The following is a 44,479-nucleotide window of genomic DNA, read 5'->3' as shown; positions in this document are numbered from 1 at the left end:
GTGCCGCGCGTCCCGAGCGCGCGGCACCGCACCGCCTTTCGACTCCGGCGCTCCCGCCCGACTCCCCCCGGCCATGAGAGGAGCGGCGCCGGAATCACGACCCACACTCGCCGAGGGCTCCCGTCGTCGAAGTCCTCGCCGTCCCCTCGCGGCGAATCGATGACGACCAGAGTGATCACGCGGTCACGTCGCGTCAACGCCGATTGAGGCAGTTATGGATGAATCCGCGACATATGCCCGGTTATTCGGTGCCGCGCACGGAAGCACACCCGGCGCACCGACTCACACCCCGGCCCGTCCGGCCGTCCGGCCGTGCATCGGTGCACCGGTACGCACGCACAACCGTGCCCGCCGGACCCCCGGGGCCTCGGCTCCCTACACCGCCTCGTACGCGAAGCCCCCCCAGGTGGGGGCCACGGCCTTCCGGGCCGCCGCGCAGCGGTCGAGTTCACACCAGATGCGCTTGCCGGCGCCGTCGGTGCTCCAGCCCCAGCGGTCGGCCAGGCCGTCGACGAGGGCGAGGCCGCGCCCGCCGGTCGCGTCGCCGTCCACACAGCGCGGCACCGGCGCCCTGTCGCTCCGGTCGGCGACCTCGAGCCGGACGGTGGCCTCCCCGGCCACCGCACCCGGCAGGAAGAGTCTCAGTACGGCCGGACAGCCGGTGTGCACCACGGCGTTGGTGACGAGTTCCGAAACGAGCAGGATCAGCGTCTCGGCGAGCGGCTCGTCGGCCGCGATCCCCGAACCGGCCAGACGCGAGCGGGTCCACCGACGGGCCCTCCCCACCTCAGCGGGGTCGGGCCGGATCTCCAGCTGCACTTGAAGCACCTGCACCGCTCACACCATCCGAACCGGCGGACACTTGGACTCGCGCCTCACGAGGGCCACGATCGTAGCCATTCTCTGCATGGCCTGGACAACGGCCGGGACAGGAGTCACGGAACGTGAATCCCTTATGGGACAGCATGGTTGACGTACAGTCACGTCAACAAGCGCTTCGGGCATATTCCAGCGCGAAGGAGTACTCGTGCGGCATACTGTGCGACGCCCGCCCCGGCGAGTCGAACAGGCGGCGGCGGTCGGCCTGGTAGCGCGGCGAACGACGGCAGGCACCGGCCGTTCCGGACTCGCCTCGGGGGCAACTCCGGTGCGGTGCGTGCTCACAACCACTCGCATCCCACACAAGGTACCGGAGCGGACAGTCGACTCCAGGCCGTGACAAGTCACGCGTAGGACACAACCCGGTCTCAACGCTCCGTGACACCTGGTTGCCACGATCCGTGACATCCACCCGGGGTGGTCCACGGCATCGCGGGCCGGGACGGGTCAGGCGGTTCCGGCGCGCGGTTCGGCGGCGCGGGCGGTCTCCGCGCGGGCCGGCAGGCCGGCGCACGGGCGGGCCACCGCCTGGAAGGCCCCGATCGGCCGGCCGAACTGTTCACGGGGCCGGGCGTGTTGCACCGCCGGCTCGCACGCGCGCGGGGCGGTGCCCGGCTGTTCGGCCGCGGCGGCCACCGCGGCGACCGTCCAAGCCGCGGGAGCGTTACTCGGACACGGTGAAGTAGCGGGCGAAGGCGCCCACGATCTCTTCCTCGCCGATCCTGCCGTCGCCGTCCGTGTCCAGCGTGGCGGCGGCGGACCCGGCCCGTTCCCCGGGGACGCCGAGCGCCTTCAGGACGCGGGCGGTCTCCTCGACGCCCACCGTGCCGTCGCCGTCACCACCGCCGGCCACGGCGAGGGCCGCGTGCAGGAAGGGACGGGCGATCTCGGCGAACCGGTCCGGGTTGTCCCGCAGGCGCTTGACCGCGCCGTTCACGAACTCTCCGCGGGTGATGCGCTGGTCGCCGTCGCGGTCGGCGATGCCCGCCATGCCCTGCCAGAAGGCCTCGGCGCCGCCGTACAGCGTCTGGCCCAGCTCCGACCGGGCCCGGGTGCCGAACTCGGCGAGCAGCGCCTTGGCCGCTCCGCTGAAGTCCTCGCGGTCGATGTAGCCGTTGCCGTCCTGGTCGAAGACGGCGAAGCGGGTTGCGATCCTGCGCTCGTACTCGCTGGTGACCATGTCTCTTTCAGGCCGCCTTAGGTCAGTGGGATTCCAGTGGGATCGTCTCGCCCCGGAGCGTACGACGTGCGGTGCCTTCCGTGGGCCCGGAAACGACGCTTGTGCCGGGACCGGGGGAATTCCGGGACCGCCATGTGGCATACGCGGCCGCCGCGGGCGCCCGCGGCGGCCGTCGGCTCCCGGGGCCGGGTCGGGGTTGGGTCGGGGCCGGGGTCAGGCCGACAGCGGGCGCGAGGCCCCGTCCACCGCGGACGGGACGTCCGGGTGGACGTCGAAGAGGCGGCGCACCCCGAGCGCGCCGAGCACCCGGTTGACGTGGCTGCCGTCGGCGGCTCCCTGCGCGGGGAGGATCAGCCGCAGGCTGCCCTGGCAGGAACGGAGCAGCCGACGGGTGGCGATGAGCACTCCCACACCGCTGGAGTCGCAGAACCACACCTCGGAGAGATCGAGGACAAGGCGGTGTCTGCCGTCGGCCACGACGTCGTGCACACGCTGGCGCAGCACCGGCGAGGTCACCAGGTCCAGTTCGCCCGACACCTGGAGCACGGCCCAATCGCCCTGCTCTCCGTCGGTCACGTTGAAGGTCACCACCACGCCCTTCGCTCGCCGAAACGGAAGAAGCACCTACGCTTCCTTGCAGCGCGGCTGCCCACCGGCCGTGCCCTGAAACACGGCCCAAGAAACGGTGACCAAACAGAAAAGGCTTGTTTCAGTCGACTTCGTTCCCATTCGATCGGTTCCGATCGGCGAAGGGCTGGGTAGGCAGGCCGTCGGACGGCATTCGATGCGTGTGCCGGCGACCCCTTACCACCTGGGGCCCGGCGGGGGCGCACATTGCCGCAAAGGGGCGTGCGTGCTCGTACGCGCCGACTACATTCGTGGAGTCGGCGGGCACCCGCCGGGCCGGGCACGGCCGTCCCGGGACGCCGGGGAGGAACAGGGGGTGAAGGGCCGCATGACGCACCAGGAGGTACCGCCCCGCTGGGACCGCACGATGCAGCAGCGCCTCGCCCGCGGAGAGGCCGCCGCGCTCGGCGAGCTCTACGACCGGTTCGCCTCCCTCGTGCACGGCCTCGCCCACCGCGTCCTCGGTGACGAGGACGCCTCGGACACCGTCACGCGCGACGTCTTCGCCCACGTCTGGGAACATCCGGACGCCTACGACCCCCGGCAGGGCCCGCTGCGCGCATGGATCGCCGCGCTGACGCACGAGCTGTCCGTCGAGCGGCTGCGCGCCCGCGGGACCGCCGCGCTCGCCCGGGGCGGCGCCGGCAGCACGGAGGACCTGGAGCGCCAGGTGCGCCACGCGTCGGCGGCCGCCCGCGCGGACTACATCGTGCACGCCATGCCGGTGCCCCTGCGGGACGCGCTGGAGCTGGCGTACGTCCAGCGCCGGGACTGCCGGCAGACCGCCGCCGACCTCGGCGTCACCGAGGACGAGGCCCGCCGCCGCCTCCGGCTGGGCCTCCAGTTGCTGGCCACGGCCCACGACACCGAGGCCCCGGGCACCCCGCCCGGAATCGGGGGTGCGGCGTGAGCGACGACCGTTTCGAGCCGTACGGCGACCATGAACACGAGGGGCACGAGGGAGACGGGGAGCGTCACGACGACACGGACGCGGGCCCACGCGCGGGCTCGGGAAACGGGGCGGGCGGTACGCGCGAGCGGGACGTTCCGGGCAGGCCGGAGAGCGATGCCGGCCCCGGCCGCTCCGCCCGCATACCGCCGCCCCGCATCTCCGTCGAGGACACCGGACAGCCCCTGCCCGCAGTGGCACCGGAGCCGGCGCCGGTGCTGGAGCACCCGGTGCTGAAGTCACTGCTGGGCGCGTGGGCGCTGGCCGCCTGCGCGCCGGAGGAGGCGGCGGCCGTCGAGGAGCACCTCGGCCACTGCGGGGCCTGCGCCGAGGAGGCGCTGCGCCTGCGGGACGCCGTCGGGCTGCTGCGGCGGCCCGAGAGCCTCGACCTGGACCCGGGGCTGCGCACCCGCGTCCTGGAGTCCTGCCTCAAGCGGCGCCCGCCGCGCATTCCCGTGCCGGACTGGGCCGCCGCCTACGACGCCGAGACGGCCCGGCTGGACGCGCTGCTCCAGGACTTCGGCGACACCGAGTGGCACGCACCCGTGCGGCTGCGCTGGTACGAGGCCGACGAGGCGGCCACCCGCCGCACCACCGTCGCCGGGGTCATCGCGCATCTGACGGCGGTCGACGGGCTGGTCGCGGCCGCCCTCGGTCTGGCCGACCCGCTCGGCGACCTCGCGCCCGAGCGGGCCACCCCGTCGGCCCGCACCGAGGCGTTCTGGCGCGGAGCCCACCACCCGCCGACCCGCTCCGTGCGGGCGCCCTGGCGTGCGCAGACCCACGACCTGGTACGGACGGTGTCCTTCACGGGCGGTGCGGGACGGATGCCGGTCTCGTACGGCGGCTACGAGTTGCCGCTGCACGACGCGATGCTGGACCGCGCCTTCGAGTGCTGGGTGCACGGGGAGGACATCGCCGAGGCGGTGGACTATCCGTACGAGCCGCCGACCGGACGGCATCTGCACGGCATGGTCGACCTGGCCGCGCGGATGCTGCCGGCCGTCCTGGAAGCACGCCGGCAGGCCGGGCAGGAGGTCTCCACCGAACGGCGGCTGGTCGCGGCCGGTGCGCCGGGGCGGAGCCTGCGGCTGGAGATCGAGGGGTCCGGCGGCGGGGAGTGGCTGATCCCGCTGGATTCCCCGGCGGCCCAGGGGTCCGCGGAGCACGAGGTGGCCCACATCGCGCTCGACGGCTCGGAGTTCTGCCGCCTGGCCGCGGGCCACGTGTCTCCGCGGGAGGCGGCCGCCGGGCAGGTCGGGGACAAGGCCGCCATCCGGGACGTCCTGCTGGCGGCGGCCTCGATGAGCCGGATCTAGGACCTGTCAGGACCAGGACTCGTCAGGAACCAGGTCCGGTCCGGACAGGCCCTGGGGCCTGTCCGGCGGATCGGGTCGGAGGCGGTCTGCGGTGTCCATCCAGTTGGGGCGAGTGGGGCCCGGTGCGTTCGGCCGCAAGGCGGAGGAGGGCGACGACGCGATGGGGGCCCCTCCCCGCTCGGGCGGAGCCGGGAGCCCGGGGGAGCCGGCAACCGACGACAACGCCGCGGACGAGCGTGCCGGACCCCACGTCCTCGGCCTGATCCGCCGGAGCCCTAGGCGAAGACGACCGTCCGCCGGCCGTTCAGCAGGATGCGGCGCTCCGCGTGCCACTTCACGGCGCGGGCGAGCGCCTGGCACTCGACGTCGCGGCCGACGGCGACGAGCTGGTCGGGGGTGACGTCGTGGCCCACCCGCTCGACCTCCTGCTCGATGATCGGGCCCTCGTCGAGGTCGGCGGTGACGTAGTGCGCGGTGGCACCGATCAGCTTCACGCCCCGGGCGTGCGCCTGGTGGTACGGCTTCGCGCCCTTGAAGCTCGGCAGGAAGGAGTGGTGGATGTTGATGATCTGCCCGGAGAGCTGCTTGCACAGGTCGTCCGAGAGGACCTGCATGTAGCGGGCGAGCACGACGAGTTCGACGCCCTCCTCGCGCACGATCTCCAGCAGCCTCGCCTCGGCCTGGACCTTGGTGTCCTTCGTCACCGGAATGTGATGGAAGGGGACGTTGTACGAAGCCACCAGTTCGGCGAAATCGGTGTGATTGGACACCACTGAGGCGATCTCCACCGGCAGCGCGCCGATCCGGGCGCGGAACAGCAGGTCGTTCAGGCAGTGGCCGAACCTGCTGACCATCAGGACGATGCGCATCTTCTCGTCGGCGCGGTTTATCCGCCAGTCCATCCGGAACGCGTCACCGATCGCCGTGAAGCTCGCCCGCAGCTTCTCCACGGTCACCGGGGCCTCGGCGGAGAAGTGGACCCGCATGAAGAACAGCCCGGTGTCGTGGTCGCCGAACTGCTGACTGTCCTCGATGTTGCAACCGGTCATGAACAGGTAGCTCGACACGGCGTGCACGATGCCCTGCTTGTCGGGGCAGGACAGGGTCAGGACGTACTGGTCGGCCGGGGCTTCTGCTCGGGCGGGCTGCTCACTCATGCGGAAAAGGGTCCCATACGCGGATCCCGGCCGTGCGGCCGTCCCGCTACGCGGACCGGGTCAGGATGCTCAGCACCTCGAGGCTCTGTGGCGGAGTGTCGGGGTCCTCCCCGTCGCTGGTCGCCAGCCGCACATGCGCGTCCCGCGCGGCCCGCACCGCGTCCGGCCACCCCTCGTGCTCGAGGTAGGCGGTGACGGGCGCGTCCGGACCGACCTGGTGCATGATCCGCAGCACGCGCAGCACCGCGGTGTCCACGAGCGCCGCCTCCTGGGAGTCGCGGAAGATCGTGCCCACGTACTTCTCGGCGGACCAGTTGTCCAGCCAGGTGTCCTCGACCAGCCGGTAGACCGCGTCGGTGACGTCGCCGTAGCCGTCCACACCGGCCAGCCAGACGCCGTGCTGGAACCCGGGGTCGGAAAGCATGTGCAGCGCGGAGCGCACATTGCTGCGCCAGCGCCACCATGGCATGTCATTGAGTGGCATGCCGCCCATGGTGAAGGAGCGACGGCCGCGACGGGAAGAGTTCTCCGAACCTTGCACGGTCATCGATCGTACGTTTCCCCTCGCCACCGGTCACACCGGACCCGGTAATTCACCCACCCGTCACCGTCCGTTGACGACCGGTCACCGGCCGGTTGGCGATGTGGGGGAATCGTGCGTGAACATGACCGGCAGTCCGCGCAACCGCAGCCGCATCAACCTCCTCCGCCGCAGCTCCCGGCCGTCCAGAGCCGGCACCCTGACCGCGGGCGCGCTGGCGGCGGCGATGCTGGCCACCGGGTGCGGAGTCGTCCCCGGCCCGGGAGGCGCCGACGACGAACCGATCACCGTCATGACCTGGGCACCGGAGGAGACCAACGCCACCAACAAGCCCGGTATGCCCGCCTTCGCCCAGGCGTACGCGAGCCGGGTGAACGCCGAGGGCGGCATCAACGGCCGCGAGCTCAACGTGATCACCTGCAACGAGCACAACGACAGCGTGTCCGCCTCGCGGTGCGCCCGGACCGCCGTCAAGGAGAACGCCGTCGCGGTGGTCGGCTCGTACAGCCAGCACGCCGACACGTTCCTGCCGACCCTCGAGGGCGCCGGCATCCCGTACATCGGCGGCTACGGCATCACCACCGACGAGTTCACCAGCCCGCTGTCCTATCCCGTCAACGGCGGCCAGCCGGCGCTGCTGGCGGGCCTCGGCCGCGCCCTCGCCGACATCTGCGGGCCGGTCACCCTGATCCGGCCGGACACCATCGCGGGCGACCAGCTGCCCCCGCTGCTCGACTCGGGCCTGTCCGCGGGCGGCCACGAGCCGACCGCGGACCAGCGGGCGGCGGAGGAGGCCACCGAGTACGGCGGGCAGGCGAAGCAGGCCCTGGAGACCAGCACCGCCGACCCGGAGGCCGAGGGCTGCGTGGTGCCCGCGCTCGGGGACCGCACCAGCACCTTCATGGACTCCTTCCGCCGCGCCCGCGCCGACTACCCGGACGTGCGCACCGCGACCGTGCTGGGCAGCGTCGACCAGACGACGATCAACACGACCGGCGGAGCGTCGGGGCCGTACGAGGGGGCGTACGTCACCGGCTGGTACCCGGGGTCGAGCGACAAGCTCTGGGACCCGATGAAGGACGTCATCAAGAAGGAGGCGTTCGGCGACAACCGGATCGACCCCGCCGACACCGGTGTGCAGACCACCTGGATCGCCTACACGGTGTTCAGGCAGGCCGTCGAGTCGCTCGGCGACGGCGAGGTCAGCGCCCACACCGTGGCCCAGACGCTGGACGACGGGCTGAAGGTCGAGACGGGCGGACTCACCCCCACCCTGCGCTGGCAGTTCCAGGACAAGCTGGCCGCCGTCGGCTTCCCCCGGCTGGTCAACGCCAACGTGACCTTCCAGGAGGTCAGGGACGGCCGGCTCGTGTCCGGCCGCGACGGCTTCATCGACGTGACGGACACGCTGCAGAACGCCGATCTGGCCTGACGCGCGGGGCGGGACGTCCGCCCGGCCGGCGCGCGTCACCGTCCGCTGATCACCGGTCGTCGCCCGCCGGCCGGACCCGGGCCGGTCACAGCTGGGTCGGCTGCCGTTCGGTCAGGCCGTGCTGCTTGGCGATCGCGTTCCACAGCTGGGCGGCCCTGGTCTTCTCGGCGGTCGCGACGCCACTGTCCTTGTTGGCGGCCGCCGTCTCGCCGGTCGAACGGGCCTGGCCCTTCTTGCAGCCGTTCTTGCCCGCGGTCTGGTCGGCCCAGGCCGCGTAGTGGTTGTCGGCCGACGCCGACGCCTGCCACGCCTTGGTGAGCGCGGCGGTCAGCGCCGCGTGCTCGGGCAGTTCGTCCACCGAGAGCGCGGCCAGGTCGGTGACCAGCTGGTTGCGCTGCCCGGCCGCGTCCCGCAGGTCCTTGGCCGCCTTCTTGAGGTTCTTGCAGGCCTTCACGTCCTCCACCGCGTTGATCACGGCGGACCGGCTGTCGCCGCTGTGGGCCAGCAGCTTGTCCAGCTCGACGGCCTGCCGGCGGACCGGGTCGGCGGACGGCTCGGCGGACGGCGCCTCGCTCGCGGGCGCGGTGGCGGAGACCGTCTTGTTGGTGTCGCCGTCGTCGCCGTCGCTGCCGAGCAGGGCGCCCGCCCCGACGCCGAGGACGACGAGACCGACACCGACCGCCGCGATCAACGGCACCTTCGAACCCGTACGGCCGCCCCGGCCGCCCCTGCCTCCGCCGTCGTTCTCGCGGGCGGCACGCCGGCCGCCGCCGTGTCCGGCCTGCGGAGGGACGGGGGGCCGCTGGTGCTCGACGCGGGGCATCTGCTGGGTGGAACCGGCCTCTTCCGGGCCTCCGGAGGCGCGGAAGAGGTTGTCGAACTCGGCGGGCGGCTGCCGGTTCCCTTCCTCGGCCGGGACACCGGAGGGGACACCGGGTGCGGCGCCGTACGGCGCGCGCTGGGGCTGGTCGGCCACCGGTGCCATGAACTGGGTGGCCTCGGCGTCGGGGTTGCCCGCGGGCGGTGGCGGTCCGCCGGCCCGGCCCTGGGCGGGCAGGCCCAGGTACCGGGTCGATTCGGAGTCGTGTACGGCGGGCATCTCGGGAGGCAGTGCTCCCGGGCCCACCGGGGGTATGAACTGGGTCGCGCCCTCGTCCACGGGGGCGGCGGGCACCGGCGGCATGAACTGGGTGGCCCCCTCCGACCCGTCGGGCGGCGCGCCCGCGGCGCCGGAGCCGTACGCGCCGTACCCAAAACCCTGCTGCGGCGGCAGCGGAGCGCCTCCGCCCCGCTGCCCGTAGCCGTCCGTCCCCCCGGGGGCGGAGCCGTGGGCGTCACCGCTCCGGTGTCCGCCGTAGCCGGGTTCCCGGCCGGTGGCCTGCGGCGGCATCGACGCGGAGGGGCCGCCGGCGTTCGGGCCGTACGTCGGTTCGTACGAGGAGTGGGCACCGTGGGTCCCGCCGTGGGACGGGGCCTGCGCGCCCTCGGGCGGCAGCGGGCCCGGGCCCTGCCGACCCGCGGGCGGACCCGGTGTGCCCCAGGGGGCCGGTTCCTGCGTGCCCCACTGCTGGGCGGGCGGGGACGACTGCCACTCCTGGTCGGACGGCGGCGGCGACGCGGGCGGCGTCCGCTGCTCGGGCCCCCACGGCGTGCCCCAGGTCTGACCGCCGGGCGGCGCGGAGGCGGGCTCCTGCCCGCCCTGCGCGACCGGACCGGCAGGGGTGCCCGTCATGCCCGGCAGCAAGGGCTCGCCGCCGTCGGAGGGCAGCACGATGCCTTCGCGCGCGGGGCGCGCCGAGGGCTCCTCGCCCTGTCCACTCTGCGTCACCGGGACTCCTACCCATGGGGAACCTTGTGGATCGTCGGCTCACGCTACCGGGTCCCCGGAGCCCGGTGCCACGCAGCACAGGACGTGACCTCATGCCCTGTGAGCGCGGTAACAAAACCGGGTCACCGCACGCTGTTCACGTCACCTCCTCCACTCCACTCCCGCGTCAACTCCGCATTGCCCGCACGTTCATCCGGGATCACCCACGGCGTTCACCCGTCGCCGGCCGCCGGGTTCACCCGACGGCCGGCATCCGATCGCACCCCCGCGGCGCCCCACCGGACCCGCGCAGCATCCCCGCCGTGCTCACGCCGCCGCCGGCAGGGCCACGCGCGCGCCGAACTCCCTTACCACCGGCTCCTCCTGATACGGCTCCAGCCGCTGCTGGAAGTCCTCCAGGTACTCGGCGCCCCGGTCGGACCTGAGCCCGTCGAGCAGTTCCACCGCCTTCAGGCCCGTGCTGCAGGCCTGTTCGACCTCCCGCTGCTGCACCTGCGCCGTGGCGAGCAGCACGTAGCCGATCGCCCGGCGCCGCGCCCGCGACTCGGGATGCCCGTCCAGCGACTCGCGCGCGCACCGCGCGGCGGCCTCGGACTGGCCCAGGTCCCGGTGGCAGTGCGCCAGCTCGTCGGCCAGGTAGGCCGTGTCGAAGTGCGTGATCCACACGGGGTCGTCCCCCGAGGCCGGGTCGGCCGCCTCCATGGCGCCGATCGCGCGCCCGGCCGCTTCCTGCGCGGCCTGCGCATCACCCATCAGCGCGTGTCCGCGTGCCTCCGCGGCTCGGAACATGGCCTCCGCGCGGGGGGTCGCCCGCCCGCGCGCGCCTTCCTGGGCCGCCCGCGCCAACTGCGCGATCTCGCGCGGGTTTCCGAGCTGCGCGGCCAGATGGCTCATGGAGGCGGCGAGCACGTACCCGCCGTACGCCCGGTCGCCGGCCGCCTGGGCCAGCCGCAGCGCCTGGATGTAGTAGCGCTGGGCGAGGCCCGGTTGCCCGGTGTCGACGGCCATGTACCCGGCCAGTTCGGTCAGTCGGGCGACCACCGCGAACAACTCGCGTCCGACGGCCTCCCGGTACGAACCGGTGAGCAGCCCGGAGACGACGCTGTTGAGGTAGTGCACGACGACCGGGCGCACATGCCCGCTGCCGTACTGGTGGTCCAGGTCCACCAGGGACTGCGTCATGGCCCGCACGGCCGCCACGTCGGAGCGCCCGACCCGCGGCCCGGCCGAGCGCGCGACCTGCGGGTCGGGGGCGGAGATCAGCCAGTCCCGGCTCGGCTCCACCAGCGCGGACGCGGCGACGGAGGAGCCCGACAGGAAGTCCCGCCGGCCCACGTCGCTGCGCCACAGCTCGCAGACCTGCTCCATGGCCCCCAGTACCGTCGGCGAGAACTGGAGACCGACGCCCGACGCGAGGTTCTTGCCGTTGGCCATGCCGATCTCGTCGATCGTGACCGTACGGCCCAGCTTGCGTCCGAGCGCCTCCGCGATGATCACCGGTGCCCGGCCCCGCGGCTGCTGTCCGCGCAGCCAGCGGGCCACCGACGTTTTGTCGTACCGCAGGTCGAGGCCGTGCTCGGCACCGCACATGTTGACTCTGCGGGCCAGCCCGGCGTTGGAGCATCCGGCTTCCTGAATGAGCGCCTGCAGTCGTTCGTTCGGCTGCCGCGCGACGAGAGGCCTTGCGGCCATGGCATACCCCCTGAGGCTGCGGTGCCTGCCCGCGCACCGAGTTGACGTGTCTTCGGCGGCCGGGCCCGCCCGCCCCCTGACAACTCCCCTCGTGAAGGGACGAAAGTTCCGGCCGTGAAGATCAATGCCCCGCCGAGGTGCCGAAGATGCGAGGCATGTACGGATTGCCGGGGTAGCGACGGATGTCGTCCCGTCCCGACCACCCTCCCTTGGCTACCCACCCGCGGACACCGATCCCCCTGCGCGCCCCCGCACATGCACCCATGCGCCCCGACCGCGGGGCGAGTGTCCCTCCCCCGCACATGGGCACGGGCGTAACCCCTGGTGGCGGACGTAGTTGTGCTCATCGTGGAAGAGACGGTCCCCGGCACCGATGCCGGACAGATCCCGAAGCAGCGCGGGGAAACCCTGCTGGACACCGCGGTTCGCTATACCGAGGAGCGGCACTGGGACGTGTTTCCGGGCACCTGGCTGGAGGCCGTCGACGGGGTGCACCGCTGCTCGTGCGGTGTCGTCGAGTGCCCGGCACCCGGCGCACACCCGGCGCGCTCCGACTGGGCGGGCCAGGCGACCGGCAGCGCGAGCGCCGTCCGCCGCATGTGGCAGATGCGGCCGACGGCCTCGATCCTGCTGCCCACCGGCCACTCCTTCGACACGATCTCCGTCCCCGAGTCGGCCGGGTTCCTGGCGCTGGCCCGGATGGAGCGGATGGAACTGACGCTCGGCCCGGTGACCCTGACCCCCGCCCGGCGCATGGAATTCTTCGTGCTCCCCGGCGCCGCCGCGAAGGTGCCGGGTCTGATCCGTTCCCTGGGCTGGTCGCTGTCCCCGCTCGATCTGACCGTGCGGGGCGAGGGGACGTACGTGGCGGCACCGCCCACGCGGTTCGGGTCCAAAGGGGCCGTGCAGTGGGCCAGCGGGCCGACACCGGCGAACCGGTGGCTGCCGGACGCCGCGGAGCTGATCTCGCCGCTGGCGTACGCGTGCGGCCGCGACCGGCAGGACCGCAGGGAGCGGCGGGAGCGGCAGGAACGGTAGGAGCGGCAGGAACGGCAGGAACGGTGGAAGCCGACCGTGAGCGAGGGCGGCGGGAAAACGGGGGGACGCGGCCTGGGCGGCTCCGGGCGGCCTGGGCGGCTCCGGGCGGCGAGACGCGAGGCAGGCTTTCCGCGGACGCGTCGGCATCGACGGCCGGATACGGGACGGCACGCACGGCACCCGCGGCCGGCAGGCAGGCGACACGTCACGTCGGGGCGACGTGACACCACGGCTGCGCGGGGGCGCGGGCCCGCGGGGCGAGGGCACGGCAACGCCTGGGCGGCGCCGGGCGCCCGGCGGGCAGGGCGGGCACAGGGGGCGGACCTGCGTGTGCGCGGGGCGGTGTACGCGGCACGGTCGGCGGGCCCGGCGAGGGCCGGGGCGGCTCGGGGCTCAGGTGTCCCGGAGGGTGTCCAGGAACGGTTCGATGGCCGTGCGCCAGGCGTCGGGCTGGTCGTAGTGGACGAGGTGGCCGGCGTCGGCCACCTCCGCGTACTGGCCGCGGGGCAGGACGCGGACCATCTCCTGGGCCTCCGCGCGGCCCAGTTCGCCGTCGAGGCCGCGGACCACCAAGGCCGGGCACCGCACCTGGGCCAACTCCTCCCAGTGCGCGTCGTACACCCAGGTCTCGCGGGAGCGGAGCATCTGGCCGGGGTCGAAGACCGGCCGCCAGCCGTCCGGGGACTCGGCCATCACCTCGGCGTAGAACTCGCCGCGGGCCGGGTTCGGACGCTCCACCCAGGGGTCGTCCTCACCGAACCACTTGCGGACGTCGGCGAGCGTGGCGAACGGGACGGGCCAGGCCTTGAACCACTGCGCCCACTCGCGCTGCGAGGCGGCCCCGAGCGCGGAGGCCCGCATGTCACAGATGATCACCCCGCGCACCAGGTCGGGCCGTTTGGCGGCGAGCTGCCAGGCGGTGAGCGCGCCCATGGCATGGCCGATGAGGACGGCCGGGCCGAGGCCCAGCTGCTCGAGGGCGGCCTCGGTGTCGTCGACGTAGGCGTCCCGGGTGAACGAGGCCTGTGGGGGTTTGTCGCTGCGGCCGTGGCCGCGCTGGTCCAGGGCGACCGCCCGGTACCGCGCGGAGAGCCAGCGGGCGGTGGACGCCCAGTGCGAGGCGCGGCCCATGAGCCCGTGGAGTAACAGCACGCTCGTGTGCTCCGTCGGGTCGCTGCCGGTCTTGGGCGGGTCGCCGAACTCCCAGGCGGCGAGACGTACGCCGTCCGCCCCCGTCACGTCGATGCGTCGCGCCATCGTCTTGGCACCCCCAGCTCGCTGCCTGCCGTGCTGCCTGCCCTGCCTGCTGTTGCCGCCCCACAGATTATCGAATGCGCTTTCGAGAACGCGGTTCCAGTAGCCAATACCCCTCGTTCGAGTGACCCTGTTCGAGGATTGATCGCCGCGGCCGGGGGGAGATTTCCAACGGGAGGCGGACCACTCGGGGAAACCGGTCCGCAGGGAATGACCCTGGGAGCTCGGGGCTCCGGGTCAGCACAGGGGAGGACAGGCCCCGGCGCCGTGCGGCGCCGGGGCTCCTCACGTGGTCACGGCACATCTTCCCGCCCCTCCCCGGCCGGGTGGCAGCGCTGCCGGCCCGGCCAAGAGCCCCTCAGGCCAGATGCCTCACGCGACAGCCTCGCACGCGAACCGGGCGAGCGCTGCGCTTCGGCGCACTCGGTCCCGGATTCGGCGCGATCGCACCGGCGTCGCGGCTCTCCCGCAGCAACTTCCTTGCACATCAGTCGAGTTGACGGGACACGGACACGGCTACGGCTTGGCGACGAACACGTGCGAGGCGACGTCCGTCTCCAGCTCGGCCGCCTCACCGCTGCTGCCCACCAGCACACCGCCCGCCGACTCCGTCACGCTGACCACCGAACCGGGCTGGACGCCCGCCCGGCGCAGCGTGTACATCAGCTGCGCGTCCGTCTGGATCGGCTCGCCGATACGGCGCACCACGACCGTCTTGCCCTCGGAGCCGGGGTCGAGTTCGGCCAGGGACACCATGCCCTCGTCCAGGAACGGGTCGGCGCCGTCCTTCTCGCCCAGCTCCTCCAGGCCCGGGATCGGGTTGCCGTAGGGCGACTCGGTGGGATGCCGCAGCAGCTCCAGGACGCGGCGCTCGACGGCCTCGCTCATCACGTGCTCCCAGCGGCAGGCCTCTGCGTGCACCTGCTCCCACTCCAGGCCGATCACGTCGACGAGCAGGCACTCGGCGAGGCGGTGCTTGCGCATCACGCGGGTGGCGAGCCGGCGGCCCTCGTCGGTGAACTCCAGGTGGCGGTCTGCCGCGACGGACACCAGGCCGTCGCGCTCCATCCGCGCCACCGTCTGGCTGACCGTCGGCCCGCTCTGGTCGAGCCGCTCCGCGATCCGGGCGCGCATGGGGACCACGCCTTCCTCCTCCAGCTCGAGGATGGTGCGGAGATACATCTCCGTGGTGTCGATCAGTCCGGACATACGTGCCCCTCGATGAGATCTGCGATTGGCTCTGCCGGAGGCTGGACGGCTCACCGGCGCATGCGCTGGCCCTGGACTCAATTCTGACGCATGGCACCGGTAACCGAGGCGCACCGTGGAAACGAAGGGTATGCGCGGGGTGGTACAGGGTGGTGCAGGGCTGCCGCGAAGGGCTCCTCAGCCCCTCGGGCCGTCATATTGACATGGCGCTGGTCCGGACCGCACGGTGATCGGCAGCAGTTCACCCCGAAGGGATGCCGCATGAGCGACCGTACGCCGGCCGGCCGGTTCCTCGACGCCGCGATCGACCTGCTGCACCGGGTCCGCGACGAGGAGGCCGACTCCGTCGCGGCCGCGGGCACCCTGCTCGCCGACACGGTCTCGGGCGGCGGGCGCCTCTTCGCCTTCGGCGCCGGTCACTCCTCGCTCGCCGCGCAGGACGTCGTCTACCGCGCGGGCGGACTCGCCCTGATGAACCTGCTCGCCGTCCCGGGCGTCGTCGGCGTCGACGTGATGCCGGCCACCCTCGGCTCGGCCCTCGAACGCGTCGACGGGCTCGCGAGCGCCGTGCTCGACTCGTCCCCGGCCCGCGCGGGCGACGCGCTGGTGATCGTCTCCCTGTCCGGGCGCAACGCGCTGCCCGTGGAGATGGCCATGAACGCCCGCGCCCTGGGCCTGAAGGTCATCGGTGTGACCTCGGTGGCGTACGCGACGGAGACGACGTCCCGGCACGCGTCGGGGACCTACCTCAAGGACCACTGCGATCTCGTCCTGGACTCCAAGATCGCGGTCGGCGACGCGGAGCTGACCCTGGACAACGTCCCCGCCCCCTTCGCCCCCGCCTCCACCGTCGTCACCGCCGCCCTCCTCCAGGCGGTCATGGCCACCGCGGCCGCCACCCTGGCCGACCGCGGCATCGAGCCGCCCCTCCTGCGCTCCGGCAACGTCGACGGCGGCCACGACTGGAACGGCCGCATCCTGGAGCAGTACGCCGACCGGATCTTCTACCGGCGCTGAATCCCGGCACCGGGACTCGGTCCGGGTCCCGGGTCCCGCCGTCACTCCCGCTGCCCGGTCGCTCCCGCCAGGTCCAGGGCCGTGGCGATGCGGAGGGCCACGTCCTCCGCGTACATCGCGTCGGGGCGTTCGAAGGCGTTGCGTCCCGGGCCGCGCAGAAACGTCACAGCACCGAGCGTCCGGCCGCGGCTGCGCAGCACCGTGCACAGGGCGTGCGCCGCGTCCGCCGGCCACTGCCGGGACACCGCCCACGCACGCGCCTCCTGTGCCGTCACCGCCCCCGCGTCGGCCCGTACGGAACCGGCCCGCTCGACACACCGCAGGGCCGGATGGCCCAGGCCGTACCGCACCGGCAGCCCCGCCTGCCCGGCGAGCCGGCTCGGTCCCGGCGCCCCGGACGGAGTGGCCGCGATCCGCACCAGCCGGACCCGGTCCGCGCCCTCCGCCTCACCCGCCGTCCCTGCCGCCGCGTCGGCCGCCCGGTCCGCCACGCGGTCGATCAGCGCGTGGTCGGCGAATCCGGCGAGCGCGAAGTCCAGATGGACGGTGACGGCCTCCGCCGGGTCCTCGCACTCGGCCGCCGCCCGTGCCGCCCGGTGCAGCTGCTGCGCCCGGAACCGCACCAGCGACGCCTCCTGCTCGCTCTGCCGGGCCTCGGTCACGTCCTGGAACAGCCAGCCCACGCCGAGCGGCACCGGCTCCTCCGCCAGCGGCGACGCCAGCCGCACGAAGCCGCACCGCCAGCACCGCCGCCGCTCGCCCTTGGGCTCCCGCACACTCACCCAGATCTCGGCGGGCGCGGGCGGGGCGCCCTCCGCCAGCACATGGGTGAGCGCGCTCTCCAGCTCCTCCACGCCCTGCGACAGCAGCTCCCCGAGCGGCCGCCCGAGCACGGAGGTGCGCCCGGTGCCGAACGCCTTCGCCGCGTGCGCGTTCACCACGGCGGGCCGCAGATCGGCGTCGACGAGGACCACGCCCCAGCTCGCTTCCTCCAGCAGCGCCTCGCTCAGCGCGATCGACCGCTCCAGGTCGATCTGCGTGTGCACCTCGCTGAAGGCGCAGTACACACCCGCCGGCTTCCCGTCGGGCCCGCGTACGGCCGCGGACTGGGTCCGTACCAGCACCCGGCCGCCGTCCTTGGTCAGCAGCGCGAACTCGTGCACCTGCCGGCCCGCGGCCCCCATGGCCGACATCAGCCGGGCCTCGACCTCCGCGGCGTCCGCGCCGCGCACCGCCCATCCGGCGAAGCCCTGCCGGCCCACGGCCTCGGCCGCGGTCCACCCGAGGATGCGCTCGGCCTCACGGTTCCAGTGCGTCACCACCGCGTCCGCGTCGAAGGCGCACAGGGCGGCGTCCATGCCGTCCAGCAACGCGGCCAGCAGATCGGAACCGTCCGAACTCTCCCGCCCGGGCTCGTCGGGCCCCAGTTCGTCGGTGGTCCCACTACGCCGGGAAGCACTCACCTGGACACCCCCTGCAGCTGCGTCCTACGTACGGCACGTCGGTCCGCCCACTTGCCATCATTCAACTTGAACGTGACTCAGCGCACATCGGGTTCCCGCAACCTTGAGGGAATCGTTGTACGCCACCGGCATTCCGCGTCCCGTCGTCGCCCGGCCGGCGCTCAGCCGCCGCTCCCCCGCCGGGCGTCCACCTCGATCCCGGTCCTCATCCTCGGATCGGCGGGCCCGCACACCTGCGGGGTGGCCGCGGGGCGGACCTCGCCGAAGCGGCGCCTCGGCACCGGCCGGCACGGCTCGAAGTCCTCCCCCGCCGGCGCGGGGGCAGGTACCGCACCCGCACCACGTCGGCGAAGGTGCGCCCCGCCTCGTCCAGGGCCGCCGCGACGTTCCGCAGGCACTGCTCGGCCCGCTCGACCACGTCGTCGGAGATCGTCGTCGCCGCGTGGTCGAACCCGGTGGTCCCGGACACGTACACCCGGTCCCCGTCCGCCACGGCCCGCGCGCAGCCGATCCGCTCCTCGAACACCGACCCGCCGACGATCGCCCGCCGCCCCGTGTCTCCCGTCCGCCGCACGGCAGGTGACCAGCGGCGACACATCCAACGGTCAATATCTCGAAAAAGCGGTTGATCGGACGGCGGAACGTTTCCTAGGGTGGTGGCATTCCGGAAAGGAGGTGGTTCGGCAGATGTACGCATACCGGACGGAAGAGGTGGCTGCGGGCCAGTAGCCCGTCGCCGTACTCGGTTCGGCGCCGGACCAGCGTGTGCATGATGCACGCAACCGGCCCAATCCAACGCAGTCGCCCGACCCGCGAGTCGCCGGTACGTCCGGCCGGCCCCTCCTCTGGAGGACCGGGCTCGCGGGTCGTCTGCGTTTCCGTGCCGTTCCGGGAGCCCGGCCTCAGGCCCGGTCGGCCATGTCCGCGTAGCCCTCGATCTCGTGCGGGTCGCGGCTGCCGGGGCCTGTGTAGTGGGCGGAGGGACGGACCAGGCGGCCGGTGCGCTTCTGCTCCAGGATGTGGGCCGACCAGCCCGCGGTACGGGCACAGGTGAACATCGAGGTGAACATGTGGGCCGGCACCTCGGCGAAGTCCAGGACGATGGCGGCCCAGAACTCGACGTTGGTGGCCAGGACGCGGTCGGGACGGCGGGCGTGGAGCTCGGCCAGGGCGGCCTTCTCCAGCGCCTCGGCGACCTCGAAGCGCGGGGCACCGAGCTCGCGGGCGGTGCGGCGCAGCACGCGGGCGCGGGGGTCCTCGGCGCGGTAGACGCGGTGGCCGAAGCCCATGAGGCGTTCGCCCCGGTCGAGCGCCCCCTTCACGTACGCCTCGGCGTCTCCGGTGCGTTCGATCTCCTCGATCATGCCGAGGACGCGCGAGGGTGCGCCGCCGTGCAGGGGACCCGACATGGCACCGACGGCGCCCGAGAGGGCCGCGGCCACGTCCGCGCCGGTGGAGGCGATGACGCGGGCCGTGAAGGTGGAGGCGTTCATGCCGTGCTCGGCGGCGGAGGTCCAGTACGCGTCGACGGCGGCGACGTGCTTGGGGTCGGGTTCGCCGCGCCAGCGGATCATGAAGCGTTCGACGACGGACCGCGCCTTGTCTATCTCGCTCTGCGGGACCATCGGCAGGCCCTGGCCGCGCGCGGACTGGGCGACGTAGGAGAGGGCCATGACGGCGGCGCGCGCGAGGTCGTCGCGGGCCTGCCCGGCATCGATGTCGAGGAGCGGTTTCAGGCCCCAGACCGGCGCCAGCATGGCGAGCGCGGACTGGACGTCGACGCGGACGTCCCCGGAGTGGACGGGGATCGGGAAGGGCTCGGCGGGCGGCAGACCGGGGTTGAAGGCGCCGTCGACGAGAAGGCCCCAGACGTTCCCGAAGGAGACGTGCCCGACCAGGTTCTCGATGTCGACGCCCCGGTACCGGAGTGCGCCGCCCTCCTTGTCCGGTTCGGCGATCTCCGTTTCGAAAGCGACGACTCCCTCGAGCCCGGGTACGAAGTCGGACATCAGGCGGCTCCTCGTGATGGGGGCGGCGGATGGCGGTATGGGTGGGACGGCCACGCGCCGGCCGGTCGGTGGGCCGACCGGTCGGTAACCGGTCGGTCTGTTGAGGTGAGCGCGCGTCCGACGGATCCACGGCCGTCATCGCGAGGACTCGCGGTCCGGGACGTCACCCCTGTGATGCCCGGCCGGCGGCCACCCAACCGGAGCAGTTGCCCAGAACGATATCCCTGAGTGCCAGTTTTGGGGAGTGTTCGCGGCACTCAGTGCCACTGAATTCCGGGCGGTCCTCCGCGCACGCACACTCCCACGGGCCCTGCCGCACGGACCTGCGGACTCCGCGCCCACGGGGTCCGTGCATACGGCAGGATGACGGTGTGACCGTCCGAGACTCCGTTCCCCTCGATCCCGCCTCGATGCGCAAGCAGTACCGGGCCGAAGGGCTTTCCGAGACCGACCTGGCCGCCACCCCCGTCGGGCAGTTCGCGCGCTGGTTCAAGCAGGCGGCGACGGACGGCGGCCTGTTCGAGCCGAACGCGATGGTCGTGTCCACGGCGGACGCGCAGGGCCGGCCCAGCTCCCGCACGGTGCTGCTGAAGCACTTCGACGAGCAGGGGTTCGTGTTCTACACGAACTACGACTCCCGCAAGGGGCGCGAGCTGACCGTCAACCCGTACGTCTCGCTGCTGTTCCCGTGGCATCCGATGGCCCGGCAGGTCATCGTCACCGGCGCCGCGCGGCGCACCGGCCGGGACGAGACGGCCGCCTACTTCCGCACCCGCCCGCACGGCTCCCAGCTGGGCGCGTGGGCGAGCGGTCAGTCGTCGGTGCTGGCCGGCCGTACGGACCTGGACGCGACGTACGCGGAACTGGCGGCCCGGTACCCGGAGGGCGAGCAGGTACCGGTCCCGCCGCACTGGGGCGGCTTCCGGGTGGTCCCGCAGGCGGTCGAGTTCTGGCAGGGCCGCGAGAACCGCCTCCACGACCGCCTGCGCTACACGGTCCGGCCGGACGGCGGCTGGAGGGTGGAGCGGCTGAGCCCGTGAGCGCGAAAGCGAAGTCGCGGAGCGCCGTGCGGCCCCGGCCCGGCCGGCCCCGGCCCCTCGCCCCGGTGCCTCAGCCCAGCACCTCGTCCAGCAGGGCCGCCCACTGCCGTACCACCCGCTCGCGCCGGGCCGCGTCGTCGGTGAGGAGGGTGGCGAGGCCCAGGCCGCGGGCCATGTCGAGGAGGCCCTGGACACTCTCGCGGACGCCGGGGCGGGTCTCGTCGGCGGCGAGGAGGTCCACGGCGACGCGGTGGCTCTCGCGCCCGATGCGGGACTCCAGCTCGGTCACGCGGGGCCGCAGCTGCTCCTCGTTGGAGGCGGCGACCCACAGGTGGAGGGCGGCGCGGAACAAGGGCCCGGTGTAGAGGTCGACCAGGGCGGTGACCACCGCGCGGCGGTCGCCGGCGGTCGTGCCGTCGGGGAAGAGGGCGCGCAGGGCGGTGGAGCGTTCCTCGGCGACGTACTCGACGGCGGCCGTGAAGAGGTCCTCGCGGGTCGGGAAGTGGTGCTGGGCCGCTCCCCGGGAGACGCCCGCGCGTTCGGCGACGACGAGGACCGTGGAGCCCGCCCAGCCGTGTTCGGCGAGGCAGGCCACGGCGGCTTCCAGGAGCCGCTGCCGGGTGACCCGGCTGCGGTCCTGCTTGGGAACGCGCTCGGCACGGTCGCCGCGGTCGCTCGTGCTCACACCGCCCATTGCGGGTCCCGTCGTTCGAGGAAGGCCGTCATCCCCTCCCGTGCGGTGGCGGAGGCGAAGAGGCGGGCCGAGAGCGCGGTCAGGTCGGCGGCGTCCCGGTCGAAGGTCTCCAGCACCCTAGCCGTGAGCAGCCGCTTCGTCTCGGCCAGGGCCTCGGGTGCGGCCCGGCGCAGGCCGTCGAGGACCGGGGCGAGGACCTCGTCGACGTCCTCGCCGGACGCGGTGAGCAGGCCGGTGCGGACGGCTTCGGCGGCGTCGAGGCGCTCCCCGGTGAGGTAGTAGCGGGCCAGCGCGCGCGGGTCGGCGCGGGGCAGCAGCGGCAGGGAGACGACGGCGGGGGCGACCCCGATGCGGACCTCGGTGAAGGCGAACGTGGCCGTGTCCGAGGCGGCGGCGATGTCGCAGGCGCCGAGCAGGCCGAGGCCGCCCGCGCGGACGTGTCCGGTGACCCGCGCGACGACCGGTTTCGGGAGTTCGACGAGCTGCCGCAGCAGGCCGGTCAGCGCCTGCGGGGTCGGCGGGTCGCGCAGGTCCGCGCCCGCGCTGAAGGTGTTCCCGGTGTGCGTGAGCACGACCGCGCGGACGTCGCCGTCCTCGCCGGCGGCGGTGAGCGCGTCGGCCAGTTCCCCTACGAGGGCGGCGGACAGGGCGTTGCGTCGCTCGGGGGCGTCGAGGCTGAGGGTCTCGACGCCCCGCGCGCGCGTGCGGCCGATCAGGGTCACGAGGGCTCCTCGGACCGTGCCCTCAGTTCGCGGCGCAGGATCTTCCCGGAGGCCGCGCGGGGGACGGTGTCGATGAACGTGACGCGGCGGACCCGCTTGTACGGGGCGACGTGTTCGGCGACGTACATCATGACCTCGCTCCCCGAAAGCCCGGGGGCGGACGGCCGGCGGACGACGTGGGCGTGCGGGACCTCGTTGCCGTCGTCGTCGTGGACGCCGACGACGGCGGCGTCGGCTATGCCGGGGTGGGTCAGGAGCAGCGCCTCGAGTTCGGCGGGGGCGACCTGGAAGCCCTTGTACTTGATGAGTTCCTTGACCCGGTCGACGACGAACAGCCAGCCGTCCCCGTCGGTGTGGCCGACGTCGCCGGTGTGCAGCCAGCCGTCCTCGTCGATCATCGCGGCGGTGGCGTCGGGGCGGCCGAGGTAGCCCTTCATGACCTGGGGGCCGCGGATGAGGATCTCGCCGGACTCGCCGGGGCCGAGGTCCCCGGCCGGGTCGTCGAGGGCGACGATGCGCATCTCGGTGCCGGCGACGAGCTTGCCGACGGTGCCGGGGGGCGCGTCGTCCATGGCGTCCAGGGGGACGACGTGGGTGCCGGGCGACAGTTCCGTCATGCCGTACGCCTGGCCGACGGGCGGCAGGCCGAGCCGCTGCGAGCAGGCGGCGGCGAGGCTCGCGTCCAGGGGTGCGGCGGCGCTGATGACGTGCTTCAGGGAGCTGAGGTCGTACTCGGCGACCAGGGGGTGCTTGGCGAGGGCCAGGACGATGGGCGGGGCCACGTACAGGGCGGTGATGCGGTGGTTCTGGATGGCCGCCAGGAACGTCTCCAGGTCGAAGCGCGGCAGGACGACGACGGTGGCGCCCTGGCGCAGGGGGGCGTTCATCAGGGCCGTCAGGCCGTAGATGTGGAAGAACGGCAGCACGGCGAGGACGCGGTCGCCGGGGCCGGCGGTGATCAGCGGTTCGAGCTGGGCGAGGTTGGTGGCGATCTGGCGGTGCGTGAGCATCACGCCCTTGGGGGTGCCGGTGGTGCCGGAGGAGTACGGCAGGGCGGCGACGTCCTCGGCGGGGTCGATGGCGACCTGCGGCTCGGGGGCGGTGGAGGCCAGCATGTCGATCAGGGAGCGGTGGCCGGGCGCACTGTCGCAGACGAGGATCTCCTCGACGCCGCCCGCGAGTCCGGCCGCCCTGCGCGCGGTGTGGAGCAGCGGGGACACGGTGACGATCCAGCGGGCCCCGGAGTCCGCCAGTTGCCTGCCGAACTCCTCGGCGGTGGCGAGCGGGTGGCTGGTGGTGACCGAGGCACCCGCGCGGGTGGCCGCGTAGAAGGCGAGCGGGAAGGCGACCGTGTTGGGGCTGTGCAGGGCGAGCACGTCGCCCTTGCGTACGCCCGCCTCGGCGAGGGCGGCGGCCACGCGCCGGTGGAACCGGTCCACCTGCTCGTACGTGAGGGTGGTGCCGTCGGTGCCGTCGATGAGTGCCGGCGTGCGCCCGAACTCGGCGGCGCGCGCGAGCACCGCGTCGTGGATGGGGAGATCGACGGGCGGAACGTCTGCGTACTCGCTGCGGAACATGGTTCCTCCAAGACGGCCTAGTACGACTTGGGCAGGCCCAGGGTCTGGTGGGAGACGTAGTTGAGAATCATCTCCCGGCTCACCGGGGCGATACGGGACACGCGCGCGGCGGTGATCAGCGAGGCGAGGCCGAACTCGCGCGTGAGGCCGTTTCCGCCGAGGGTGTGCACGGCCTGGTCGACGGCCTTCACGCAGGCCTCGGCGGCGGCGTACTTGGCCATGTTGGCGGCCTCGCCCGCGCCCGCGTCGTCGCCGGTGTCGTAGAGAAAAGCGGCCTTCTGCATCATCAGGCGGGCCAGCTCGAGGTCGATGTGCGCCTGCGCGAGAGGGTGCGCGATGGCCTGGTGCGCGCCGATGGGCGCGTTCCACACCGTGCGTTCCCGCGCGTACCCGACGGCCTTGGCGAGGGCGTGGCGGCCCATGCCGATCGCGAAGGCGGCCGTCATGATCCGCTCGGGGTTGAGGCCGGCGAACAGCTGGAGCAGGCCCGCGTCCTCGTCGCCGACGAGCGCGTCGGCGGGCAGCCGTACGTCGTCGAGGACCAGCTCGAACTGCTTCTCGGCGGCGCTGAGCTCCATGTCGATCCGCCGCCGCTCGAAGCCCTCGGTGTCGCGCGGGACGATGAACAGGCTGGGCTTGAGGCGTCCGGTACGCGCGTCCTCGGTGCGGCCGACGACGAGGGTGGCGTCGGCGACGTCGACGCAGGAGACGAACACCTTGCGGCCGGTGAGCAGCCAGTCCCCGGTGTCGGGGTCGCGCCGCGCGGTGGTCGTGATGCGGTGCGAGTTGGACCCGGCGTCGGGTTCGGTGATGCCGAACGCCATGGTGCGGCTGCCGTCGGCGAGGCCCGGCAGCCACTCCCGCTTCTGTTCCCCGGTGCCGAAGCGGGCGATGACGGTGCCGCAGATGGCGGGCGAGACGACCAGCAGCAGGAGCGGGCAGCCGGCGGCGCCGAGCTCTTCGAGGACGAGGGAGAGTTCCGCGATGCCGCCGCCTCCGCCTCCGTACTCCTCGGGGAGGTTGACACCGAGGTAGCCGAGCTTGGCGGCCTCCGACCAGAGCTCGGTGGGGTGGTTGCCTTCGGCGACGGTGCGGGTGATGTAGGCCCGGCCGTAGCGGTTGCCGAGGGCGGCGACGGCTTCCCGGAGGGCCTTGTGCTCTTCGGATTCGATGAGGGTGGTCATGCGTCTCCTTCGGCTGCGGGTGGGGTGTGGCGGGTCGCGCTCATGCGGCGGAGCCGCGTACCGGGCAGGGCCCCGCTCCCTCGGGCGGTGTCCGCCTCCACGACAGCCAGAAGGGCGCCGACCTCCACTTGCTGTCCCGGTTGTGCGTGCAGGGCGCTCACCGTCCCCGTGGCCGGCGCCGTGATCCTGTGCTGCATCTTCATCGCCTCGAGCCAGAGCAGGGGCTCTCCGGCCCGTACGGCGGCTCCCTCGGTCAGGCCGTCGGCGAGGCGGACGACCGTGCCCGGCATGGGGGCCAGCAGGGAGCCCGGGGCGGGCTGGGCGGTGGGGTCGGGGAAGCGGGGCAGGGCGGTGAGGGCGGTGGCGTTGACGTACACCCGGTCGCCGTAGCGGCTGACCTCGAACCGGCGCCGTACGCCGTCCACCTCGAGGACGACGAGCCCGGCCTCGGCGTGCACCACCTGGACCTCGTCGGCGGCGAGCCCGTCCCGCGTGTGCCGGTAGCGGGCCTCGTGCTCCTCGCCGGCCACGGCGTACCGCTTGGCCTGCGGCTGCGAGGGCAGGTTGCGCCAGCCGCCGAACCGGGACCGGCCGTGGGCGTCGGCGAGCGCGGCGGCGAGCGGGGCGTACGGGTCGGGGGCCGGTGCGGTCAGCGCGGGCAGGTGACGGTCGTAGAAGCCGGTGTTCATGCGGCCGTCGGTGAACTCCGGGTGCCGCAGGGAGCGGACGAGCAGGTCCCGGTTGGTGACGGGGCCGTGGATCGCCGCCCGCTCCAGGGCGGACGCCAGCTTGCGGACCGCCTCCGCGCGGGTGGGCGCGTGGGCGACGACCTTGGCGATCATCGGGTCGTAGTGGACGCCGATGTCGTCGCCGTCGGTGAATCCGGTGTCCAGGCGGACCGCGCCGGGGACGGCGAGACGGTGCAGGCGGCCGGTCTGCGGCGCCCAGTCGTGGGCGGGGTCCTCGGCGTACAGGCGGGCCTCCACCGCGTGACCGCGCGCGGGGGGCGGCTCGCTCCCGAGGGCATGCCCCTCGGCGACGCGGATCTGCTCGGCGACGAGGTCGAGGCCGAAGACCGCCTCCGTGACCGGGTGTTCCACCTGGAGCCGGGTGTTCATCTCCAGGAAGTGCGCCCGGCCCCCCGCGACGAGGAACTCGACGGTCCCGGCGCCGGTGTAGCCCACCGCGCGGGCGGCGCGCACGGCGAGGGTGTGGAGTTCCCCGGTGAGTTCCCCGGTCAGGCCCGGTGCCGGGGCCTCCTCGATCACCTTCTGGTGGCGGCGCTGCAGGGAGCAGTCCCGGGTGCCGAGCGCCCACACCGTGCCGTGCGTGTCGGCGAGGACCTGCACCTCGACATGGCGCCCGCCCGCGTCACCGCCGAGGTACGGCTCGACGAACACCTCTCCGTCGCCGAAGGCGCTCGCGGCCTCCGCGCGCGCGGCGGCCAGTTCGGCGTCCAGGTCGGCGAGGCTCCGTACGACGCGCATCCCGCGTCCGCCGCCGCCCGCGGCCGCCTTCACCAGGACCGGCAGGTCGGCCTCGGTGACCTCGCGCAGGGGCGCGATGCCCATGAGTTCCTTGGCGCGCGTCTTGGACGCCATCGCCTCGATGGCGTCCGGGGGCGGCCCGATCCACACCAGGCCGGCGTCGCGTACGGCGCGCGCGAAGCCGGCGTTCTCGGAGAGGAACCCGTAGCCGGGGTGCACGGCGTCCGCACCGGCCGCGAGCGCGGCCTTCACGATCAGGTCGCCGCGCAGGTACGTGTCGGCGGGCGCCGCCCCCACAAGGCGTACGGCCTCGTCCGCCACGCGCGCGTGCAGCGCGTTCGCGTCGGCGTCCGAGTGCACGGCCACCGTCCGGATGCCGAGTTCGCCGCAGGTGCGGGCGATCCGGCAGGCGATCTCACCCCGGTTGGCGACGAGGACAGTACTGATCACCTTGTTCCCCTCACATCCGGAAGACGCCGAAACCACCGCGCACGCCCTCGTAGGGCGCCGTGTGGACGGCCGACAGGCACAGGCCGAGGACGGTGCGGGTGTCGCGCGGGTCGATGACGCCGTCGTCGTACAGCCGCCCGGACAGGAACATGGGCAGCGACTCGGACTCGATCTGCTGCTCGACCATGGCGCGCAGCGCCGCGTCCGCCTCGTCGTCGTACGGCCGGCCCTTCGCCGCCGCGGACTGCCGGGCGACGATGGACAGCACCCCGGCGAGCTGCTGCGGGCCCATGACGGCGGACTTGGCGCCGGGCCAGGCGAACAGGAACCGCGGGTCGTAGGCCCGCCCGCACATCCCGTAGTGCCCGGCGCCGTACGAGGCGCCCATGAGCACCGACAGGTGGGGGACCTTCGAGTTGCTGACCGCGTTGATCATCATGGCGCCGTGCTTGATGATGCCGCCCTGTTCGTACTCCTTGCCGACCATGTAGCCGGTGGTGTTGTGCAGGAAGAGCAGCGGGATGTCGCGCTGGTTGGCGAGCTGGATGAACTGGGCGGCCTTCTGCGACTCCTCGCTGAACAGCACCCCCCGGGCGTTCGCGAGGATGCCCACCGGATAGCCGTGCAGGGTGGCCCAGCCGGTGGTCAGGCTGGTCCCGTAGAGCGGTTTGAACGCGTCGAAGTCGGAGCCGTCGACGATCCGCGCGATCACCTCGCGCGGGTCGAAGGGGATCTTCAGGTCGCCGGGGACGACGCCCAGCAACTCGTCCTGGTCGTACACCGGCGGCTCGGCCGGCCCCGGATCGGGGTACGCCTTGCGGTGGCCCAGGCGGGCCACGACCCGCCGGGCCCGGCGCAGGGCGTCCGGTTCGTCGACGGCGAAGTAGTCGGCGAGGCCCGAGACGCGCGCGTGCATCTCGGCGCCGCCCAGGGACTCGTCGTCGCTCTCCTCCCCGGTGGCCATCTTCACCAGCGGCGGACCGCCGAGGAACACCTTCGCCCGCTCCTTGACCATGATCACGTGGTCGGACATGCCGGGGATGTAGGCGCCCCCCGCGGTGGAGTTGCCGAAGACGACGGCGACGGTCGGGATGCCGGCCGCCGACAGCCGGGTCAGGTCCCGGAAGATCGCACCGCCGGGAATGAAGATCTCCTTCTGCGAGGGCAGGTCGGCGCCGCCGGACTCCACCAGGCTGATGCAGGGCAGCCGGTTGGCGAACGCGATGTCGTTGGCCCGCAGGGCCTTCTTCAGGCTCCACGGGTTGCTGGCGCCGCCCCGCACCGTCGGGTCGTTGGCCGTGATCAGGCACTCCACGCCCTCGACGACCCCGATCCCGGTGACCAGGGACGCGCCGACCGTGTACTCGCTGCCCCAGGCGGCCAGCGGGGACAGTTCCAGGAACGGGGTGTCGGGGTCGAGGAGCAGTTCGATGCGTTCGCGGGCGAGGAGCTTGCCGCGCGCGCGGTGCCGGTCGACGTACTTCCCGCCGCCGCCCGCGAGGGCCTTGGCGTGTTCGGTGTCGAGTGCGGCGAGCTTGCCGAGCATGGCCTCGCGGTGGGCCCGGTAGTCGGGGCCCGCCGTGTCCAGGGCGGATGCGAGGACCGTCACAGCAGTACCTCCGGGATGTCCAGGTGACGGGAGCGCAGCCATTCGCCGAGCGCCTTGGCCTGCGGGTCGAAACGGGCCTGCGCGGCGACGCCCTCGCCGAGGAGGCCCTCGACGACGAAGTTCAGGGCGCGCAGACGGGGCAGGACGTGCCGGGTGACGGGCAGGCCGGCGGCCTCGGGGATCAGCCGGCGGAACCGCTCGACGGTCAGCTCGTGCGCGAGCCACCGCCAGGCGTCGTCGCTCCTGGCCCACACCCCGACGTTGGCGTTGCCTCCCTTGTCCCCGCTGCGGGCACCGGCGAGGAGCCCGAGCGGGGCGCGTCCGGTGGCCCCCGCGGGCGGAGGCTCGGGAAGCTGCGGCTCGGGCACGTCCTCGACCACGGCCGTGTCGTGCGCCGGAGCCACGGAAAGGCGGCGTCCGTCATGGAGGACGGCCACATGGCCGACGGCACCATGGGGGACGTACACATCCTCGAAAACCCCATAGGGTGCGCCCTTTCCCGGTGGCGCCACCACATGGAATCCGGGGTAGCTGGCCAGCGCCAGCTCGATGGCGGCCCCGCTCAGCGCCCGTCCGACCGCGTCCTGCCCCGGGTCCCGCACGACGAGCCGCAGCAGCGCGCTCGCGGTCTCCTCCGTACCGGCGTCGGCCCGGTCGGTGCGTACGAGCTCCCAGCGCACCTCGGCGGGCGGCGACGTGGCGAGCGCGCCGGTCATCTGCTCCTTCACGAGGTCCGCCTTGGCCTCGATGCCGAGCCCGGTGAGGACGAACACGACCTCGTTGCGGAATCCGCCGAGCCGGTTGAGCCCGACCTTGAGCGTGGGCGGCGGGGCCTCCCCCCGCACCCCCTCGATCCGCACCCGGTCGGGCCCCTCCCGGCTGAGCCGTACGGTGTCCAGCCGGGCGGTGACGTCGGGTCCGGCGTACCGGGCGCCGCCGGTCTCGTAGAGCAGCTGCGCGGTGACGGTGCCGACGTCGACGAAGCCGCCGGTGCCGGGGTGCTTGGTGATGACGCTGCTGCCGTCCTCGTGCAGCTCGGCGAGCGGGAAGCCGGGCCGCCGGAGGTCACCGGGGGGCCGTTCGTCGAAGAAGGCGTAGTTGCCGCCGGTGGCCTGCGTCCCGCACTCCAGCACGTGCCCGGCGACGACGGCCCCCGCGAGCCGGTCGTGGTCGCTCGCCGTCCACCCGAAGTGTGCGGCGGCGGGCCCGGTGACGAGGGCCGCGTCGGTGACCCGCCCCGTGACGACGACATCGGCGCCCCCGCGCAGACAGGCCGCGATGCCGAAGCCCCCGAGATAGGCGTGCGCGGCAAGGCTCCCCGGGTACCGGCCGGTGAGGTCGTCGCCCTCGACGTGCGCGACCCGCACCGGGATGCCGAGCCGCCCGGCCAGCTCCCGCACGGCATCGGCGAGCCCTGCCGGATTGATCCCGCCGGCGTTGGTGACGATGCGCACCCCCCGCTCGTGGGCGAGGCCGAGGCACTCCTCCAGCTGCCGCAGGAAGGTGCGGGCGTACCCGGCGGAGGGGTCCTTGAGCCGGTCGCGGGCGAGGATGAGCATGGTCAGCTCGGCGAGGTAGTCCCCGGTGAGGACGTCGAGTTCGCCGCCGGCGAGCATCTCGCGCAGGGCGTCGAAGCGGTCGCCGTAGAACCCGGAGAAGTTGCCGACGCGCAGGGTTTTGGCCGTCACGAGGCGTCCCCCTTCGGGGGCCGCCCGCCGCCGGGCGGCCCGGCGAAGGCCTGGGCGACGTCCAGCCAGCGGTCGGCGTCGGGGCCGTCCGCGGTGAGGGCGAGGTCGGCGCGGTGGGCGCGCTGGGTGACCAGGAGGCAGAAGTCGAGCGCGGGGCCGGTGACGCGCTGGGGGGCGTCCTCGGGGCCGTAGGCCCACAGCTCACCGCTCGGTGCGACGAGCTCGACGCGGAAGAGGCCGGTGGGCGGGGTGAGTCCGTGCGCCCCGTAGGCGAAGTCCCGGGTGCGCACCCCGAGCCGGGCCACATGCCTGAGCCGGTCGGTGGGGGGTCGCAACACACCGATCGCGTCCGCCACGTCCAGTCCGTGGGCCCAGGTCTCCATGAGCCGGGCCGTCGCCATGGAGGCGGCCGACATAGGGGGTCCGTACCAGGGGAAGCGCGCCCCGGGCGGCGCCGACCGCAATGCCTTCTCCAGCGCCGCGCGCCCCTTGCGCCACCGCGCGAGCAGGTCGGCGGGCGCGAGCCGGGCGTACTCCTCGGCACCCTCGTCGACGAAGGTGTGCGGGGCGGCGAGTGCCCGCTCCACCAGCCCACGGAACCTGTCCGCGTCCGTGACGGCGAGCAGCGCCGAGTGGTCGGTCCAGGCGAGGTGGGCGATCTGGTGGGCCACGGTCCAGCCCGGGGCGGGCGTCTCCCGCGCCCACCGCTCCGGGCTCGACCCGGCCACCGACCGGTCGAGCTCCTCGCTCTCCTCACGCAGGTCGTCGATCACGGGCGTCGGATCGGACACGAGGCGCTCCCCTCGGGGCACGGCGGTGTGCGGCGCGGTTGCGTGGAGCATGGCAGCCGACCGAGAAACAAGCAAGCACGCTTGCATGAATTGGTGTGCCCGCTCTCCGCGACCCGTGCGCGCGGGGATCGCTACGTCCCGGGTGCGAAGACCGTGTCGGTGAGGTCGCGTTCCAGGGTGACCCCCTGGAAGCCGTAGGTGCGGATCGAGGAGACCTTCAGGATCAGGCAGAAGCGTTCGGTGGAGGAGACGGCTTCCGCTATCCGGCGGTACGAGTGGCGGAGGAAGTACGCGGCGGCGTGGTTGATGACGGCGCTCTGCCCGCACATGAGGATGACGGGACGGGACCCTCCCGGAGCGGTGAACTTCGCGAGCAGCCCGTACCCCTCGTTCTCGCGGTCCCAGCGGTAGAACTCACCGCCCGCCTCGATGGCCAGCGGATGGTCCGGGTGGGTGTAGGGGTGGAACGTGACGCCGGGGAGGCTGTGGGCGAGATGGCCCGCGCTCCGCACGTTCGAACCGAGCGGGCCCCCTATGCAGAACTCCGGCTTGTTCCCGTTGCTGCCCCGGAAGTCGTCGCTGCGGACGATCTCGACCTCGCACTGCAGGCTGTGGCTGAGGACGGCTGCCTCGATCATCGCCTGCACGTCGTGGTGATGGGTGGTGCCCGGAGCGCCGTATTTGTTGTTCATCACGATCAGGCAGGTGTCGCCGGGACGGGCGCCGACGACACGCATCCGCGCCCGGAGATCCCGGTTGTGCCTGCCGCGCTGCCACAGCCACACCGCCAGGCCGCTCAGACAGCTGGCCAGCAGCCCCAGCACGACATCGCCGATCGCCCCCGCCAGCATGGTGCTCTCCTGTCCCCCCGGTAACTGCACCGTGCCTACCCAGGTGTGCCGCCGCCCACCCCTGCCGGCGCCGGTGCCCTTCCTCCTTCACCGGGCCGTTGCCGGGCGACGAGGCGCGCGACCGCATCGTTTCCCCCGCGCCCGCACCACGGGCGATCCCACCGGCCTGCGCGGACCGTCAGGAATCGTCCCCCGGCACCTTCGCCCGCCCCCGTCCCACCTGGGTCCGTACCGCGCCCATGCTCGCCGCGACGACCAGGGCGATGGCGGCGGCCTCGGTGAGGGTGAGGACCTGGCTGAGGACGAGGAAGCCGGCGGCCGCGGCGATGGCCGGTTCCAGGCTCATCAGGACGGCGAACGTGGAGGCGGGCAGCCGGCGCAGGGCGAGGAGTTCCAGGGTGTACGGGAGGACGGAGGAGAGCATCGCGACCGCCGCGCCCAGGGCGAGGACCGTCGGATCGAGGAGCTTCGTACCGGACTCGGCGATGCCCAGCGGCAGGAACAGGACCGCGGCCACCGCCATGGCGAGGGCGAGCCCGTCGGCCCGCGGGAAGCGGCGGCCGGTCCGCGCGCTGAAGATGATGTAGGCCGCCCACATGACACCGGCGCCCAGGGCGAACGCGACACCCAGGGGATCGAGGCCGTCGAAGCCTCCGCCGCCGAGCAGGACGACACCGGCGAGGGCGAGTCCGGCCCACAGGAGGTTGATCGCGCGGCGGGAGGCCAGCACGGAGAGGGCGAGCGGACCGAGCACCTCCAGGGTGACCGCCGTGCCGAGGGGGATGCGGGCGACGGCCTGGTAGAAGAGGCCGTTCATTCCGGCCAGGGCGACGCCGAAGGCGATCACCGTGGTCCAGTCGGCGCGCGAGTGCCCGCGCAGCCGGGGCCGGCACACCACCAGCAGCACGACCGCGGCCACCAGGAGCCGCAGCGTCACGACGCCGAGCGCACCGGCCCTCGGCATCAGCGTCACCGCGAGCGCCCCGCCGAACTGCACGGATATCCCCCCGGCGAGCACCAGTCCGACCGGGCCCAGGGAACCGCGGCCGCGTGGGGCGCCCGACGCCTGTGGCGCATGGCCCGGGGCCGCCCCGGGGACGGCGGCCGGGGTGGACGGGCTGGCAGCACTCGACGTCGTCACGGCGCCTTCCTCGGGCTGGGCAAAGGGAGCGGAGGGCCCTTCGGCAACGGTGCGTCGCGGTGGGCTTTCCGGTCCAGGATATGACCTTGGTCAGCACCGTGACGCTTCTACGTACCTGACGATGAGTCCCTCGCCCCGCCCGGGTCAACTCCGTCCGTCATGCGGACCGAGCGTCTCCGGGGCATCGGGGAAACCGGGGAGGGAAGGAGGATTCACTCGGCGACGGCGACGTAGCGGGTGCCCTCGTCCTCCTCGTCGTCCTTCTCCTGTTCGGACAGGTCCACCCATACGCCCGCCGGTTCGAGGGCCTCCCGGACCCGCAGCATCATGGCGTCGCCGAGGTAGTGGTGGTGCAGGTCGAGAGCGCGCAGGTGGGTGAGCGGCTGACCACCCAGCAGGGCCGCGGCGCCCTCGTCGCCGAGCGCGCCCATCGACAGCCTGAGGGACGCGAGCCGGGCCACCACCGGAGCGTGTGCCACGGCGGCCGCGATCTCGTCCTGGAACTGACTGTTCTGCAGACCCAGGTGGCGCAGGGAAGGGAGCCGCTCGCCGGTGAGCAGCGGCTGGAGATCCTCCATGGTCGTGTCGCAGCCGTAGTACTCGTCGCCCAGCCACAGTTCCAGGCACTCCAGTGACGGCAGGTCGGACGCGGCCACGTTGCGCACGACCGAGGCGGGCAGCCCGCCGCTCTCGAAACGCAGGGTGCGCAGCCCTTCGTGGCGGACGACGGGGAACTCGAGGCCGTCACCGCCACGCACACCGAGCTCCCGCAGCCGGGGGTACGCCTCCAGGACGGGGGCGACGTCGGACTGTCCCATCCAGGAGATCTCGCTCTCCTCGAAGTGGACGTCGCCGAGGAACAGCGCTTCCAGTCCGGTCAGCCGGTGACTCAACTCGGCTATCACCTCGACTATTTCGTACGGCCAGCCGTCGGATCCGTACCACGCGGAGCCGATGACGAGCGCGCGCACCTCCTCCAATGGCACGGTCTCGGTGAAGCGGTCCCAGTAGTCGTCCGGTTCCTCGTCCCCGACGTACAGGCCGCTCTGCATGCGCCACGCCACGGAAGCGGGATCGGCCGGCAGGGGGCGGTCGGAGGACGCCTGCGGGAAGGTCAGGACGGGGAGCCCGTAAAACTGATTCAAGTGGTCTACTGAGCAAGGGTGTTGAGGCACATTGGCCGGAAACTCCATAGCGGTTCCTCGGGTGTTGGTGGCTGAGGTGCGCACAGTTCTAGCAGCAGCCTGTGACACCGCACGGAGACGCCCTGCCCGGGGGTGCCGGCCGAGGCGTCGGAGGTGCCAGAGGTGTCGATGGGCGAGGGGCGGGCATCAGGGCGGGTACCGTCCCCACCGGTGAAGCCCTTCTCCGCCCCGCTCCTACCTCCCGAGGCCCCGTGCGACGACTCATTGCCCGTCTCTGGCGACTTCTGCGCCCCGTCCAGAGCCGCGTCATGTGGTTCCTGAACGCCAAGTTCGTGGTCGGGGTGACCGGCGTCGTGCGCGACGAGGAGGGGCGGGTCCTGCTGCTCCGGCACCGGATGTGGCCGCCGGGCCGTCAGTGGGGCCTGCCGAGCGGCTTCGCGCACAAGGATGAGGACTTCCGGCAGACCGTGGTGCGCGAGGTCGAGGAGGAGACCGGCCTCGACGTGGAGGTGGGCCGCCTCGTGATGCTGAACAGCGGTTTCCGCACCCGTCTGGAAGTGGCCTACGAGGCCCGCCTGCTGGGCGGCGAGCTGCGCCTCGACCCCTTCGAGATCCTGGAGGCCCGCTGGTGCCGCCCGGACGACCTGCCCGAGGACATCCAGCCGGTGTGCCTGCCGCTGGTACGGGGCGAGACCACGCCCTGACGGCCGCCGCCACACCCACCGCACGGCCGCACCGACCGGCTGCCGATCCCCCTCCACCAGGACGGGGCCGCACCGGCTCGTCCGAGCGCCCCGGGGGCGGATCAGCCGCGCGTGCTCACGCTTTTCCGTCCAGGGCCTCCGCCAGCACCTCCGCCAGGTGCCTGCCCCGTATCCCCGCCAGCTGCTCCAGCTGCGTCCGGCAGGAGAAGCCGTCGGCCAGGACCACTGCCCCGACCGGCGCCTGCCTCACCGCCGGCAGGAGCCGGTCCTCCGCACAGGCCGTGGACACCTCGTAGTGGCCCTTCTCGAAGCCGAAGTTGCCCGCCAGGCCGCAGCAGCCGCCGGACAGTTCGCCGGTGAGGCCGGCGGCCTCGCGCAGGCGGCGGTCGGGCCCCTCGCCCAGGACCGCGTGCTGGTGGCAGTGGGTCTGGCCGGTGACCGGGCGGTCCAGGGCGGGCGGGGTCCAGTCGGGCGCGTACTGCTCCAGGGTCTCCGCGAAGGTGCGGACCCGGGCGGCGAGCCGTGCCGCCCGCGGGTCGTCGTGCAGCAGTTCCGGTGCGTCGGTGCGCAGGGCCGCCGCGCAGCTCGGTTCCAGGACGACCACCGGGGCGTCCGTGGCCAGGACCGGCTCCATGAGGTCGAGGGTGCGGCGCAGCACCGCGCGGGCCCGGTCGAGCTGGCCCGTGGAGATGTACGTCAGGCCGCAGCAGACCCGGCCCCTGCGGGCCGCCAGCAGCCGGAGCGCCGACCGTGAGCGGCCGTCCCCCACCGGGCGCCCGTCCAGTCGCAGCGTCGGAGGCAGGGCCACCCGCAGGCCCGCCGCCTCCAGGACCCGTACGGCGGCCCGGCCGACGGAGGGCGAGAGGTGCTCGGTGAAGGTGTCCGGCCACAGCACCACCAGGGCACCGGAGCCGTCCCCGGCACCGTCCCCGTCCCCTGCGGGCACGTCGGCTCGCCGCCCCCGCCACCAGCGCGTGAACGTCTCCCCGGCCACGCGCGGGATCTCCCGCTCCCCCGCGATCCCGCCCAGCCGCTTCGCCACCCGGGCGAGCGGGCCCACCGAGGCCAGGCCGTTGACCACGCCCGCCGACCTGGTCCGCTCCACCCAGCCCAGCCACACCGGCAGCCGGCCCATCGCGTAGTGGGCGGCCGGGCGGCGGCGGCCGGCGTAGTGGTGGTGGAGGAACTCGGCCTTGTAGGTGGCCATGTCGACCCCGACCGGGCAGTCCGAGCGGCAACCCTTGCAGGACAGGCACAGGTCCAGCGCGTCCCGCACCTCCGTGGAACGCCAGCCGTCGGTCACCAGCTCGCCGGCGAGCATCTCGTGCAGCAGGCGGGCGCGGCCGCGCGTGGAGTGCTCCTCCTGGCCCGTCGCCCGGAAGGAGGGGCACATCACCGCCGGCCCCGACACCGAGGCCGTGCGGCATTTGGCGACGCCCACGCAGCGGCGGACGGCCGCCGAGAAGTCACCGCCGTCGGCCGGGTACCCGAAGGCGACGTCCACCGGCTCCCTCGGCAGGACGGAGAAGCGGAGGTTCGCGTCCAGGGGCGCGGGGCGCACCAGCATCCCCGGGTTGAGCAGGCCGTCCGGGTCCCAGACGCCCTTCACCCGCTCGAAGAGGGCCACCATGTCCGGGCCGTACATGCGCGGCAGCAGTTCGGCGCGCGCCTGCCCGTCGCCGTGTTCACCGGAGAGCGATCCGCCGTGGGCGACGACCAGGTCGGCGAGTTCGCCGGAGAAGCTCCGGAAGCGGGCGATGCCCGGCCCGGTCAGCAGGTCGAAGTCGATGCGGACGTGGACGCAGCCGTCCCCGAAGTGCCCGTACGGGGCGCCGCGCAGCCCGTGGTCGGCCAGCAGCCCGCGGAAGTCCCGCAGGTACGCGCCGAGCCGGGCGGGGGGCACCGCGCAGTCCTCCCAGCCGGGCCAGGCCTCGGTCCCGTCCGGCATCCGGGTCGCCGTGCCGCTCGCGTCCTCCCGGATCCGCCACAGCGCGCGCTGCCGGGCCGGGTCGGTGACCACGAGGGAGTCCGGGACGTCCGCCGCGCGGACGATCCTCTCCGCACGCGCGCGTGCCTCCCCTTCCGTCTCGCCGCCGGTCTCCACGAACAGCCAGGCTCCCCCGCGCGGGAGGTCCGCCGCGGACGGCACCAGGTCGGCCGCCATGCCCTCCACGGTCAGCGGGCGGTGCTCCAGCAGTCCGGCCGCCGCCTCGGCGGCCCCGCTCTCGTCGGCGTACGCCAGCACGGCGAGCGCACGCGCGCGGGGCACCCGTACGAGGTCCACGACCGCCTCCGTCAGCACGCCCAGCGTGCCCTCCGAGCCGCAGAGGGAGCGGGCGACGTCGGCGCCGTTCTCGGGCAGCAGGGCGTCCAGGGCGTATCCGGAGATACGGCGGGGCAGCTCGGGGAAGCCGGTGCGCAGGCGGGCCGGTTCACCGTCGACCAGCTCCCGCAGGCCCGCCGGGGCCCCGGCCCACGCCCGGCCGGGGCGTAGTCGCTCGCCCCGCGGGGTGAGGACCGACAGTTCGCGGACGCTGTCCGCCGTCGTGCCCCAGGCGACGGAGTGCGCGCCGCAGGAGTTGTTGCCGATCATGCCGCCGAGGGTGCAGCGGCTGTGGGTGGAGGGGTCGGGGCCGAAGCGCAGGCCGTGCGGTGCGGCGGCCTCCTGGAGCCGGTCGAGGACGAGACCGGGCTGGACGACGGCCGTGCGGGTCTCCGGATCGAGGGACAGCAGACGGTTCATGTGCCGGGTGAAGTCGAGCACCACGCCGAAACCGGTCGCCTGACCCGCGATCGACGTGCCGCCGCCGCGCGGCACCACGGGGACGCCGTGCGCCCCGCACACCGCCAGGGCCGCCGCCACGTCGTCGGCGTCCCGCGGGGAGACCACACCGAGCGGCACCCGGCGGTAGTTGGAGGCGTCCATGGTGGTCAGCGCCCGCGCGGTGGTGCCGAAGTCCACCTCGCCACGCACGTCCGCGCGCAGCCCGGCCCGCAGTTCCCGGAGATCCGTCATGCCCTCAGGATGCCCCCGTACGGGCCGCCCCGCGGCGACCGCGTGCCCTACCGCGCGGCACGCCGGTCGGCTGCGCGCTTGCCCCAGAGTTAGGTCAAGTCCCAGAAACGGAACAGGAACCTTCCCAAATCGATCACGAACTCCCCTATAGTGACCGCGGGTTGCGCACCCGTGACGACCCCTGTTCGTACAGTGGCGTTCGAGCGGGGGCCGGGCAGTCGAGCACGTGGACGGCCGCTCACGTACGGCCCGTCACGTGCGGTCGAGCACGTACCCGGGCGGGTAGGCGGGCGGACGGGTACGCGGCGGCCCGGGCATCCGGGTGCCGGACGGCCGTGGGCCACCGGAGCCGCCGAACCGCCCGGAGGCCGCGCAGACCGAACGGCGCACGACCGCGAACGGAACGCGGACCGACCGAGGACCCGACCGAGGACCTGATTGATGACCTCCCCCCTGCTCCCCGGCGACCGGCCCACCCCCCGCGGCCTGCTGCCCGTCCCCCTGCTCACCCTGGTACTCGCCGCTGTCGCGGTCGTCGTCGCGGTGATGCTGGGACCGGAACCCGCGCGCGGCGCCGTCGGGGCGACCGGGACGGTGGCGGCCCTGCTGCTGTGTGCGGCGGTCACCTGGGCCACCCACGCCGTCCTGTCCGCGCGAGCGCTCCGCGCGCGGCTGGAGACGGCCAACGTGGACGTCGACCGGCTGATCCGGGAGCGCACCCTGCAGGCGGAGGACTCCCGCCGCCAGCACGAGCGGCTGACCGGTGAACTCACCCGGGAACGGGCCCGCCTGTCGGCCGACCTGGACCAGGAGCGGGCCCACCTCGCGCAGGCCCTGGCGGCGGAACGCGATCGCCTGAACGAACACCACGACATCACCACCGCCCGGTTGGCGCAGGAGCACGCCGCCGAACGGGCCCGGCTCACCGGCGACCACACCGCCGAACGGGCCCGGCTCACCGAGCAGCACACCGCCGAGATCACCCGGCTCACGGACGACCACGCGGCCTCGCTCGCCCGGCTCGCCGACGAGCACACCGCCGCCCTCTCCCGGCTCGCCGACGAGCACGCCGGGGAACTGCGCCGGCGCGACGAGGAACACGCCGCCCACACCGCCGCGTTGGTCCGGGAGCACTCCGACGAGCGCGACCGGCTCGGCCGGGAACGCGACCGGCTGAGCGAGGAGCGGGCCCGGCTCGCCGGGGACCGGGACCGTCACATCGACGAGAACGCCCGGCTCGCCGTCCGGCTGCGCGAGGCCCACAGCGCCCGCGCCGCCGCGCTGTCCGCGACCGCCAACGCGGCCGGCCGGATGCAGGCCCTGTCCACCGGCATGCTCGCGGACCTGCGCGCGATGGAGGACAAGCACCACGACGAGGAGGTCCTCGCCGACCTCCTCCACCTCGACCACCGCACCGCGCAGGCGGGCCGGCTCGCCGACTCCGTCGCCGTCCTCACCGGTGCCCGTTCCGGCCGCCGCTGGGCCCGGCCGATCGGCATGGAGTCGATCCTGCGGGGCGCCATGGGCCGGATCAGCGGCTACCGGCGGGTCCGCGTCCACTCCACCGCCGACGTCGCCGTCGCCGGGCACGCCGCCGAAGGCGTGATGCACGCGCTCGCCGAACTCCTCGACAACGCGGCCACCTTCTCGCCGCCGACCGCCGAGGTCCACGTCTACGTGGAGGAGGTGCCGGCCGGGGTCATCGTCTCGGTCGAGGACAGCGGACTCGTCATGGGCGACGCCCAGCTGCGGCGCGCCGAACGCGCGGTCGCCGGCGAGACGGCCGGGCTCGGCGGCCTCACCGGCACACGGCTCGGACTGGCCGTGGTGGGCCGGCTGGCCCGGCGGTACGGACTCCGGGTCTCGTACCGTCCCTCGGCTCGCGGCGGCACGGGCGTCCTGATGCTCCTACCGCAGGACCTCCTCGTACCGCGGGACGCGCCCAAGCCCTCGCTCCCCCGCACGACGGCCCCCGCGCCCCGCGCCATCACCGCGACCATCAGACGGTCCGGCACCGCGGCGTCGGGCACCGCACCGTCCGGAACCGCAACGTCCCGGACCTCACCCTCCGGCACCACACCGGCCGGCACCACACCGGCCGGCACCACACCGGCCGGCACCACCGCCCCGGCGTCGGTACCCGCCGCCCACGCCGGAAAGCCCGCCCGGCACGCACGGCCGCCCGCCACCTCCGGCCAGGGGACCTCGGCCACCGCGGCACCCGGACCGTCCGCCACGGGCGGCCTCCCGCAGCGCCATCGCGTCCACCCGGACGACGCACCGGCGGCCCACCCCGCCGACGACACGGCTCGGGAGGCGGCCCCCAGCGCCCCGCACGACGGACCCGACGCCCAGGACACGCACGCCGTGCCCCGGACGGGGACGGAGCGGAACACCCCCGGGTCCCCCTTCATCCCGGGGTCCACCCCCGGGTCCACGTCCTCCTCCACGCCGCCCGGCCCTTCGTACGCGGCCTCCCGCGCCGGAGCCGACCTCGACCCCGACCCGGTGCCCACCCACGAGTCCCCGGGCACCGGCACGACCACCGGCACCGGCGCGGACAGGGCCGAACCCCCGCTCGTCCTCCCCCGACGCCGCCGGGGCCGGGCCCTCGCCGAGGCCGAGCGCGCCCGCTCCGCAAGCCGTACCGTCTCCCCGCGCCAGGCGCCGCCCACCGCCGAGGAGACGAAGGCCCGCACAGCCCGCTTCAGCAGCTTCCGCCAGGCCGTACGCGCCACCCCCGCGCACGGCGCGGCCCCGGGCGCGGCCCCGGGAACCGAAGCCGTCGAAGACCCCGGAGGCGCCCCGACCGGGGCCGCCCCGCACACCACCTCCACCACTCCCGCGACCCCGGAAGGCGACACCACCTCATGACCGGCACGATGACCGCCGACGAGAAGCTCACCTGGCTGATAGAGGGCCTGCTGGAGCGCACGCCGGGCGCGCGGCACGCGCTCGTGCTGTCCAGGGACGGCCTGAAGCTGTGCCGCACCCCCGAACTCTCCGCCGACCAGGCCGACCAGCTCGCCGCGATCGCCGCGGGCATCCAGTCGCTGTCGCACGGCGCGTCCGTGGAGTTCGGCGACGGCAGCGGAGGCGTCCGCTCGGCGATGACCGAGTTCTACGGCGGCGTGCTGTTCATCGTGGAGGCCGGCCAGGGCGCGCATCTGGCCCTGGTCACCAGCGAGGACGCCGACGCCGGACTCATCGGGCACAACATGAGCGAACTCGTGGAGCAACTCGGGGACCACCTGACCGCTCCCCCGCGCAACTCATGAGCAGGCCGGGCAGGGACGACGCACCCGACCGTCTGTACACCGTCACCGGCGGGCGCAGCCGGTCCGGCTCCGGCAACCCCTTCGACCTGGTCACCCTGGTCGTCGCCGAGTGCGATCCGGTGCCCGGCATGCAGTCCGAGCACGCCGCGATCCTGCGGCTGACCGAACGGCCCACGGCGGTCGTGGAGATCGCGGCCGAGCTGAAGCTGCCGGTGAGCATCACCCGCATCCTGCTCGCCGACCTCCAGGCGTCGGGCCGCGTCAGCGCCCGACACCCCCGCAAGGCGGCCGTACCCGACCCCGACATCCTGGAGCAGGTGCTCGTTGGACTCCGCAACCTCTGAGACGCGCACGCCGTCCGAGAGACGCACGCCGTCCGAGACACGTACGCCGCTGGACGCGTCGGCCGACAACGGCCTCAAGATCGTGGTCGTGGGCGGCTTCGGCGCCGGCAAGACGACGATGGTCCGCTCGGTGAGCGAGATACGGCCGCTCAGCACCGAGGAGACGATGACCAGGGCCGGGGAGGCCGTCGACGACATCAGCGCGGTGAGCGGCAAGACCGCGACCACCGTGGCGTTCGACTTCGGCCGCATCACCCTGGACCGCCGCAACGTGCTGTACCTGTTCGGGGCGCCGGGCCAGGAGCGCTTCTGGTTCCTGTGGGACCGGCTGTTCTCGGGCACGCTGGGCGCGGTCGTCCTGGTCGACACCCGGCGCATCGACGACTCCTGGTACGCCATCGACCGGCTGGAGAAGCACGGCACGCCGTTCATCGTGGCCTGCAACGACTTCGGCGGTCCCGCCTTCGCCCCCCAGCAGATCCGCGAGGCCCTCGACCTCGACCCGCACGTACCGCTGGTCACCTGCGACGCGCGGTCCCGGGAGTCCAGCAAACTGGTGCTGATCACGCTGGTGGAGCACGTCCAGGCCCTCTACGCCGACCAGGCCCGAGCCCCCCGTCAGGAGCTGGTGTGAGCCCCGCCCCCGCGCCCCGCGCCGTCCAGGACCCCGTGCCGCTGAGCGGCCCCCTGTTCCAGAACGACCCGGCCGGGGTGTACCGGGAGATGCGGCGCGAGCACGGCAGCGTGGTCCCGGTGCTGCTCGACGGCGGCGTACCGGCCTGGCTGGTGCTCGGCTACCGCGAACTGCACCAGGTCACCGGGGACCCGGTGCTGTTCAGCCGCGACTCGGACCTGTGGAACCAGTGGGACGACATCCCCGACGACTGGCCGCTGCTGCCGATGATCGGCCGCAGGCAGCCCTCCATCCTCTACACCGTCGGCGAGCGGCACCGCGAGCGGGCCGGGATGCTGGCCCACGCGCTGGAAGCGGTGGACCCGTTCGAACTGCGCGGCTACGCGGAGAAGTTCGCCGACGAACTGATCGACGGCATCTGCCCCCGGGGCTTCGCCGACATCATCGGCGAGTTCGCGATGCTGCTGCCGGTGCGCGTCCTGGCCCGGCTCTACGGCTTCTCCGACGAGCAGGGACCGGCGCTCGTCACCGCCCTCAACGACATGATCGACGGGCGGGAGCGGGCGCTGGCGGGGCAGACCCACCTGTTCACGTCGATGACCGACCTGGTCGCCGCGCGCAGGAGGGAGCCCGCCGAGGACGTGGCGTCGCGGATGCTCGCCGACACCTCCGGGTTCACCGACGAGGAGATCGTCCAGGACCTGATGGTGATGATGGCGGCCGGGCACCAGCCGACCGCCGACTGGATCGGCAACTCCCTGCACCTGATGCTGACGGACCAGCGGTTCGCCGCGTCCCTGTTCGGCGGCCGCAACAGCGTCGCCGAGGCGATGAACGAGGTGCTGTGGGAGGACACCCCCTCGCAGAACGTGGCCGGCCGCTGGGCCTCCCGCGACACCCAGCTGGGCGGCCGCCGCATCCGCGCCGGCGACCTGGTGCTCCTCGGCCTCCAGGGCGCCAACTCCGACCCCCAGGTGCGGCCCGACGGTTCGGCACTGACCGGCGGGAACAGCGCGCACTTCTCCTTCGGCCACGGGGAGCACCGGTGCCCGTTCCCGGCGCAGGAGATCGCCGAGGTCATCGCGCGGACCGGCATCGAGGTCGTCCTGGACCGGCTGCCGGACATCGACCTCACGGTCCCGGCCGCGTCCCTGACCCGCCGCCCGTCGCCGTGGCTGCGCGGGCTGTCCGAACTTCCGGTCACGTTCACACCCACTCCCGCCCTTGGAGGCTCGCACCTATGACGGCTGGTACGGACACACGGACACCCGCGTCCGGCACCGAGGGGAACCCGATCCCGCTGGACCCGTTCGTCCTGGACCTCGACGCGGAGAGCGCGGCGTTGCGGGCCGCCGGCCCCCTCGCCCGCGTGGTGCTGCCGGGCGACGTGCCGGTGTGGGCGGTCACGCACCACGCCGAGGCGAAGAAGCTGCTCACCGACCCCCGGGTGGTGAAGGACATCGACGTCTGGGGTGCCTGGCAGCGCGGCGAGATCGCGAACGACTGGCCGCTGATCGGGCTGGCGAACCCGGGCCGCTCCATGCTGACCGTGGACGGCGCCGACCACCGCCGCCTGCGCACCCTGGTCGCCCAGGCGCTCACCGTGCGCCGGGTGGAGCGGATGCGCGAGCGGATCACGGAGCTGACCGAGGGCCTGCTGGACCGGGTGGCGAAGGAGCAGGGCCCGACGGTCGACCTGAAGGCCCTGTTCGCCTACCCGCTGCCGATGTACGTGGTCGCCGACCTGATGGGGCTCGCCGAGGAGCGGCTGCCGCGGCTGAAGGAGCTGTTCGAGAAGTTCTTCTCGACGCAGACCCCGCCCGAGGAGGTCGTCGCGACGCTGACCGAACTGGCGCAGATCATGACCGAGACGGTCGCGCACAAGCGGGAGAACCCCGGCGACGACCTGACGTCCGCGCTCATCGAGGCGTCCGAGAACGGCGACCGGCTCACCGACCAGGAGATCGTCTCCACGCTCCAGCTGATGATCGCGGCCGGTCACGAGACGACGATCTCGCTCATCGTCAACGCGGTGGTCAACCTCTCCCTCCACCCCGAGCAGCGGGCCCGGGTGCTGTCCGGCGAGGTGGACTGGTCGGCGGTGGTCGAGGAGACCCTGCGGTACGCCACGCCCACCTCCCACGTGCTGATCCGTTTCGCCACCGAGGACGTACCGGTCGGCGACGCCGTCCTCCCGGCGGGGGAGGCGCTGATCGTGTCGTACGCCGCGATCGGCCGGGACGAGCAGGCGCACGGCCCGAGCGCCGGCGTCTTCGACATCACCCGCGAGAGCGCCAACCGGCACATCTCCTTCGGGCACGGCCCGCACGTGTGCCCCGGCGCGGCCCTGTCCCGCCTGGAGGCGGGCGTGGCCCTGCCGGCCCTGTACGCGCGCTTCCCGAAGCTGGACCTGGCGGTCGGGGCGGAGGAGCTGCGCAACAAGCCGGTGGTCACGCAGAACGACCTGTACGAGCTTCCGGTCACGCTGGGCTGACACGCCCGGGGTCGAACCGCTGGACGGACGTTTCCC

38 protein-coding genes are annotated in these 44,479 nt (G+C 73.5%); 13 read left to right on the top strand and 25 right to left on the bottom strand.

Translation table 11 applies throughout. From position 1 onward, the window contains the following. Nucleotides 1-375: 375 nt before the first annotated feature. From ACFWVE_RS24255 to ACFWVE_RS24240, 4 genes are all read right to left on the bottom strand, one after another. Nucleotides 376-834 carry an ATP-binding protein gene (locus ACFWVE_RS24255; protein WP_384017626.1) on the bottom strand — a complete coding sequence of 153 codons (459 nt, stop codon included), beginning with the start codon at nt 832-834 and terminating at the stop codon, nt 376-378. A gap of 492 nt (nt 835-1,326) precedes the next feature. After that, nucleotides 1,327-1,515: an acyl-CoA dehydrogenase family protein gene (locus ACFWVE_RS24250; RefSeq protein WP_384017623.1), complete on the bottom strand. Its 189-nt coding sequence runs from the start codon at nt 1,513-1,515 to the stop codon at nt 1,327-1,329. 28 nt (nt 1,516-1,543) lie between these two features. Beyond that, on the bottom strand, nt 1,544-2,059 hold the full coding sequence (locus ACFWVE_RS24245) for an EF-hand domain-containing protein (RefSeq protein WP_384017620.1): 516 nt from the start codon (nt 2,057-2,059) through the stop codon (nt 1,544-1,546). Nucleotides 2,060-2,272: 213 nt separating this feature from the next. After that, nucleotides 2,273-2,653, bottom strand: a complete 381-nt coding sequence (locus ACFWVE_RS24240) for an STAS domain-containing protein (RefSeq protein ID WP_384017632.1) — start codon at nt 2,651-2,653, stop codon at nt 2,273-2,275. A gap of 361 nt (nt 2,654-3,014) precedes the next feature. Here ACFWVE_RS24240 and ACFWVE_RS24235 point away from each other — a divergent pair, with 361 nt between their 5' ends. Further along, nucleotides 3,015-3,596, top strand: a complete 582-nt coding sequence (locus ACFWVE_RS24235; protein ID WP_384017617.1) for a sigma factor — start codon at nt 3,015-3,017, stop codon at nt 3,594-3,596. After that, nucleotides 3,593-4,954, top strand: a complete 1,362-nt coding sequence (locus ACFWVE_RS24230) for a maleylpyruvate isomerase N-terminal domain-containing protein (protein ID WP_384017614.1) — start codon at nt 3,593-3,595, stop codon at nt 4,952-4,954. The genes ACFWVE_RS24235 and ACFWVE_RS24230 overlap by 4 nt, the downstream gene beginning before the upstream one ends. A gap of 275 nt (nt 4,955-5,229) precedes the next feature. Here ACFWVE_RS24230 and purU read toward each other — a convergent pair whose 3' ends face one another. Together purU and ACFWVE_RS24220 are read right to left on the bottom strand one after the other, a co-directional pair. Then, a complete protein-coding gene (gene purU / locus ACFWVE_RS24225) occupies nt 5,230-6,111 on the bottom strand; it encodes a formyltetrahydrofolate deformylase (protein WP_384017611.1) in 882 nt (293 codons plus the stop codon). Nucleotides 6,112-6,157: 46 nt separating this feature from the next. Next, nucleotides 6,158-6,658, bottom strand: coding sequence for a hypothetical protein (locus ACFWVE_RS24220; protein ID WP_384017608.1), 501 nt, complete (start codon nt 6,656-6,658; stop codon nt 6,158-6,160). Nucleotides 6,659-6,776: 118 nt separating this feature from the next. Between ACFWVE_RS24220 and ACFWVE_RS24215 the strand changes: the two genes are divergently transcribed. Further along, a complete protein-coding gene (locus tag ACFWVE_RS24215; protein ID WP_384017605.1) occupies nt 6,777-8,084 on the top strand; it encodes an ABC transporter substrate-binding protein in 1,308 nt (435 codons plus the stop codon). Between the two features lie 85 nt (nt 8,085-8,169). On the opposite strand, the gene ACFWVE_RS24210 is transcribed toward ACFWVE_RS24215, so the two are convergent. Both ACFWVE_RS24210 and ACFWVE_RS24205 read right to left on the bottom strand, forming a co-directional pair. Then, a complete protein-coding gene (locus tag ACFWVE_RS24210; RefSeq protein ID WP_384017602.1) occupies nt 8,170-9,912 on the bottom strand; it encodes a hypothetical protein in 1,743 nt (580 codons plus the stop codon). Nucleotides 9,913-10,218: 306 nt separating this feature from the next. Further along, entirely contained in the window at nt 10,219-11,604 is a 1,386-nt protein-coding gene (locus ACFWVE_RS24205; protein ID WP_384017599.1) for a transcriptional regulator, read from the bottom strand. 348 nt (nt 11,605-11,952) lie between these two features. Between ACFWVE_RS24205 and ACFWVE_RS24200 the strand changes: the two genes are divergently transcribed. Next, nucleotides 11,953-12,642, top strand: coding sequence for a bifunctional DNA primase/polymerase (locus tag ACFWVE_RS24200; RefSeq protein WP_384017629.1), 690 nt, complete (start codon nt 11,953-11,955; stop codon nt 12,640-12,642). 393 nt (nt 12,643-13,035) lie between these two features. Here the strand turns inward: ACFWVE_RS24200 and ACFWVE_RS24195 are convergent, their stop codons facing one another. Next, nucleotides 13,036-13,899, bottom strand: coding sequence for an alpha/beta fold hydrolase (locus ACFWVE_RS24195; protein ID WP_384017596.1), 864 nt, complete (start codon nt 13,897-13,899; stop codon nt 13,036-13,038). 513 nt (nt 13,900-14,412) lie between these two features. Continuing rightward, on the bottom strand, nt 14,413-15,105 hold the full coding sequence (locus ACFWVE_RS24190; protein ID WP_384017593.1) for a metal-dependent transcriptional regulator: 693 nt from the start codon (nt 15,103-15,105) through the stop codon (nt 14,413-14,415). A 261-nt stretch (nt 15,106-15,366) separates the two neighbouring features. Here ACFWVE_RS24190 and ACFWVE_RS24185 point away from each other — a divergent pair, with 261 nt between their 5' ends. Continuing rightward, a complete protein-coding gene (locus tag ACFWVE_RS24185) occupies nt 15,367-16,122 on the top strand; it encodes an SIS domain-containing protein (protein ID WP_384017590.1) in 756 nt (251 codons plus the stop codon). A 41-nt stretch (nt 16,123-16,163) separates the two neighbouring features. On the opposite strand, the gene ACFWVE_RS24180 is transcribed toward ACFWVE_RS24185, so the two are convergent. The 3 genes from ACFWVE_RS24180 to ACFWVE_RS24170 all read right to left on the bottom strand — a co-directional run bounded on the left by ACFWVE_RS24180 (nt 16,164) and on the right by ACFWVE_RS24170 (nt 19,594). After that, complete coding sequence (locus ACFWVE_RS24180) at nt 16,164-17,585, bottom strand: PAS domain-containing protein (RefSeq protein WP_384017587.1); 1,422 nt, start codon at nt 17,583-17,585, stop codon at nt 16,164-16,166. A 205-nt stretch (nt 17,586-17,790) separates the two neighbouring features. After that, complete coding sequence (locus ACFWVE_RS24175; RefSeq protein ID WP_384017585.1) at nt 17,791-18,159, bottom strand: Rid family hydrolase; 369 nt, start codon at nt 18,157-18,159, stop codon at nt 17,791-17,793. Between the two features lie 328 nt (nt 18,160-18,487). Further along, entirely contained in the window at nt 18,488-19,594 is a 1,107-nt protein-coding gene (locus ACFWVE_RS24170) for a citrate synthase 2 (RefSeq protein WP_384017583.1), read from the bottom strand. Nucleotides 19,595-19,965: 371 nt separating this feature from the next. Between ACFWVE_RS24170 and pdxH the strand changes: the two genes are divergently transcribed. Next, complete coding sequence (gene pdxH / locus ACFWVE_RS24165) at nt 19,966-20,634, top strand: pyridoxamine 5'-phosphate oxidase (protein WP_384017581.1); 669 nt, start codon at nt 19,966-19,968, stop codon at nt 20,632-20,634. Nucleotides 20,635-20,704: 70 nt separating this feature from the next. Here pdxH and ACFWVE_RS24160 read toward each other — a convergent pair whose 3' ends face one another. The 11 genes from ACFWVE_RS24160 to ACFWVE_RS24110 form a co-directional block, all read right to left on the bottom strand. After that, on the bottom strand, nt 20,705-21,328 hold the full coding sequence (locus ACFWVE_RS24160; RefSeq protein WP_384017578.1) for a TetR/AcrR family transcriptional regulator: 624 nt from the start codon (nt 21,326-21,328) through the stop codon (nt 20,705-20,707). After that, entirely contained in the window at nt 21,316-22,050 is a 735-nt protein-coding gene (locus ACFWVE_RS24155) for an enoyl-CoA hydratase family protein (RefSeq protein ID WP_384017574.1), read from the bottom strand. The genes ACFWVE_RS24160 and ACFWVE_RS24155 overlap by 13 nt, the downstream gene beginning before the upstream one ends. Next, complete coding sequence (locus ACFWVE_RS24150) at nt 22,047-23,627, bottom strand: 4-coumarate--CoA ligase family protein (RefSeq protein ID WP_384017571.1); 1,581 nt, start codon at nt 23,625-23,627, stop codon at nt 22,047-22,049. Before ACFWVE_RS24150 ends, ACFWVE_RS24155 begins: the two co-directional genes overlap by 4 nt. Nucleotides 23,628-23,644: 17 nt before the next feature. Continuing rightward, on the bottom strand, nt 23,645-24,811 hold the full coding sequence (locus ACFWVE_RS24145; protein WP_384017568.1) for an acyl-CoA dehydrogenase family protein: 1,167 nt from the start codon (nt 24,809-24,811) through the stop codon (nt 23,645-23,647). Further along, complete coding sequence (locus ACFWVE_RS24140; protein ID WP_384017565.1) at nt 24,808-26,748, bottom strand: acetyl/propionyl/methylcrotonyl-CoA carboxylase subunit alpha; 1,941 nt, start codon at nt 26,746-26,748, stop codon at nt 24,808-24,810. Before ACFWVE_RS24140 ends, ACFWVE_RS24145 begins: the two co-directional genes overlap by 4 nt. Nucleotides 26,749-26,758: 10 nt before the next feature. Further along, nucleotides 26,759-28,357, bottom strand: a complete 1,599-nt coding sequence (locus tag ACFWVE_RS24135) for an acyl-CoA carboxylase subunit beta (RefSeq protein WP_384017562.1) — start codon at nt 28,355-28,357, stop codon at nt 26,759-26,761. After that, complete coding sequence (locus ACFWVE_RS24130) at nt 28,354-30,045, bottom strand: acyclic terpene utilization AtuA family protein (RefSeq protein ID WP_384017559.1); 1,692 nt, start codon at nt 30,043-30,045, stop codon at nt 28,354-28,356. Before ACFWVE_RS24130 ends, ACFWVE_RS24135 begins: the two co-directional genes overlap by 4 nt. Then, a complete protein-coding gene (locus ACFWVE_RS24125) occupies nt 30,042-30,836 on the bottom strand; it encodes a TIGR03084 family metal-binding protein (protein ID WP_384017556.1) in 795 nt (264 codons plus the stop codon). Before ACFWVE_RS24125 ends, ACFWVE_RS24130 begins: the two co-directional genes overlap by 4 nt. Nucleotides 30,837-30,967: 131 nt before the next feature. After that, complete coding sequence (locus ACFWVE_RS24120) at nt 30,968-31,687, bottom strand: hypothetical protein (RefSeq protein WP_384017553.1); 720 nt, start codon at nt 31,685-31,687, stop codon at nt 30,968-30,970. A 178-nt stretch (nt 31,688-31,865) separates the two neighbouring features. After that, a complete protein-coding gene (locus ACFWVE_RS24115; RefSeq protein ID WP_384017549.1) occupies nt 31,866-32,828 on the bottom strand; it encodes a DMT family transporter in 963 nt (320 codons plus the stop codon). 212 nt (nt 32,829-33,040) lie between these two features. Next, nucleotides 33,041-34,021 carry an STM4015 family protein gene (locus tag ACFWVE_RS24110; RefSeq protein WP_384017547.1) on the bottom strand — a complete coding sequence of 327 codons (981 nt, stop codon included), beginning with the start codon at nt 34,019-34,021 and terminating at the stop codon, nt 33,041-33,043. A 203-nt stretch (nt 34,022-34,224) separates the two neighbouring features. Here ACFWVE_RS24110 and ACFWVE_RS24105 point away from each other — a divergent pair, with 203 nt between their 5' ends. Then, entirely contained in the window at nt 34,225-34,677 is a 453-nt protein-coding gene (locus tag ACFWVE_RS24105; RefSeq protein WP_384017544.1) for an NUDIX hydrolase, read from the top strand. A gap of 115 nt (nt 34,678-34,792) precedes the next feature. On the opposite strand, the gene ACFWVE_RS24100 is transcribed toward ACFWVE_RS24105, so the two are convergent. Further along, on the bottom strand, nt 34,793-37,693 hold the full coding sequence (locus ACFWVE_RS24100) for an FAD-binding and (Fe-S)-binding domain-containing protein (protein ID WP_384017542.1): 2,901 nt from the start codon (nt 37,691-37,693) through the stop codon (nt 34,793-34,795). A 441-nt stretch (nt 37,694-38,134) separates the two neighbouring features. On the opposite strand from ACFWVE_RS24100, the gene ACFWVE_RS24095 reads away from it, so the two are divergent. The 6 genes from ACFWVE_RS24095 to ACFWVE_RS24070 are packed head-to-tail and all read left to right on the top strand — an operon-like array spanning nt 38,135 to nt 44,443. After that, nucleotides 38,135-40,567, top strand: coding sequence for an ATP-binding protein (locus ACFWVE_RS24095; protein WP_384017539.1), 2,433 nt, complete (start codon nt 38,135-38,137; stop codon nt 40,565-40,567). After that, nucleotides 40,564-40,971, top strand: coding sequence for a roadblock/LC7 domain-containing protein (locus ACFWVE_RS24090; protein WP_384017536.1), 408 nt, complete (start codon nt 40,564-40,566; stop codon nt 40,969-40,971). Before ACFWVE_RS24095 ends, ACFWVE_RS24090 begins: the two co-directional genes overlap by 4 nt. Continuing rightward, nucleotides 40,968-41,315 (top strand): DUF742 domain-containing protein, encoded by a 348-nt coding sequence (locus ACFWVE_RS24085; RefSeq protein WP_384017533.1) that lies wholly within the window; start codon nt 40,968-40,970, stop codon nt 41,313-41,315. The genes ACFWVE_RS24090 and ACFWVE_RS24085 overlap by 4 nt, the downstream gene beginning before the upstream one ends. Then, nucleotides 41,296-41,949, top strand: coding sequence for an ATP/GTP-binding protein (locus tag ACFWVE_RS24080; protein WP_266077187.1), 654 nt, complete (start codon nt 41,296-41,298; stop codon nt 41,947-41,949). The genes ACFWVE_RS24085 and ACFWVE_RS24080 overlap by 20 nt, the downstream gene beginning before the upstream one ends. Then, complete coding sequence (locus ACFWVE_RS24075) at nt 41,946-43,193, top strand: cytochrome P450 (protein ID WP_384017530.1); 1,248 nt, start codon at nt 41,946-41,948, stop codon at nt 43,191-43,193. Before ACFWVE_RS24080 ends, ACFWVE_RS24075 begins: the two co-directional genes overlap by 4 nt. Continuing rightward, the gene (locus ACFWVE_RS24070; RefSeq protein WP_384017527.1) at nt 43,190-44,443 is read left to right on the top strand and encodes a cytochrome P450; all 1,254 of its coding nucleotides are present in this window, start codon (nt 43,190-43,192) and stop codon (nt 44,441-44,443) included. Before ACFWVE_RS24075 ends, ACFWVE_RS24070 begins: the two co-directional genes overlap by 4 nt. Nucleotides 44,444-44,479 lie beyond the last annotated feature (36 nt).

The sequence above is a fragment of the Streptomyces sp. NPDC058632 genome (assembly GCF_042717095.1).
Classification (GTDB): domain Bacteria; phylum Actinomycetota; class Actinomycetes; order Streptomycetales; family Streptomycetaceae; genus Streptomyces.
Note: the sequence above shows the minus strand (reverse complement) of the source record. Positions and strands in the feature narration are given on the sequence as shown.

Bases quoted from the DNA above. Each gene is read 5' to 3' on its own strand.
- ACFWVE_RS24220 (WP_384017608.1), bottom strand. From the start codon at position 6,658: ATGACCGTGCAAGGTTCGGAGAACTCTTCCCGTCGCGGCCGTCGCTCC.
- ACFWVE_RS24145 (WP_384017568.1), bottom strand. From the start codon at position 24,811: ATGACCACCCTCATCGAATCCGAAGAGCACAAGGCCCTCCGGGAAGCC.
- ACFWVE_RS24090 (WP_384017536.1), top strand. From the start codon at position 40,564: ATGACCGGCACGATGACCGCCGACGAGAAGCTCACCTGGCTGATAGAG.
- ACFWVE_RS24205 (WP_384017599.1), bottom strand. From the start codon at position 11,604: ATGGCCGCAAGGCCTCTCGTCGCGCGGCAGCCGAACGAACGACTGCAG.
- ACFWVE_RS24215 (WP_384017605.1), top strand. From the start codon at position 6,777: ATGACCGGCAGTCCGCGCAACCGCAGCCGCATCAACCTCCTCCGCCGC.
- ACFWVE_RS24095 (WP_384017539.1), top strand. From the start codon at position 38,135: ATGACCTCCCCCCTGCTCCCCGGCGACCGGCCCACCCCCCGCGGCCTG.
- ACFWVE_RS24190 (WP_384017593.1), bottom strand. From the start codon at position 15,105: ATGTCCGGACTGATCGACACCACGGAGATGTATCTCCGCACCATCCTC.
- ACFWVE_RS24185 (WP_384017590.1), top strand. From the start codon at position 15,367: ATGAGCGACCGTACGCCGGCCGGCCGGTTCCTCGACGCCGCGATCGAC.
- ACFWVE_RS24160 (WP_384017578.1), bottom strand. From the start codon at position 21,328: ATGGGCGGTGTGAGCACGAGCGACCGCGGCGACCGTGCCGAGCGCGTT.
- ACFWVE_RS24085 (WP_384017533.1), top strand. From the start codon at position 40,968: ATGAGCAGGCCGGGCAGGGACGACGCACCCGACCGTCTGTACACCGTC.
- purU (WP_384017611.1), bottom strand. From the start codon at position 6,111: ATGAGTGAGCAGCCCGCCCGAGCAGAAGCCCCGGCCGACCAGTACGTC.
- ACFWVE_RS24100 (WP_384017542.1), bottom strand. From the start codon at position 37,693: ATGACGGATCTCCGGGAACTGCGGGCCGGGCTGCGCGCGGACGTGCGT.
- ACFWVE_RS24120 (WP_384017553.1), bottom strand. From the start codon at position 31,687: ATGCTGGCGGGGGCGATCGGCGATGTCGTGCTGGGGCTGCTGGCCAGC.
- ACFWVE_RS24245 (WP_384017620.1), bottom strand. From the start codon at position 2,059: ATGGTCACCAGCGAGTACGAGCGCAGGATCGCAACCCGCTTCGCCGTC.
- ACFWVE_RS24150 (WP_384017571.1), bottom strand. From the start codon at position 23,627: ATGTTCCGCAGCGAGTACGCAGACGTTCCGCCCGTCGATCTCCCCATC.
- ACFWVE_RS24195 (WP_384017596.1), bottom strand. From the start codon at position 13,899: ATGGCGCGACGCATCGACGTGACGGGGGCGGACGGCGTACGTCTCGCC.
- ACFWVE_RS24070 (WP_384017527.1), top strand. From the start codon at position 43,190: ATGACGGCTGGTACGGACACACGGACACCCGCGTCCGGCACCGAGGGG.
- ACFWVE_RS24235 (WP_384017617.1), top strand. From the start codon at position 3,015: ATGACGCACCAGGAGGTACCGCCCCGCTGGGACCGCACGATGCAGCAG.
- ACFWVE_RS24170 (WP_384017583.1), bottom strand. From the start codon at position 19,594: ATGTCCGACTTCGTACCCGGGCTCGAGGGAGTCGTCGCTTTCGAAACG.
- ACFWVE_RS24110 (WP_384017547.1), bottom strand. From the start codon at position 34,021: ATGGAGTTTCCGGCCAATGTGCCTCAACACCCTTGCTCAGTAGACCAC.